General features: G+C 63.7%; 52 protein-coding genes. 29 read left to right on the top strand and 23 right to left on the bottom strand.

Translation table 11 applies throughout. The features are described 5' to 3' along the window. Window positions 1–3 precede the first annotated feature (3 nt). Window positions 4–810, top strand: a complete 807-nt coding sequence (locus CEJ45_RS04830) for a helix-turn-helix transcriptional regulator (RefSeq protein WP_088754085.1) — start codon at window positions 4–6, stop codon at window positions 808–810. 24 nt (window positions 811–834) lie between these two features. Here the strand turns inward: CEJ45_RS04830 and CEJ45_RS04825 are convergent, their stop codons facing one another. Continuing rightward, window positions 835–1734: a DMT family transporter gene (locus CEJ45_RS04825; RefSeq protein ID WP_088754084.1), complete on the bottom strand. Its 900-nt coding sequence runs from the start codon at window positions 1732–1734 to the stop codon at window positions 835–837. Window positions 1735–1781: 47 nt separating this feature from the next. Further along, window positions 1782–2630, bottom strand: coding sequence for a histone deacetylase family protein (locus CEJ45_RS04820; protein ID WP_241517287.1), 849 nt, complete (start codon window positions 2628–2630; stop codon window positions 1782–1784). Window positions 2631–3077: 447 nt separating this feature from the next. Here CEJ45_RS04820 and CEJ45_RS04815 point away from each other — a divergent pair, with 447 nt between their 5' ends. Next, window positions 3078–3641, top strand: a complete 564-nt coding sequence (locus CEJ45_RS04815; protein WP_088754082.1) for a phasin family protein — start codon at window positions 3078–3080, stop codon at window positions 3639–3641. 75 nt (window positions 3642–3716) lie between these two features. On the opposite strand, the gene CEJ45_RS04810 is transcribed toward CEJ45_RS04815, so the two are convergent. The 5 genes from CEJ45_RS04810 to CEJ45_RS04790 all read right to left on the bottom strand — a co-directional run bounded on the left by CEJ45_RS04810 (window position 3717) and on the right by CEJ45_RS04790 (window position 8392). Continuing rightward, window positions 3717–4523: a competence/damage-inducible protein A gene (locus CEJ45_RS04810; protein ID WP_088754081.1), complete on the bottom strand. Its 807-nt coding sequence runs from the start codon at window positions 4521–4523 to the stop codon at window positions 3717–3719. A gap of 113 nt (window positions 4524–4636) precedes the next feature. Further along, window positions 4637–5482, bottom strand: coding sequence for an EI24 domain-containing protein (locus tag CEJ45_RS04805; protein WP_088754080.1), 846 nt, complete (start codon window positions 5480–5482; stop codon window positions 4637–4639). Next, complete coding sequence (locus tag CEJ45_RS04800; RefSeq protein ID WP_088754079.1) at window positions 5482–6468, bottom strand: sterol desaturase family protein; 987 nt, start codon at window positions 6466–6468, stop codon at window positions 5482–5484. Before CEJ45_RS04800 ends, CEJ45_RS04805 begins: the two co-directional genes overlap by 1 nt. 81 nt (window positions 6469–6549) lie before the next feature. Then, a complete protein-coding gene (locus CEJ45_RS04795; protein ID WP_088754078.1) occupies window positions 6550–7371 on the bottom strand; it encodes a polysaccharide deacetylase family protein in 822 nt (273 codons plus the stop codon). Window positions 7372–7399: 28 nt separating this feature from the next. Beyond that, window positions 7400–8392 (bottom strand): YVTN family beta-propeller repeat protein, encoded by a 993-nt coding sequence (locus CEJ45_RS04790; protein WP_088754077.1) that lies wholly within the window; start codon window positions 8390–8392, stop codon window positions 7400–7402. 322 nt (window positions 8393–8714) lie between these two features. On the opposite strand from CEJ45_RS04790, the gene CEJ45_RS04785 reads away from it, so the two are divergent. Both CEJ45_RS04785 and CEJ45_RS04780 read left to right on the top strand, forming a co-directional pair. Further along, a complete protein-coding gene (locus tag CEJ45_RS04785) occupies window positions 8715–9071 on the top strand; it encodes an FKBP-type peptidyl-prolyl cis-trans isomerase (RefSeq protein ID WP_088754076.1) in 357 nt (118 codons plus the stop codon). Between the two features lie 18 nt (window positions 9072–9089). Then, entirely contained in the window at window positions 9090–9347 is a 258-nt protein-coding gene (locus CEJ45_RS04780; RefSeq protein ID WP_034340818.1) for an acyl-CoA-binding protein, read from the top strand. Between the two features lie 125 nt (window positions 9348–9472). Here CEJ45_RS04780 and CEJ45_RS04775 read toward each other — a convergent pair whose 3' ends face one another. The 5 genes from CEJ45_RS04775 to CEJ45_RS04755 form a co-directional block, all read right to left on the bottom strand. Then, window positions 9473–10453: a 2-hydroxyacid dehydrogenase gene (locus CEJ45_RS04775; protein ID WP_088754075.1), complete on the bottom strand. Its 981-nt coding sequence runs from the start codon at window positions 10451–10453 to the stop codon at window positions 9473–9475. Window positions 10454–10503: 50 nt separating this feature from the next. Further along, complete coding sequence (locus CEJ45_RS04770) at window positions 10504–11880, bottom strand: sodium:proton antiporter (RefSeq protein WP_187697629.1); 1377 nt, start codon at window positions 11878–11880, stop codon at window positions 10504–10506. Between the two features lie 178 nt (window positions 11881–12058). After that, window positions 12059–12871, bottom strand: coding sequence for a hypothetical protein (locus tag CEJ45_RS04765; RefSeq protein ID WP_241517276.1), 813 nt, complete (start codon window positions 12869–12871; stop codon window positions 12059–12061). 79 nt (window positions 12872–12950) lie between these two features. Then, window positions 12951–14126 carry a nicotinate phosphoribosyltransferase gene (pncB, locus tag CEJ45_RS04760; RefSeq protein ID WP_034340811.1) on the bottom strand — a complete coding sequence of 392 codons (1176 nt, stop codon included), beginning with the start codon at window positions 14124–14126 and terminating at the stop codon, window positions 12951–12953. A 194-nt stretch (window positions 14127–14320) separates the two neighbouring features. After that, a complete protein-coding gene (locus CEJ45_RS04755) occupies window positions 14321–15574 on the bottom strand; it encodes an ABC transporter substrate-binding protein (RefSeq protein WP_088754072.1) in 1254 nt (417 codons plus the stop codon). Window positions 15575–15959: 385 nt separating this feature from the next. Between CEJ45_RS04755 and fdxA the strand changes: the two genes are divergently transcribed. The 5 genes from fdxA to nth all read left to right on the top strand — a co-directional run bounded on the left by fdxA (window position 15960) and on the right by nth (window position 20722). Next, the gene (gene fdxA / locus CEJ45_RS04750; RefSeq protein WP_039787587.1) at window positions 15960–16283 is read left to right on the top strand and encodes a ferredoxin FdxA; all 324 of its coding nucleotides are present in this window, start codon (window positions 15960–15962) and stop codon (window positions 16281–16283) included. Window positions 16284–16595: 312 nt separating this feature from the next. Next, window positions 16596–17669 (top strand): NAD(P)/FAD-dependent oxidoreductase, encoded by a 1074-nt coding sequence (locus tag CEJ45_RS04745; RefSeq protein WP_039787591.1) that lies wholly within the window; start codon window positions 16596–16598, stop codon window positions 17667–17669. 317 nt (window positions 17670–17986) lie between these two features. Further along, window positions 17987–19222, top strand: a complete 1236-nt coding sequence (locus CEJ45_RS04740) for a polyhydroxyalkanoate depolymerase (protein ID WP_088754071.1) — start codon at window positions 17987–17989, stop codon at window positions 19220–19222. A 130-nt stretch (window positions 19223–19352) separates the two neighbouring features. Then, entirely contained in the window at window positions 19353–20075 is a 723-nt protein-coding gene (gene rsxB / locus CEJ45_RS04735) for an electron transport complex subunit RsxB (RefSeq protein ID WP_088754298.1), read from the top strand. Then, complete coding sequence (gene nth / locus CEJ45_RS04730) at window positions 20072–20722, top strand: endonuclease III (RefSeq protein ID WP_088754070.1); 651 nt, start codon at window positions 20072–20074, stop codon at window positions 20720–20722. Before rsxB ends, nth begins: the two co-directional genes overlap by 4 nt. Before the next feature lie 7 nt (window positions 20723–20729). Here the strand turns inward: nth and CEJ45_RS04725 are convergent, their stop codons facing one another. After that, window positions 20730–21911 (bottom strand): branched-chain amino acid ABC transporter substrate-binding protein, encoded by a 1182-nt coding sequence (locus CEJ45_RS04725; RefSeq protein WP_241517275.1) that lies wholly within the window; start codon window positions 21909–21911, stop codon window positions 20730–20732. Between the two features lie 273 nt (window positions 21912–22184). On the opposite strand from CEJ45_RS04725, the gene CEJ45_RS04720 reads away from it, so the two are divergent. Then, window positions 22185–22616: a DUF1841 family protein gene (locus tag CEJ45_RS04720; RefSeq protein ID WP_088754068.1), complete on the top strand. Its 432-nt coding sequence runs from the start codon at window positions 22185–22187 to the stop codon at window positions 22614–22616. A gap of 77 nt (window positions 22617–22693) precedes the next feature. On the opposite strand, the gene CEJ45_RS04715 is transcribed toward CEJ45_RS04720, so the two are convergent. From CEJ45_RS04715 to CEJ45_RS04705, 3 genes are all read right to left on the bottom strand, one after another. After that, a complete protein-coding gene (locus tag CEJ45_RS04715) occupies window positions 22694–23047 on the bottom strand; it encodes a c-type cytochrome (RefSeq protein WP_039787599.1) in 354 nt (117 codons plus the stop codon). A 13-nt stretch (window positions 23048–23060) separates the two neighbouring features. Next, complete coding sequence (locus CEJ45_RS04710) at window positions 23061–23381, bottom strand: c-type cytochrome (protein ID WP_088754067.1); 321 nt, start codon at window positions 23379–23381, stop codon at window positions 23061–23063. Window positions 23382–23745: 364 nt separating this feature from the next. Next, entirely contained in the window at window positions 23746–25995 is a 2250-nt protein-coding gene (locus tag CEJ45_RS04705; RefSeq protein WP_088754066.1) for a preprotein translocase subunit TatB, read from the bottom strand. Window positions 25996–26197: 202 nt separating this feature from the next. On the opposite strand from CEJ45_RS04705, the gene CEJ45_RS04700 reads away from it, so the two are divergent. From CEJ45_RS04700 to CEJ45_RS04690, 3 genes are read left to right on the top strand one after another with little or no spacing between them, the layout of a single operon-like run. Next, window positions 26198–27073, top strand: coding sequence for an AAA family ATPase (locus CEJ45_RS04700; protein WP_088754065.1), 876 nt, complete (start codon window positions 26198–26200; stop codon window positions 27071–27073). Window positions 27074–27100: 27 nt separating this feature from the next. Then, a complete protein-coding gene (locus tag CEJ45_RS04695; RefSeq protein WP_088754064.1) occupies window positions 27101–27688 on the top strand; it encodes a GNAT family N-acetyltransferase in 588 nt (195 codons plus the stop codon). Between the two features lie 21 nt (window positions 27689–27709). Beyond that, entirely contained in the window at window positions 27710–28879 is a 1170-nt protein-coding gene (locus CEJ45_RS04690; protein WP_088754063.1) for a vWA domain-containing protein, read from the top strand. A 4-nt stretch (window positions 28880–28883) separates the two neighbouring features. Here the strand turns inward: CEJ45_RS04690 and CEJ45_RS04685 are convergent, their stop codons facing one another. After that, window positions 28884–29084, bottom strand: a complete 201-nt coding sequence (locus CEJ45_RS04685) for a heavy-metal-associated domain-containing protein (RefSeq protein WP_088754062.1) — start codon at window positions 29082–29084, stop codon at window positions 28884–28886. A gap of 163 nt (window positions 29085–29247) precedes the next feature. Here CEJ45_RS04685 and CEJ45_RS04680 point away from each other — a divergent pair, with 163 nt between their 5' ends. The 4 genes from CEJ45_RS04680 to CEJ45_RS04665 all read left to right on the top strand — a co-directional run bounded on the left by CEJ45_RS04680 (window position 29248) and on the right by CEJ45_RS04665 (window position 33934). Next, complete coding sequence (locus CEJ45_RS04680; protein WP_088754061.1) at window positions 29248–31500, top strand: heavy metal translocating P-type ATPase; 2253 nt, start codon at window positions 29248–29250, stop codon at window positions 31498–31500. Window positions 31501–31502: 2 nt separating this feature from the next. Further along, entirely contained in the window at window positions 31503–31925 is a 423-nt protein-coding gene (cueR, locus tag CEJ45_RS04675; RefSeq protein ID WP_088754060.1) for a Cu(I)-responsive transcriptional regulator, read from the top strand. Next, window positions 31922–32893 (top strand): Gfo/Idh/MocA family protein, encoded by a 972-nt coding sequence (locus tag CEJ45_RS04670; protein ID WP_088754059.1) that lies wholly within the window; start codon window positions 31922–31924, stop codon window positions 32891–32893. The genes cueR and CEJ45_RS04670 overlap by 4 nt, the downstream gene beginning before the upstream one ends. Before the next feature lie 138 nt (window positions 32894–33031). Continuing rightward, a complete protein-coding gene (locus tag CEJ45_RS04665; protein ID WP_088754058.1) occupies window positions 33032–33934 on the top strand; it encodes an alpha/beta fold hydrolase in 903 nt (300 codons plus the stop codon). Between the two features lie 9 nt (window positions 33935–33943). On the opposite strand, the gene cadR is transcribed toward CEJ45_RS04665, so the two are convergent. Then, window positions 33944–34396, bottom strand: coding sequence for a Cd(II)/Pb(II)-responsive transcriptional regulator (cadR, locus tag CEJ45_RS04660; protein ID WP_088754057.1), 453 nt, complete (start codon window positions 34394–34396; stop codon window positions 33944–33946). Window positions 34397–34476: 80 nt separating this feature from the next. Between cadR and CEJ45_RS04655 the strand changes: the two genes are divergently transcribed. The 6 genes from CEJ45_RS04655 to CEJ45_RS04630 all read left to right on the top strand — a co-directional run bounded on the left by CEJ45_RS04655 (window position 34477) and on the right by CEJ45_RS04630 (window position 42337). Beyond that, window positions 34477–36813 (top strand): heavy metal translocating P-type ATPase, encoded by a 2337-nt coding sequence (locus CEJ45_RS04655; RefSeq protein ID WP_088754056.1) that lies wholly within the window; start codon window positions 34477–34479, stop codon window positions 36811–36813. A gap of 52 nt (window positions 36814–36865) precedes the next feature. Then, the gene (locus tag CEJ45_RS04650) at window positions 36866–37309 is read left to right on the top strand and encodes a hypothetical protein (protein WP_088754055.1); all 444 of its coding nucleotides are present in this window, start codon (window positions 36866–36868) and stop codon (window positions 37307–37309) included. A gap of 93 nt (window positions 37310–37402) precedes the next feature. Next, entirely contained in the window at window positions 37403–38788 is a 1386-nt protein-coding gene (locus tag CEJ45_RS04645; RefSeq protein WP_088754054.1) for a TolC family protein, read from the top strand. Then, window positions 38785–40167, top strand: coding sequence for a multicopper oxidase family protein (locus CEJ45_RS04640; RefSeq protein WP_088754053.1), 1383 nt, complete (start codon window positions 38785–38787; stop codon window positions 40165–40167). Before CEJ45_RS04645 ends, CEJ45_RS04640 begins: the two co-directional genes overlap by 4 nt. A 98-nt stretch (window positions 40168–40265) precedes the next feature. Beyond that, complete coding sequence (locus tag CEJ45_RS04635; protein WP_088754052.1) at window positions 40266–40556, top strand: copper-binding protein; 291 nt, start codon at window positions 40266–40268, stop codon at window positions 40554–40556. A 140-nt stretch (window positions 40557–40696) separates the two neighbouring features. After that, the gene (locus tag CEJ45_RS04630; protein WP_088754051.1) at window positions 40697–42337 is read left to right on the top strand and encodes a fatty acid--CoA ligase; all 1641 of its coding nucleotides are present in this window, start codon (window positions 40697–40699) and stop codon (window positions 42335–42337) included. A 1004-nt stretch (window positions 42338–43341) separates the two neighbouring features. Here the strand turns inward: CEJ45_RS04630 and purU are convergent. Next, window positions 43342–44211, bottom strand: a complete 870-nt coding sequence (gene purU / locus CEJ45_RS04625; RefSeq protein WP_088754050.1) for a formyltetrahydrofolate deformylase — start codon at window positions 44209–44211, stop codon at window positions 43342–43344. A gap of 351 nt (window positions 44212–44562) precedes the next feature. After that, window positions 44563–45084: a bactofilin family protein gene (locus CEJ45_RS04620; RefSeq protein ID WP_034338708.1), complete on the bottom strand. Its 522-nt coding sequence runs from the start codon at window positions 45082–45084 to the stop codon at window positions 44563–44565. Window positions 45085–45168: 84 nt separating this feature from the next. Here CEJ45_RS04620 and CEJ45_RS24455 point away from each other — a divergent pair, with 84 nt between their 5' ends. From CEJ45_RS24455 to CEJ45_RS04610, 3 genes are all read left to right on the top strand, one after another. Continuing rightward, window positions 45169–45453: a hypothetical protein gene (locus CEJ45_RS24455; protein ID WP_141106958.1), complete on the top strand. Its 285-nt coding sequence runs from the start codon at window positions 45169–45171 to the stop codon at window positions 45451–45453. Between the two features lie 494 nt (window positions 45454–45947). Beyond that, a complete protein-coding gene (locus tag CEJ45_RS04615; RefSeq protein ID WP_088754049.1) occupies window positions 45948–46664 on the top strand; it encodes a Pr6Pr family membrane protein in 717 nt (238 codons plus the stop codon). A gap of 463 nt (window positions 46665–47127) precedes the next feature. Beyond that, entirely contained in the window at window positions 47128–48840 is a 1713-nt protein-coding gene (locus tag CEJ45_RS04610) for an acid phosphatase (RefSeq protein ID WP_088754048.1), read from the top strand. Window positions 48841–48918: 78 nt separating this feature from the next. On the opposite strand, the gene CEJ45_RS04605 is transcribed toward CEJ45_RS04610, so the two are convergent. Further along, window positions 48919–49923, bottom strand: a complete 1005-nt coding sequence (locus CEJ45_RS04605) for a sulfonate ABC transporter substrate-binding protein (RefSeq protein WP_088754047.1) — start codon at window positions 49921–49923, stop codon at window positions 48919–48921. A 255-nt stretch (window positions 49924–50178) separates the two neighbouring features. Between CEJ45_RS04605 and CEJ45_RS04600 the strand changes: the two genes are divergently transcribed. Beyond that, entirely contained in the window at window positions 50179–51894 is a 1716-nt protein-coding gene (locus CEJ45_RS04600; protein WP_088754046.1) for a chloride channel protein, read from the top strand. 50 nt (window positions 51895–51944) lie between these two features. Here the strand turns inward: CEJ45_RS04600 and CEJ45_RS04595 are convergent, their stop codons facing one another. Then, window positions 51945–52319, bottom strand: coding sequence for a hypothetical protein (locus tag CEJ45_RS04595; protein ID WP_088754045.1), 375 nt, complete (start codon window positions 52317–52319; stop codon window positions 51945–51947). Window positions 52320–52904: 585 nt separating this feature from the next. Here CEJ45_RS04595 and epsC point away from each other — a divergent pair. Further along, window positions 52905–53849, top strand: a complete 945-nt coding sequence (gene epsC, locus CEJ45_RS04590; protein WP_088754044.1) for a serine O-acetyltransferase EpsC — start codon at window positions 52905–52907, stop codon at window positions 53847–53849. 14 nt (window positions 53850–53863) lie between these two features. Here epsC and CEJ45_RS04585 read toward each other — a convergent pair whose 3' ends face one another. Continuing rightward, window positions 53864–55018, bottom strand: coding sequence for an MFS transporter (locus CEJ45_RS04585; RefSeq protein ID WP_088754043.1), 1155 nt, complete (start codon window positions 55016–55018; stop codon window positions 53864–53866). Between the two features lie 76 nt (window positions 55019–55094). Here CEJ45_RS04585 and gcvA point away from each other — a divergent pair, with 76 nt between their 5' ends. Then, window positions 55095–55988 (top strand): transcriptional regulator GcvA, encoded by an 894-nt coding sequence (gcvA, locus tag CEJ45_RS04580; RefSeq protein ID WP_088754042.1) that lies wholly within the window; start codon window positions 55095–55097, stop codon window positions 55986–55988. Window positions 55989–56586 lie beyond the last annotated feature (598 nt).

Below are 56586 nucleotides of genomic sequence, written 5' to 3'. Positions count from 1 at the left end.
TCCATGGAACCCGACCTCGCCCGCCGCGCCCTTGGCGACTTCCTCAAATCCCAGCGCGAACAGACCGCACCGGCCCAGGCCGGCCTGCCGCATCTGGCCCATGGGCGGCGCCGCACACCGGGCCTGCGGCGTGAAGAGGTGGCGCAACTGTGCGGCATCAGCGTGACCTGGTACACCTGGATCGAGCAGGGGCGCACGGATTCGGTCTCGCCCCAGGCGCTGGCACGCATCGCCGATGCATTGCACCTGCCGCGCGCCAAGCGCGCCTATCTGTTTGAACTGGCAGGGAAGAAGGATCCGGTGTTGCCGGCGCAGCAGGCCGCGACCGTGGTGGCACCGGAAATCCTGGAGGTGGTCAGCCAGTTCCGTGCGCCGGCCTACCTGCTGGATCGCTACTGGAATGCCGTGGCTTGGAATGCGGCCGCAAGAAAGCTCTTTGCCGGATGGCTGGATGGCCGCGAAAAGCCGCCCAACCTGCTGCGCTTCATGTTCGGCAGCGCGGCCGCGCAATCGTTGACGGTGCAATGGGAACAGCGGGCGCGGCGGCTGGTGGCCGAATTCCGCGCCGATAGCGCCAGCCTGCTGGATGATCCCGAACTGCAGGCGCTGGTGGAAGAATTGTCGGCAGCCAGCCCGCTCTTCCAGCGGGCCTGGCATCTGCAGGATGTGGTGGAGCGCGAAGGCGGCGAACGCCGCTTCCTGCATCCCCAGTCGGGTGAATTGCTTTATCGCCAGGTCAATTTCCGCGTCGCCAACCGGCCGGACCTGAAGCTGGTGACGCTGATGCCGGGCGTGCCGAGGCCCGACTGAAGCAACCCGCGCGATCCGGCAGGACTACTTGCGCACCACGAAGGCCACGCCGATCACGCCCACCAGCATGCCCAGCGCGCCGATGAGGCTGAAGGCCTCGCCAAACATCAGCCAGGCCATCACGGCGGTGGTCGGCGGGGTGAGATAGAGCAGGCTGGTGACGCTGGTGGCGGCGCTGCGGCGGATCAGGGCGAACAGCAGGAAGATGGCGCCAATGGACAGCGCCAGCACCGACCAAAGCAGCGCGCCGATGAACTGCGGGGTCCAGTGCACGTTGCTGAAGTGCCAGTCCAGCCCTTCGAGTGCCACGGCAAAGGGCAGCACCACGACGATGGAAGCCATGAACTGGATGGCCGTACCTGTGCGCAGATCGAAGTGGGCGCAATAGCGCTTCTGGTACAGCGTACCGGCGGTGATGCACAGCAAGGCAAAGACGCACAGCGCGATGCTGGCGGTGGACAGGCCGATCAATGAAATCTTGTTGGCCACCACCAGCCCCACCCCGCACAGGCCGAGCGCCAGGCCAACCCACTGCCGGCCCTTCACCGACTCGCCCAGCAAAGGAGCGGCAAAGGCGGTCAGGATGGGTTGCAGTCCCACGATCAGGGCCGACAAGCCGGCCGGCATGCCGATCTTGATGGCACACCAGACCCCGGCCAGGTAGCCCGCCTGCAACAGCACACCGGCCACGGCCACATGGCGGATACGGCCGTGCGGCCAGGGAGCGCGAAACAGCACCACCAGCGGCAGCAGGAAGACCAGCACACCGGTGAAGCGCAGCAGCAGGAAAGTCAAGGGAGGGGCATACGGCAGGCCGAACTTGGCCACGATGAAGCCGGTACTCCAGATCAGGACGAACAACAAAGGCACCAGGCTCATCAGGAGCTGGCGAGGCCGGGCGATGCCGGCGGCGGATTGCATCATTTCTTTTCCATCAGCGGACGCCTGGCAGGCAGGGCGTCCGGGTCATCTCATCGTGCGCTCCAGCGGGCGGCGTGGAGGCTGGCGAGTCTTATCGTTTGTATATGAACGGCCACGGTTTGTTCGATATCTCTTCCGTAACCGCCCGCCATCGTAACCGCAACCGGGATTTTATGCTCGTGGGCATAGTTGAAGACGGTCTCGTCCCGGGCCGCCAGGCCAGCCAGGGTCAGCTTCATCTTGCCCAGGCGATCGCCCTCGTGTGGATCGGCACCGGCCAGGAAGATCAGCAACTGCGGGGCGAACCGTTGCTGCAGGGCCTGCAATGCCGCACGCAGGGCTTGCAGGTAGTCGGCATCGCCGATGCCGTCGGGCAGGGCCACATCGAGATCGCTGCGCTCTTTCTCGAAGGGATAATTGTTCTCCCCGTGCAAAGACAAGGTGAAGACCGAGTCATCACGCGCCAGGATGGAGGCCGTGCCATTGCCCTGGTGCACATCCAGGTCCACGATGGCCACCCGGGCGGCACGGCGCTCGGCCTGCATCAGGCGGGCCGCAATGGCGGTGTCATTGAAGACGCAGAAACCTGCACCATGGTCGGCATAGGCATGATGGGTGCCGCCGGCCAGGTTCACCGCCACACCCTCACTGAAGGCGGCGCGGCAGGCGGCGATGGTGGCACCGGAAGAACGGCGCGAGCGCTCCACCATCTGCGGCGTCCACGGAAAGCCGATCTCGCGCTGCTCGGCCGCCGTCAACTGGCCGGCACTGGCACGGGCGATGTAATCCGGATGATGCGCCAGGGCCAGTTCGCCGTCGCTGGCAGGCTGGGCCTCATGGAAATCCAGACCGGGCACGGCAGCCGCCGCCCCTTCCCGGATCATCCGGTATTTCACCATCGGGAAGCGGTGCCCCGGTGGCAGCGGCAAGACGAAGTGGTCACTATAGTAGGCCTTCACATTTTTTCCTGTCGTCATTTTTGGACTTGTCGCAGCGCAACAAAATTGCTTGCTGCAGGGCGCAAACGATTGCGCGCACCGGATCGATAACCGCTTTTGATGCTGCAATGCAAAAAGCTTGTTCGGATTGACATCATTGCTAGGAAAATCCCCAAAAGCTTGCTAAGTGCTTGATTAGACTTGGATCAATTTTGAAGCGCTTTTCTTGATTCCCGCACGATGAAACGTTTGACTTTATGCATGATTGAACTAGAATCCGCCTTGTGCATCGCATCATATTCAAAGAAGAAATTACATCGGAGATCCACCTTTCAACACTGATCGGTCCGTAAGCAATCACAGTCGCTGCCTTGTTCATCAACCCATCAACGAGAAGGATGTTTCAACATGACGACCTACACCGAGCAATTTTCCGCTGCTGCCAAAGCCAACGCTGAAGCGCAAATCGCGTTGTTCAGCCAGCTGGCGAGCAAGACCTTTGAAGGCATGGAAAAACTGGTGGACCTGAACCTGAAGGCGGCCAAGTCGTCGCTGGAAGAAAGCCAGGCCGCCGCACAAAAGCTGTTCTCGGCCAAGGATCCGCAAGAATTCTTCACCCTGTCCAGCTCGCACGCCCAGCCGACGCTGGAAAAGTCGGTCGCCTACGGCCGTCACCTGAGCGGCATCTTCTCCAGCACCCAGGCTGAACTGACCAAGGCTGCCGAAGCCCAGATCGCCGAAGTCAACCGCAAGGTCGTGGCCATGATCGACGAAGTGGCAAAGAACGCCCCGGCCGGTTCGGAGCAGGCCATCTCGATGTTCAAGTCGGCCATCGGCAACATGAGCGCCGGCTACGAGCAGTTCACCAAGAACGCCAAGCAAGCCGCTGAAGTGCTGGAAGCCAATGTGACCAATGCCGTGGACCAGATGTCCCAGGCTGGTGCCAAGGTGGCCCGCGCCGCCAAGAAGTAATCTCCGGGTTCTCCCGCAGAAATGAATGCCCCGGTCTGGCCGGGGCATTTTTTTTGACCAGCGCCAGCAGCAGCCTCAGTTGCTGATCTGATACTCGGCGTGCAGCGCACGCAGCCCTTCCTGCATCTTCTCGAAAGCCGGCTCCACCTGGGCCGGATCCCCCTTCACACCCAGGTCAATATGGCGACGGGTCTTGTCGTCGCCCACATGGGGCAGGCTGAATACCTTCACCTGCGGGAATTGCGCTTCGATGGCTTCCATCAGCGGGGTCAGCGTCGACTCCATCGCCTCGAACACCAGCATGGAGCGCTCAGCCCAGGCCTGGCGGTGGAACTGGTCGGCGTAGTGCGTCTCCAGTACCCACTCGAACATCGGCCAGGCCATCACCGGGAAGCCCGGCGCAAAGTAGTGCGCACCGGTGCCGCTGGTGTTCTTGAGCCAGAAACCGGGGATCTTGTTGTAGGGATTGGGGATGATGGAGGCGCCCTGCGGGAATTCGCCCATCTTGAGGCGGTGCAGGTTGTCCGCCGCGTTGAAGTCGGGCGTGGTGCCGGCTTCGCGGGCCATGTCGGCGATGCGCTCCTGGATCTTTTCCTTGGCCTCGGGATGCAGCACCACCGGCACGCCCAGTGCAGCGGCGGCGCACTGGCGGGTGTGGTCGTCAGGGGTGGCGCCGATGCCGCCGGTGCAGAAGACCACGTCGCCCGTGGCCAGGGTGCGCTTCAAGGTGGCGGTGATGCGCTCGGGATCGTCGCCCAGGTACTCCGCCCAGGACAGCTGCAGTCCGCGCTGGCTGAGCAGCTCCAGGACCTTGGGGAAATGCTTGTCGATGCGGCGGCCCGAGAGGATCTCGTCGCCGATGATGATGAGTCCGAATGCCATGAGTCTGTCTGCCCGAAAGGTTGATGAAACACTGCGGCGATTATGCCCGATTCAAGCCGGGGACGGATTGCCCTGCCCCGCCTTCGTCCCGGGCAGCGGCCATCAAACCGGCGTCAACGTGGCGTCACGTCGATGACATTCGCGACCGGCGGCCCATCGGGCGCCTGGCCGCTGCGATGGCGCAGCAACGCTTCCAGGCAGTAGAACTGGAACCACAAGCCGGTGAAGACGAACACCACCACGTAGAGCCAGATCGCCACGGCTGCCAGCGCAGGCAGCAGGATCACCGACAGCACCCCGCCCAGCCACAGCAAGGTGGGCGCCGCGCCGAGCGCACCGGCGATGGTCCCCACGGCCAGCAGCGGCCAGCGATGCAGGTGCAGCACGGCGCGCCGCTCTTCGGCACTCGCGTAGTCGGCCAGGGTGTCATAAGCCATGACGCGATAGGTCAGCCAGCCCCACAGCAGCGAATGAATGACGAAGGCCAGCGGCGGGATCAGGAATACCCAGATGGTCGCAAGCCACAGCACCGTGAAGACGGCGAAGCACCACAGCGAGGTCCAGAGGCTGCCGGCCACGCTGCCGCCGTGGCGCTTGTCCAGCATGGGATAGTGGCGCGTGCCGATATGACGGGCGATGGCGGGGATGGTGAACAGGCCCACGAATACCAGCGCGGTCAGGATCATCAGCGGCAACAGCGTCCACATGGCCAGCAAGGGCACCAGTACCGTCTTGAGCGCGCCCATGCCGAACCAGGCCAGCATGCCGCCGATTTCGCCGAACATGCTGTGGGAGACGAAGTATCCCTGCAGCCAGTCGATGATGGGTTGCAGCCCCAGCCACAGGCACACGGCCCACAAGCCAAGCGAGACGATGAAGGGCAATACCGTCAGCCACAGCATGCGGATATGCAATTGCGCCAGCAGGGCGCGCCCGAAGGAAGCGATGAACAGGCGCATCAGCGGGGCTTCCTGCGGGTGAATTCGACCAGGCGCTTCAGGCCCAGCCACTGCTGCGCCCAGAAACCGCGTCCGTAATCACGGCCCTTGCCGGCCGGCGGCGGCAATTGATCGCGCACGCCGGTCATGGCGAAGCCCTGGCTGAAGTGGGCGGTGCGGAAGAGAACATCCCAGATCGGGAACAGCACCGCGAAATTGTGTCCGCCCAGGGAATTGCGGCCCCGGCTTTCATGGCCCAGGCCGATGGCGTGATGGGTCCGGTGGAAACGCGGTGACACCAGCAGGTATTCGCCCAGGCGGCCGAAGTGGATGCGCACGTTGGCATGCTGCAGGCTTTGCAGCATGCGCGAGAGCGACACCAGCAGGATGTATTGCGAGGGCTCCACCCCGATCAGGACGGCAATCAGGCCGAAGATGATGTCGTGCACCAGGTTGTCCAGCATGTGGTTGCGGTCGTCGCTCCACAGGTTCATGTTCTGCTGGCTGTGGTGCAGGCTGTGCAGCGCCCACATCCAGCGCACGTTGTGCTGGGCCCAGTGGTAGATGTATTCGCACAGGTCCAGCACCACCATGTAGAGCAGGAAGCTCACCAGCGCGCGATCGGTCACGCCCGGCCAGACCTGGTCAAGGTTGAAGGTGCCCCAGCCTTCCAGGTGCAGCGCTTCGGAAAGGTAAGAAAGCGCCGGATCAAGCAGCAGGAAGGCGAGGATGGGGATGATGCCCAGGCGCTGCAGGACGGTGTAGATGAAGTCGTTCCAGCGGGCGCGCGGGTCGGTGATGGGATGCACCGGGATCACGGACTCCAGCGGGCGCAGGACCAGGTACAGGATCACCAGCTCGCAGATGCCCACCAGGACGAATTCCGTGCCGGTGAAGGCTTCCTCGACGAACTCCCCCATGCCGATGAAGAACACCAGCGGCTGCACCAGGGTTTCGAAAAGCCAGCCCTGGACGGTGGCAAAGAGGTCGGAAATGGTCTGGATCATGGATAGCGTTGATTCGGTGTGACGATGCCGGCAGCAGCTCCCCTCCCCTGGGCCGGTGCCGGCTTGGACTGAGGTGCCGGTTCAGTGTTCCTTCCCGGCAGCGAACAGGTGATGATAGGACGGATGCTCGCGCAGCGTGGCAAAGCAGAACCCCTTCTGCTCCAGCCCGCTGATGAGCGGTTCCAGCACGGCCGGCGCCCACGGATCCTGGCGCGACCAGATGCCCATATGGGCCAGGAAGATATCACCATCCTTGAGGCCGTCGAGGGATTTCTTCAACAGCATCTCGTTGGGGAATTTGTCGCTGGGCAGTTCATCGCCCGAGAAGCCGGCCGGTGCCCAGGCCACATGGGCATAGCCGCAGGCCTGGCCGGCCTTGAGCAGGTTGTGGGTCAGGCGGCCGCCTGGCGCTCGCCAGAGCGGATCGAGCTTGTGGCCGGTCAATTGCTGGAAGCGTTGGTCGACACGCTTCATTTCCTCGCAATACTGGGCCGGCGTCCATTGCAGCTTCTTGCCGGCTTGCGCACCAAACTGCGGACGCACCTCGATCTTGCCCTCGGGCAGGTCGCGCACCACGTAGACGTGGTCGAAGGTATGGGTACCGAAGGCATGCCCCTCGGCGACCAGCCGCTTCCACAGAGGTGCCCAGGCGGGATCGAGGGAATAGTCGCCGTGGATGGTCTTCTCGTTGGCGAGGAAGAAGGTGGCCTTGATGTGGTGACGCTGCAGGGTCTGTTCGATCAGCTCGGCCTGTGACTGGCTGCCGGTGTCGAAGGTCAGGTAAATCTTGCCCTTGCAGGCGGGCGTTTCCGGCGCCGCAGATTGCGCAACGGCCTGGCCGGCCGCCAGGATGGCGAACAGGCACAGGCCGCGCAGGGAAGGAGCGAGAGGACGCAGCGTCACCGGCTGGCCCTCCTGGACAGGGCGCGCATCACAGGTCCGGCGCGCGGTTGTTGAGGTAGATGCCGTGCGGCGAGCGGCCCACCGGGATCACCTTGGTCACCGAGCGGGTGTCGAGGTCGATCACGGCGACTTTCTTGCTCCAGCGCAGGGTCGCCCACATGGTCTTGCCATCGGCGGTCACTTCCATGCAATCCGGGCCGCCCGGGACCTTGATGGTGCCGACGTTTTCCAGGGTGGTCATGTCAACCACGCTGATGGTGTTGGCCACGCGGTTGGAGACATACACATAGCGCTTGTCACCCTGGCCGCGGAAGTTATGGGCGCCGATACCGGTCTTGATCTTCTTGACCATCTTCTGGGTACGCCAGTCGATCACTTCGACGTAGTCGCTGCCCATGATGCCCACCATCAGGTACTTGTTGTCAGGGGTCATGATGATGCCGGCCGGCAGCTTGCCCACCGGCATGGTCCACTTGACCTGCTGGGTGGCCAGGTCGATGGCGCTGATCTGGTCGCTGCCCTGCTGGGTGATGAAGGCGGTGGTGCTGGCGTTGTCAAAGGCGATGTGGCTGGGGGTCTTGGCCAGCGGGATGCGCTTGGACAGCTTCAGGTCGTGGCCGTCATAGCTGTAGACATCGACGCGGTCCAGGCGCAGGCCGGTCGCCACGAACCATTTCTGGTCGGGAGTGAAGCCGATCTGGTAGGGATCGATGATGTCGCGCAGCTTGCGCTGCACGGCGCCGGTCTTGGGATCGAGGAAAAGCAACTGGTTGCCGGTGGCGCTGGCCACGATCAGCGACTTGTTGTCCGGGGTGGCCATGAGGTGGTGCGGCTCCTTGCCCACCGAGAAGGTCGAGATCTCCTTCTCGCCGGTCGGATCCAGCAGCGACACCGAAGCATCACCGGAATTGAGTACCACGACCACGTTGGCATGGGCCGGGGCGGCCACACAGGCCAGCACGGCCGAGACGCATGCTGCGCGGAGGGAAAGGGATAAAAGTTGGCTGAATCGACGCAACATGACGAACTTTACTCAAAAATGCCTGATCTATCGTGCCAGGGCAGGCCCTGGAGCACGTCCTCGCCTCTTAACGCTCGCTGCAACGATCCCGCTGACAGCCCACTGACGCAATATGAAAAATTTCTAGATTTTTGGTTTACACTGCCAGCCGATCCGGTCGCATGACGCCACCGGGGCGGCCTGGAGCCCAGTCGCAGCGCGCCTGCTGCACCCGAAGCACCGTTGTCACGCGATATGTTTCCACAAGGCATTTCGCATGGTCAGCAGTGGTCAGGAATCTGGCCATATGGCCGCCACCCATCCCCTCACCGAAAGGAAACCGATGTCCATCATCACCACAGCTTCCGGGCTGCAATATGAAGAAATCAACGTTGGCGCTGGCGATGAAGCCAAGGCCGGCAGCCACGTTACCGTGCATTACACCGGCTGGCTGCAGAATGCAGACGGCACCGCCGGCAGCAAGTTCGATTCCAGCAAGGACCGCAATGACCCGTTCGCCTTCCCGCTGGGCGCCGGCCACGTCATCAAGGGTTGGGATGAAGGCGTGCAAGGCATGAAGGTCGGCGGCACCCGCAAGCTGATCATCCCGGCAGGCCTGGGCTATGGCGCCCGTGGCGCGGGCGGCGTGATCCCCCCGAATGCCACCCTGATCTTCGAAGTCGAACTGCTGGCCGTCTGAGCCCGAGGGAGGAGAGACATGAGCACCCTGCAAGAACAGTTCGAAGCCGCCGTCGCAGAATCCAAGAGCCTGCCCGAGCGTCCCGACAACATGACCCTGCTGAAGATGTATGGCCTCTACAAGCAAGGCAGCAACGGCGACGTGCAGGGCGAACGCCCTGGCATGACCGACTTCGTGGCCCGCGCCAAGTTCGACGCCTGGGCCGCCCTGAAGGGCAAGCCGCAAGCCGAAGCGCAGCAGGAATACATCGACATCTTCAATGAACTGAAGGGTTGATGCGGCCGTGACGGCGGCCTCCCGGACCCCGGGATGCCCGCCGCCTGCCGACGAAGAAACGGGCGCACCTGGTCTCAGGTGCGCCCGTTTTGTTTGAGGCTTGAGGCTTGCGCCGTAGCGGCAGCTCAGCGCGCCGCCACGTCCGGGTTGAGCAGGTTGGGCGGACGCTGGCCCGACAGCGCTGCGATCAGGTTGCCCGCCGCACAGTTGGCCATGGCCAGGCGCGTGGGCGTGGATGCGCTGGCGATATGCGGGGTCAGTACCACGTTGCTCAAGTCGAGGAATTCCGGCTTGAATGAAGGTTCATTCTCGAATACATCCACCCCGGCGGCGGCGATACGGCCTTCACGCAGGGCAGCAATGAGCGCCGCATCATCGACGATGCCGCCGCGCGCGATGTTGGTGAGGGTGGCGGTCGGCTTCATCAGCGCCAGTTCGGGGGCGGCGATGGTGTGGTGCGTGTCTTTCGAGTAAGGCAAGACCAGCACGACATGGTCGGCCTGTTGCAGCAGCTCTTGCTTGCTGACATAGCGGGCGTTGTTGGCGCGCGCTTCCTGCTCGGGGGCCAGGCGCGAACGGTTGTGGTACAGCACCTGCATGTCGAAGCCCAGCGAACGGCGGGCAATGGCCTGGCCGATGCGGCCCATGCCGATGATGCCCAGAGTGGCACCATGGATGTCGGGGCCGACGAAACTGTCATAGCTCCACTTCTTCCACTTGCCGGCGCGCAGGAAGTGCTCCGATTCGGTGATGCGGCGCGCAGCCGCCATCATCAGGGCCCAGCCGAAGTCAGCGGTGGTCTCATTGAGCACGTCTGGCGTGTTGGTGGCCATGACGCCAGCCTGGGTGGCGGCGGCCACATCGATGTTGTTGTAGCCCACAGCCATGTTGCAGACCGCCTTCAATTGCGGATTGGCGGCGAAGAGTGCGGCCGTGACCGGCTCGCTGGGCGTGGTGAAGAGGCCATGCTTGCCATGGGCCTTGGCCAGCAGCTCATCGGCGCTGTAGATGCGGTCGTCCTGGTTGGATTCGACCTCGAAATGCTGCTCCAGGCGTGCCAGGACTTCAGGGAAGACGGCGCGGGCGACGAAGATCTTGGGTTTCATGCGGGTCTCGTGGTCTCGGTTTCGTTATCGGAATAAAGCGGGGGTAGCACTCAGAAGAACAGGAAGCTCATGACGATGAACAGCGGCACCAGGATGCCCACCGACCACGCCATGTAGCCGAAAAAACTGGGCATGCGGATGCCGCGCTCTTCCGCGATGGCCTTGACCATCATGTTGGGCGCATTGCCGATATAGCTGTTGGCCCCCATGAAGACGGCACCGGCGGAGATGGCCGCCAGCGTCGAGGCCAGCGGCCCCATCAGTTCCCGCGCATCGCCCGAAGCGGTGTTGAAGAACACCAGGTAGGTCGGCGCATTGTCGAGGAACGAGGACAGCAAGCCCGTCATCCAGAAATACATCACATCGTCCGGTTTGCCGTCCGGGCCGGTCACGGCGCGCACCACGGTGGCAAACGCGCCCTGCTCGCCCGCCCGCAGCATGGCGATCACCGGGGCGATGGTCAGGAAGATGGCCGCAAAGAGCTTGCCCACTTCCAGCATCGGGCCCCATCCGAAGTCATTGCCGCTGCGTGCGGAAGTTGGCGTGAGCCACAGCGACAGCAGGATCACGCCCACCAATAGGCCATCACGCAGCAGGTTCTGCCACTCCAGCGGCGTACCCAGCACCTCGGTGGCCACGCCCGGTTTCCACAGGCCGCTCATCAGAACCAGACCGACCACTGCGCCCAGCAGGAGGAAGTTGAACTTGCCTTCCAGGCGCAGCGCCGAGTCCGGCGTGGGATCGAGCGGGCGGCGCTCTTCGCGGTTGAGGTAAAAATGGCGATCCAGCAGATAGAAGACCAGCAGCAGCGCACCGCACAGGAAAGCCATCGGCCCCAGCAGGTGGCGTGCGGTCCAGAAGAAATCCACACCCTTGAGGAAGCCCAGGAACAGCGGCGGATCGCCCAGGGGCGTAAGCGAGCCACCCGCATTGGCGACCAGGAAGATGAAGAACACCACCACGTGGACCGTGTGCTTGCGATCATCATTGGCGCGGATGAGCGGACGAATCAACAGCATGGCCGCACCGGTCGTACCCATGAGGCTGGCCAGCAAGGTACCCAGTGCCAGCAATCCGGTATTGAGCGCGGGCGTGCCGTGCAGGTTGCCGCGCACGCAGATGCCGCCGGCCACGGTGAAGAGCGCGGTCAGCAGGATGATGAAGGGAAGATATTCCGCCACCAGCGCATGCACGCTGATGGCCAGTGCCGCATGCGACCCGTGCAGGGCCGCGAACGGCAGCAGGAAGGCCAGCGCCCAGACCCCGGCGATCTTGCCGAAATGGTGATGCCACAAGGCCGGCGCCAGCAGCGGCAGCACGGCAATCGACAGCAGAACGCCCGCGAACGGCAAGGCCCAGGCCAGGGAAAGCCCGGCACCGTCCAGATCGGCGGCTTGGGAAACGGCCGGCAGCATCAATGCCAGCATTGCGGGGAGACGAATTGTGAGAGCTCTGATCTGCAAATGAAGGTCCTGATGGCAAATAGAGGGGTGGCCGTCACACGACAATCTGCGGCCAAGGGGAGCCACACTATACCAGCCACGCGAGCACGCCCGAAGCGAAAGCCGGGCAGGCGAAAAAATTTCAAGTATGCATGCCCCTGCGTCAACTGCGCAGCTGGCGCCACACCTCACCAAGCGTGACCGCATCGGGCCACGCCAAGGACAACAGCAGTCCGCTCACGCTCACCAGCAGCAGCACCGCGAGGAAGGGTCGCCAGGTGCGCTGCACGGCCGTCTCCAGCCAGTGGCGATCGGCACGGTAGCCGAAGCGCCGATACAGCCCGGCCGCCAGCAATGCGTCGAAGATCAGTTCGGAAAACAGCACGGGGGCCATGCCCAGCATGGTGACGACGGAATACAGCGCGGCAGCAATGAGCGAGATCACCGATACCGCAAAGACCAGCAAGCCCAGTGCTTCGCCCAGGTCGACACCGTCCGCCAGGCCCGCCGCATCGCGCCCGTCAGCAAGACTGAAATCCACATTGGCGCTGGCCCCGCCGCCGTCGAAGCTGCCACCACCGCCCTGCCACTGAGGCGCAGACTTGGGCAGGGAAATATTGAGGGGTAGATCGCCGAGGAAACCGGCGTCGATTCCGGAGCCGTCATTGCGGCGGTTGCGCCCGTCCTGCTCCGGCTGCACGCCTGACGCGAACTGCGCGCCCGCGCTGGCCGCCATCCCGGTCCCGGCCAGCGCCCTGCGCCGGTCGCCACGGCGCAGCAGCCATAGCCATATCGACAGCATCAACAGGAAACCCGGATACGCCACCAGGCAGGCCAGCCCATAGCGCAGCCCCATGTTGTGCCAGCCATGCCGCAGCATCCATGCCGAGGCGAGCAATCCGAGACTGGCGGCGAGCGTGATGAGCAGCAGCATGAACAGGCGCGGGAAGCCCCGATGGCTGATCTTGCGGCTCAACCGCAGCGTCCGTACCCGACGGAACAACATCGGCTTCTTCAAGCCCCGCCTCCCCGATGCCGCATCAGTCCGTCCCCGGTCAAGCCTTGATCTGGAATACCTGGCGCAAGTAATTCACATAGGCCGGGTCATCGCACATGTTCTTGGAAGGCGTATCGGACAGCTTGGCCACCGGCTGGCCATTGCAGCGGACCATCTTCATGACCACCTGCAAGGGCGTGTAGCCCAAGTCATTGGTGAGATTGGTGCCGACGCCAAAGGCCACCTTGGCGCGATCCTTGAAGCGCAGGTAGAGCGCGCGCACCTTGTCGAAGTCCAGGCTGTCGGAGAACACCAGCACCTTGCTGGAAGGGTCGACGCGGTTGTCACGGTAATGCTGGATCAGGCGCTCGCCCCATTCAAACGGATCGCCCGAATCATGGCGCGCACCGTCGAAGAGCTTGCAGAAATACATGTCGTAGTCGCGCAGGAAGGCATCCATGCCATAGACGTCCGAGAGCGTGATGCCGAGGTCGCCGCGATACTCGCGCGCCCACATTTCAAAGGCGAAGGTCTGCGAATCACGCAGGCGCGGGCCCAGTGCCTGGCATGCCTGCAGGTATTCATGCGCCATGGTGCCCAGCGGGGTCAGGTCATGCTGCATGGCGTACATCACGTTGGAGGTGCCGGCGAAGTGGTCCCCCATATGCTGCTTCATCTCGTCGATGACCTCGGCATGCCAGCTGCGCGAGAAGCGGCGGCGGGTGCCGTAGTCGGCAATCTTGCAGCCGGCCAGTTCGGCATCATCAGTGATGACCGACATCTTCTTGCGCAGGCGCGCCCTGCCCTCTTCCAGGTCCGGCGAACGCTGGGTGGCGCGGAAATACACTTCATTGACGATGGCCAGTACCGGCACTTCGAACATGATGGTGTGCAGCCACGGCCCCTTCACCTGGATCTCGATCTCGCCATTGCCGGCCGGATCGGGCTGGACCGTGATGTACTTTTCGTTCAGGTGGAACAGGTCGAGGAAGTCGACGAAGTCGCTCTTGATGAAGCGCAGGCCGCGCAGGTAATTCAGTTCATCTTCCTTGAAGCGCAGGCGGCACAATGCGGCAATCTCGGCGCGGATCTCGTCGACATAGGGGGTCAGGTCGATGTGCTCGTTGCGGCATTTGAACTTGTATTCGACCTGGGCGCCGGGGAAGTGATGCAGGACCACCTGCATCATCGTGAATTTGTACAGGTCGGTATCGAGTAGGGATGTGATGATCATGAAGTCCGGATGCGGACATGCCGCATGCTGCCATGTTGATGGTCCACGTGCATGAGGGCTGCCCCGGAGCGCGCCGCTGCATGCGTTGGCCACGCCCTGAAGCGTCGCGACCGCTATCTTAACCGAGATCGCCCAAAGCAAAGCCCCCTGCCATGAGGGGGCTTTGGCAACACCGCGGGCGGCGAGAGACTGGCTTACTTGCCCGCCGAAGCCGGGCGGCGTCCGCGCACGTAGGTCGGCGGCGGCAGGTAGGCCGTGCCATCGAGGTAGCGCCATTCGCGCATGGTGCTGCGGCCATCCTTCTGCGAGACCAGGCCGATGAAGGCCCCCATCGTGGATTGCTGGTCCAGCGCACGGAAGCTCAACTCACCCAGCGGCGACGACCAGTGCAGGCCGCGCAGGGATTCCAGCAGCACTTCGCCGTCCCCGCCTTCGCTCTTCTTCAGGCCGCCCGCAATGGCCATCATGGTGCTGTAACCCAGCACCGCCGAGAGTTGCGGACGTTCGCTGAATTTCTTCAGATAGGCTTCCAGGAAACGCTGGTGCTCGGGCGTATTGATCTGGTCCCACGGGTAACCCACGGCCACCCAGTCGCGAATCGCTTCACTCTGGCTGGGATCCAGGCTCTGCGCCCCGGCCGAGGTCATCGACACCACCCGCACACCGTTGAACAGCTGCTGGCGATTGCCGGCCTGCACGAACTTTTGCAGGTCTTCGCCGAAGGTGGCATTGAAGATGGCATCCGGACGCGACTGGCGGATCGCCCGCGCCACCTCGTCGGCCTTCATCTTGCCCATGGCCGGCCACTGGTCGCTGACGAATTCCACATCCGGACGGGCTTGTTTCAACAGCATCTTGAAGCTGGCCACGGCACTCTGTCCGTATTCATAGTTGGGCGCCACCATGGCCCAGCGCCGCCCCGGCATGCGTGCCGCCTGCTCGGCCAGCATCGCGGCCAGCATGTAGGTCGAGGGACGCACGCGGAAGGTGTAGCGATTGCCCTTGTCCAGGGTGATGGCGTCAGTGAGCGCATCGCCCACCACCAGCACCGTCTTGCTGCGGGCGGCTTCGCGCGCCACGGCCAGGGCCACGTCGGAGAGCATGGTGCCGGTCAGCACTTCCACGTGCTCCTTGCTGACCAGCTCCCGGGCATTGCGGGCGGCCTGGTCGGCATCACCCAAGTCGTCGCGGCTGATGAGCTGCAAGGGGCGGCCATGGATGCCGCCGGACTCGTTGATCTGTTCCAGCGCCAGCGACAGCCCGTTGCGATAGGCCTGGCTGGCGGTGGAGGCACGCCCCTGGCTGTTGATCTCGCCGATGCGGATGGGCTCGGCAGCCGCAGCGCCCACCGGCAGCGCAAGGGAAACGGATACTGCCAGCGCGGCGAGCAAGGCCGGCAGCAGCGAAAGACGGGATCGGGGGGAGGACTGGGGGCCTGCAGCGTTCACGCCGGGACTTCCTTCTGATGATGTGCGACAAGCCGCGCCACGCCGGCGGGCCCGGCTCCAGGCGCTGGAACCGCAGGCCACAAGACCCTGGCGGCGGCTGGGCTTATCGCGAGCTTGTTTATTTACTTATACGTAATCTGTATAAGCCTCATTTGTGGGAAAAATCGAATTACCTTAAAATACAAGGCTTTGCGGCGGGTTGCGCAGCGGCATCACCAGCGCCTTCCACAGGCCTCCACCAGGCGTCCACAAGATGCCAGGGAACTGGAAAATGCACCTCAACCGCAGGTTGACCAGCCGCAACATGATTTTAACCGTGCCATATTGCCATCAATTGCGGCGCAGTTAGCCATCGGTTTGAAGAAATTTTACAGATAGGACAGTTATGACCCACGTTGTCACCGATTCCTGCGTCCGTTGCCGCTACACGGATTGCGTGGATGTTTGCCCGGTGGATTGTTTCCGCGAAGGCCCCAATTTCCTCGCGATTGACCCGGATGAGTGCATCGACTGCGCCGTCTGCGTGGCCGAGTGCCCGGTCAATGCGATCTACGCGGAAGAAGACGTGCCGGCCGACCAGCAGCAGTACATCGCCCTGAACGCCGATCTGTCCCGCAGCTGGCCCTCCATCACCAAGACCAAGGCACCGCTGCCGGAAGCCGAGGAATGGAAGGACAAGACCGACAAGCTGCAATACCTGCAGCGCTGATTCCTGCGGAGAATCAAGTGGACCGGGCCTGTCCCGGTCGACAATGGCGGTTGCGCATCCAGCCCGGCAGTTTCATCGCCACGCCAGATGCGCAGCCGTTTGCATTTGGCCGCCAGCAATACCCCTGAGAGCCGCATGGCCGGGCTGAATTGCCCCTGCTTCGTCCTCCTGTTGCGCTCTCGGCTAGCATTTCGCATCTCTTTTACCTGGCCTCTCCCCCGCCAGCGGCCCTGCCGCCAGCCAGCGCCCAGCGCAAGAGGGAAAAGCCGCTCTACTGATCTGATCTACTGAAACAGGAATATCAAGAAAATCATGGAAAACAATGTCCAGACTGCGGCAGTCAACGGTGTCATCGATGCCGACGCCGTCATCATCGGCGCCGGCCCGGTCGGCCTGTTCCAGGTGTTCGAACTCGGCCTGCTGGAAATCAAGGCGCACGTGATCGATTCGCTGCCGGTAGTCGGCGGCCAGTGCGTGGAGCTGTATCCGGACAAGCCCATCTATGACATCCCCGCCGTGCCCGTCTGCACCGGCCAGGAACTGACCGACAACCTGTTGAAGCAGATCGAGCCCTTCTCGCCGACCTTCCACCTGGGCCAGGAAGTGACCCTGGTGAACAAGCGCGAAGATGGCCGTTTCGACGTCGAAACCTCCACCGGCACCAAGTTCATCACCAAGACCATCTTCATCGCCGCCGGTGTGGGCTCGTTCCAGCCGCGTACCCTGAAGGTCGAAGGCATCGAGCAGTTCGAAGGTTCGCAGGTGTTCTACCGCGTCAAGGACCCGGCCCTGTTCGAAGGCAAGAACATCGTCATCTGCGGCGGCGGCGACTCCGCCCTGGACTGGGCCCTGAACTTCGTGGGCAAGGCCGAATCGGTGATCCTGCTGCACCGTCGCGAAGAATTCCGCGCTGCCCCGGCTTCGGTGGCCAAGATGAAGGAGCTGTGCGAACAGTACGAGATGCAGCTGGTCATCGGCCAGGTCACCGGCACCGAGATCAAGGATGGCAAGCTGTCCGAAGTCAAGGTCACGGGCGCTGACGGCGTGACCCGCCGCCTGCCGCTGGACATGCTGCTGGTGTTCTTCGGCCTGTCGCCCAAGCTGGGCCCGATCGCCGAGTGGGGCCTGGAGATCGAGCGCAAGCAACTGAAGGTGATGGATACCGAGAAGTTCGAGACCAACGTCCCGGGCATCTTCGCCGTGGGCGACATCAACACCTATCCGGGCAAGAAGAAGCTGATCCTGTCGGGCTTCCACGAAGCCGCGCTGGCCGCCTTCGGCGCTGCGCCCTACATCTTCCCGGAAAAGAAGATCCACATGCAGTACACCACCACCTCGCCCAAGCTGCACAAGATCCTGGGCGTGGAAAGCCCGGTCTTCGACTAAATCGACGTCGCAAGACCCCAAGTGCCGCCGCAAGCGGCCTGCAGAGCCCCCGTCCGGTACGGGGGCTTTTTGTTTATGAAGGTTTTTGCAGAAACCTGTGGGGCCCGCGCCACTGGTCTGACCAGCAAGCAGGGCGTAAGGCAAAGCGTGCTATGCTACCGCGTCGCAACAAGGAAAAAGTTGACAGATTAAACACAATATGAACTCTGTCAGCCGATGATCGTCGCCAAACGTTTGTGGCACATGCTTGCTGCGCACCTGGTCCGGGTTATCCATCCGGACGGGAAAGCCAGCCGGTGCTTGTATAAAGGTCAGCTATGCTTTATCAACTGCATGAACTCAATCGCGCGTTCCTGAACCCCATGATGCAATGGGCCGAAACCTCGGCCAAACTGTTCTCGGACCCGGTTTCCCCGCTCGCCCACACCCCTTTCTCGCAGCGCATCGCCGCCGGCTATGAGTTGCTGTATCGCCTCTCCAAGGAATACGAAAAGCCCCTCTTCAACATCGGCGAAGTGCCCGTTGACGGCAAGCCGGTCGGCATCACGGAAGAAGTGGTCGAGACCAAGCCCTTCTGTCGCCTGATCCATTTCAAGAAGGACCTGTCGGCCCGCCAGAGCGCCGCCTTGAAGCAGCCCACCGTGCTGGTGGTGGCGCCCCTGTCCGGCCACCACTCCACCCTGCTGCGCGAGACGGTGCGCGCGCTGCTGCAGGAGCATGACGTCTTCATCACCGACTGGACCGATGCCCGCATGGTGCCGGTCGAGGCCGGTGAGTTCCACCTGCACGATTATGTCTACTACGTGCAGGACTTCATCCGCACCCTGGGCCCGGACGTGCACGTCATTTCCGTGTGCCAGCCCACCGTGCCGGTGCTGGCGGCCATTTCGCTCATGGCCAGTGCCAACGACCCCAAGCTGCCCAAGAGCATGACCATGATGGGCGGCCCCATCGATGCCCGCAAGTCGCCCACCGCCGTCAACGACCTGGCCACCGAAAAGCCCTTCTCCTGGTTCGAAAACACGGTGATCTACAGCGTGCCGGCCAATTACCCCGGCTTCGGCCGCAAGGTCTACCCCGGCTTCCTGCAGCATGCCGGCTTCGTGGCCATGAACCCGCGCCGCCATGCCCAGAGCCACTGGGATTTCTACATGCACCTGCGCGACGGCGACGATGCCTCCGCCGAAGAGCACCGCAAGTTCTACGACGAGTACAACGCCGTGCTGGACATGCCGGCCGAGTTCTACCTGGAGACCATCAAGGTGGTGTTCCAGGACTTCAACCTGGCCCGTGGCACCTGGGAAATCGAAGGCAAGCTGGTGCGTCCGCAGGACATCAAGTCGGTCGCGCTCTTCACCATCGAAGGCGAGCTCGATGACATCTCCGGTTCCGGCCAGACCCAGGCGGCGCAGGAGCTGTGCAGCAGCATCCCGAAGGCACGCAAGCAGCATTTCACCGTGCCCAAGGCGGGCCACTACGGCATCTTCTCGGGCCGCCGCTGGCGCGAGATCGTCTGTCCGAAGATCGGCGAATTCATCCGCGCCAACGCGTAAAGCTGCTCTTTGCGCCAAGAACGGCACCCCGTCTGTACGGTGGTGCCGTTTTGCTTTGTGGCGGCGGCATGACTTGGCGGCGGTTTGGCCGGATAATAGCGCCCTTGTCCCGTTGAACTGCCTGACCGCCGTGCCGCCATCCGCCACCACCGCCCCCGCCTCCCTGGCCGACCGCCTCGAAGACCTGCTGCCGCAAACCCAGTGCACCAAGTGTGGCTATCCGGCCTGCCGTCCCTATGCCGAGGCCATGGCCGAGGGCCGCGCCCCGTATAACCAGTGCCCGCCTGGCGGCCAGGAAGGCGTGGCGCGGCTGGCACAATTGCTGGGCAAACCGGTGATCCCGCTGAACCCGGCCAACGGCAGCGAACAGCCTCGCCGCCTGGCGCTGATCGATGAAGCCGTCTGCATCGGCTGCACGCTCTGCATCCAGGCCTGCCCGGTGGACGCCATTGCGGGCGCCGCCAAGCAGATGCATACGGTGATCGAATCGCTCTGCACCGGCTGCGACCTGTGCGTGGCCCCCTGCCCGGTCGATTGCATCAGCATGGTCGAGGCTACGCCCGGCCGTACTGGCTGGCAGGCCTGGAGCCAGGAACAAGCCGATGCTGCCCGCGCGCGCCATGACTGGCGCACCCTGCGCCTGCGGCGCGAGAAGGAAGAAAACGATGCCCGCCTGGCCGCCAAGGCCGCTGCCAAGCTCAAGGAAGTGGAGGCAGCGGCGGCCGGCACGCCCGAAGAACAAGCCGAACTGGCCCGCAAGAAAGCCATCATCCAGGCCGCCATGGAGCGCGCGCGCCTGAAGAAACTGCAAGCCGAACAAGCCAGCCCCCAGACCGACAGCCCACCGCCATGAACCCGACCAAACGCCGCGAGATCTTCGAGCGCCTGCGCCAGGCCAACCCGACGCCCACCACCGAACTGGAATACACCACGCCGTTCGAGCTGCTGATCGCCGTGCTGCTGTCAGCGCAGGCTACCGATGTGTCGGTGAACAAGGCCACCCGCAAGCTCTATCCGGTGGCCAATACGCCCGAGGCCATCTACCGCATGGGGGTGGACCAGCTCATGCCTTACATCCAGACCATCGGGCTGTATCGCACCAAGGCCAAGAACGTCATCGAGACCTGCCGCATCCTCATCGAAGAACACGGCGGCGAGGTACCGGAGTCGCGCGAGGCGCTGGAAGCCTTGCCGGGCGTGGGCCGCAAGACCGCCAACGTGGTCCTCAATACGGCCTTCGGCCATCCCACCATCGCGGTGGATACGCATATCTTCCGGGTCTCCAACCGTACCGGCCTTGCACCGGGCAAGGATGTGGACGAAGTCGAGCGCAAGCTCATCAAGTTCGTGGCGCCGGAATTTCGCCAGGATGCGCACCACTGGCTGATCCTGCATGGCCGCTACACCTGCATCGCGCGCAAGCCGCAATGCTGGAACTGCAGCATCGCCGACCTCTGCGAATTCAAGCAGAAAACGCCACTTCCGGCCAAGGGCGTCTGAGAACGCTCTAGCGCGGAAGCCCGTACAGGCGCGTGACCGGCACCCAGCGCTGGTCCTGGACTTCATACAGGGTAAAAGTCGGGTTGAGCAGGTCGCCTTCCTCGTTGAAGGCCACCGGTCCGCTCACGCCCTCGAAACGCAAACGGTGCATGGCCCTGGCAATCGCATCCGGATCGGTGCTGCCAGCCTGGCGCAGGCCCAGCAGGATGGACTGCGCCGCTTCATAAGCGAAGACCGCATAGAGGTCGATATCGGAGTCGAAAGCCTCACTGTAGCGCTGGCGGAAGTGCCGCCAGCCGGGCATCTTGTCCTGCGGCGGTCCGGGTTCGAGGACCAGCGCACCGTTGGCATCGGGACCGGCGCGCATCAGGAAGGGCAGCCCCAGTGTGCCGGGCGAGGTCATCAGGCGCGCCTCCAGCTTCAAGCGGCGGATGGACTTGGCCAGCACACCGGCTTGCCAGTCCAGCCCGCCGAAGAAGATCAGGTCCGGCTTGAGGCTGCGCGCCTGCATCAGCGGGGCGTTGAAGTCGGAGGTCTTGTCGCTGACGTTGTAGCGCGCCAGTACCTTGCCCCCCTGCGCCTCCACCTCGCGGGCGAACTGCTCGGCCAGCCCTTGGCCGAAGGGAGTGCGGTCATCCATGGTCACTACGGAGCGCAAGCCAAGCTTGTCGACGGCATAACGCGCAGACCAGCGGCCGATGCTCTCGTTGTTGGGAATGGTGCGGAAGATGCGCGGATACGACAGGGCCGTGAGCTTGCGACTCATCGCCGAAGGGGTCACCTGGATCACGCCTGCCGCATGGTAGACCGGAGCCGCTGCCAGGCTGGTGCCGCTGGTCCAGTGGCCGACCACACCGATGACGTGCTGACCGACCAGGTAACGTGCGACATACTCCGCCGTGGCGGGGTCCGCCCTGTCATCCTGGGACACCAGCTTGAGCCGGTAATGCTTGCCGGCGATGACCACACCGCGCCGGTTGGCCTCATCCAGCGCCAATTGCACTCCATTGCGCATGCTGCGGCCAACGCCCATGGAAGGGCCGCTCAGGGGGCCGGCAAAGCCGATGGCCAGGGTCGATTCGTCGCCCGCGTGCTCGTCGCCGGCCATGCTCGCCTTGGCCGCTGCCGAGGGAGCCGCCAGCGCGGCCTGCGCGCAGCAGCCCAGCAAGGCCAGCGCGATACAAAGCAACGGCCGCGTCCATGTCCGTGGACGGCGCACAGGCCCGATCAGGCTTCCGCCAAAAAGCATGCATGCTTCCTTCTCGCTGCCCGGCCTTGCGTTCCCCCCATCGCGCCAGGGCGATGCGGCCGGGTACTGCATTGGATGGATTATTCAGATGCTTGTCGTAGGGAAAGAATATTACTTCATCTTGGCCTGTCATGGCGCAGGCCTTGGCCGGCCTCCTGAAGCGCGTGGCAGACCAGCGTAGAATAGCGCTTTATCCCCGATTGATGCACCGCCATGTTCACGCCGTCCCAGCACGATGTCCGCCGCTTCTTCTGCGAAGCCTACCGCAAGCACCAGGGCAACCAGGTGCTGACGCCCCTGGAAGCCATCGCCCGCGACTGGATCCTGCAGCATCCGGAATACCACGATGCCCTGCGCGACGTGGATGAAGCGCTGGCGGCCGACTATTCGATCGAGCGCGGCCAGAGCAATCCCTTCCTGCATCTGTCGATGCACCTGTCGATCACGGAACAGATCTCCATCGACCAGCCCCCCGGCATTCGTGGCGCTTTCCAGCTGCTGGCCCAGCGCCGCGGCTCGGAGCACGATGCCCATCATGAAATCATGGAAGCCCTGGGCGAAATGATCTGGAACGCCCAGCGCAATGGCTTGCCGCCGGATGGCGCGGCTTATATCGAGAATATCAAGCGGCGGGCGCAGGGATAAACCTTCACGCGCACAACAAAAAGCCACGCCGCAACACCCAGCCGGCGTGGCTTTTTCTCGTAATGGACCAGCGCAGCTTACTTGCGCACCACCAGACTCCCCGGCAGGCTGTGCAGATAAGCGGCGATGTCGTTGATGTCGCGATCCGTGAGCGGCTTGGCCTGGCCGGACATGATGGCGTTGTTGCGGCCATTCATGGCGGTGTCGCCCCGGCGGTAGGCCGTCAGGGCATGCTTGAGGTAGTCCGCATGCTGGCCGGCCAGCTTCGGGTAGCCCGGATCGATGGGCGAGTTGTAGTCCTTGCCGTGGCAGGAGGCGCAGTTGTACTTCTCCACCAGCGCACGGCCGTTGGCCACATCGGCGGCGCTGGCCGCTTGCGACAGCAGGGCTGTGGCGCCCAGCAGCGACAGGGCAATCAGGTTCTTCTTCATCTCGTGGCTCCCCTTACTTCTGCTGCGAATAGTAGGCGGCCAGGTCGGCGATGTCCTGGTCCGACAGGCTGGCGGCCACGCCCATCATCGAAGGATGCTTGCGCTCCCCCTTCTGGTAGGCACGCAGCGCGTTCTCGATGTACTTGGCGGACTGGCCACCCAGCATCGGCACCTGGTAGACCTCGGGATAGCTGGCTTTGTAGCCGGGGATGCCATGGCAACCGATGCACATGGAGACTTTGTTTTCAGCGGCCTTGGCGTTGCCGACGATGTCGGCCGCAGTTGCACTGCCGAGCACGCCAGCCAGGGCAAGAAACACGAGGTGTTTTTTCATGTGAGCAGGGTAAGTGATTGGACTTGCCATCCGTCCCGCCTCAACCTCGGCGCGGCGGACACCCGACGAAACGCATCTTTTGCTGCCAGCGGCAAACTTTATCGTGCTTGTTCGATTGCCCTGGTACTGCAGGTTTGGCTGTTCTGCTATGGCTCAACCGGTGTTTCGGCTCAAGCTTGTCTCTCCACTCCCCCTGCCTTGCGCAAAAAACGATTTCGATTCTAACCAATAAAACCGGCAGCGTCATCCCTGCCCGCAAACCCTCCCCGACAGACGCAATCGCCCGCCAGGCAAGGCCGGGCGGGCGATCGATCCATTATATGCGCTGCAATATTAACGCTATGGCATCTGGCTGATGCCAACGCTAGGCGACATGCCGCGTAGCCTGGACATGCATATCCTGCCCCCGCTCAGCTGAAGCCAGGCGCGGTTGCGGGTCGTCCTCGCGCGCGCCGCCCTCGCCCTCATCGTTGTCGTCCTCGTCTTCGCCGGCGTCATCCTGCACTGCCGCATCCTTCTTTTGCGGAAGAATGAAGAACAAGGGCCGCACGACGAAACGGCGCAACACCGCCCGCATCGCAATATTGCGGGCGCGGCGCGGCAGGTCGCGTGAACGTAGTGCCAGGGCCAGGGCGCAGGCGAAGGCTACCGCCACCGACAGCAGGGCGGTCACGGCCACACCCCCGGCGGCCAGCCAGAAGGCAGGCGTCATCAGGGTTTCCCAGCCGAGGCTGAAGACTGCGGCAGTCAGCGCACCGGCGGCCAGCGTTACATGGCGGATATCCAGTGGCAGGCTGAAGAAGGCCGCCACCACCGGGGCCAATCCCAGCAGCAGGGCCAGCGACAGGCTACCGGCAATGGTGGCCACGTTGCGCTCCAGCCAGGCGGCGCAGCGCTGGGCGCGCATGGCACCAAGACCATGCACCAGGCGGCGATGGTTGGAGACGACCTCCCGCACCCGGCGCAGGGCGAACCAGTTGTCGGCGAAGCCGGCCGCAAGACTGGCCAGCCACAGCAGCACGCCGGTCAGCGCGGCATACAGGGGAGTGGGGCCGACCAGCGAGAGCGCAGCGATGGCCTGGCGCGCCTCGTTGGCCGGCATCGGCTGGCTGCCCAGTGCAAACCAGCCCAGCGCGCACAGCGCTGCCGTGACCGGGATCACCGCCAGCAGATTGCCAAAGATGCCCGCCGACTGCGATCGCAACAGCTGGCCGGATTCGGCGATGAGCTCGCGCATGCCATCGGCATCCAGGTCCCCCATGCGAGAAGCCAGCGCCGGTGCGGTCACGGCCGGCTGGCGCGTGGCCAGCACGCCGCCCAGCGCGGCAATGAGCAGGAAACTGGCCGCATAGTTCAGCGACGCCAGCGCCCCGTCGACGAAGTGCACGACGCCCAGCGTCGACAGGCTCTGCTTGACCAGGGCCGTGGCGGCGATGACCGCGCCCCCCACCAGACCGGCTCGCATCACCCGGCGATACCCGGCGCCGTCGCGGGCGATGGCTTGCTCGCGGTGGTCAGCGTTGCGCTCGACCATCTTGCGCGCCAGCAAGGCAAAACTGCGCCGCATCAGCCCGCGCACCGAGTCGCGGTGATGGTGGGCGGAAATCAGGTCGCACAGCAGCAACTGCATGCGCCCTGCCCCGGCCAGCGCCGCCGGCCGCGCCACCATGCCAGGCACGGCCGGGCTGATGACGGGACCAGGCACGCCGGAACGCACGTCAATAAGCCGCCCGATGCGCTGCAGGTGTGCGCGCATGCGTTCGACGCGATAGACCAGGCTCACCGAGACGCCGTATTCATCCAGGTGCGCATAGATGCGGTCGGTCTGCGCATGGCACACGGCCACCAGCATGCGCACGCTGCGCAAGGCACCGAGGTCGCCCGGCTGGGCGCGCAGCCAGGCTTCCATCTCCCGCCGCAGCGCCAGGAAGGGCGTGGCGCGCATGGGCATCTTGGGTTCCAGCCGCTGGCGGAAGGCCGGGCTGATGCCATCGGCCACCACGGTGGTGGTGAGGTAGGTGATGGCTTCCTCGATCTGCTGCCAGTACATGTGGGAGATGCCGTCATCGGCCATCAGCTTCCACAGCCGCTGCAGCAGCTCATTGTCCAGCTCCAGCAGCCAGGCGGCATCGTCCGGATCGGGGAACATGGCCGTGAAGAGCGAGGAGAGATCAGTCGGCGAGAGGTGGCGCGGCAGGATCAGCCGGGCGAGGCGTTCGGTCAGCTCGCCGAAGAAGCCGGGTTCGTGCGGCAGGCCGGTGGTGGAAAAGAGTTCGGGGCCGGTGGCTTCGCGCAGGGTCTTCTGCAGCGCGTTCTGGACCGCGCGCCGCACGTCACGGTGCTGGTCCAGCCAGTCCAGCATGATGGCCAGACGCTGGCGCCGTACCTGGTGCCAAGCCTGGCGATCCAGCAGCGAGACTGCGGGACGGTGGCGCAGCCACTCGGCCACGTCGATCATCCAGTTGGCCCGCTCATGCCAGCTGGCTGCCGGGTCGATGCGACGCATCAGGACTTCCAGCTGCCGGCCGACGTCATGACGGTCCATGTAACGCGCCTGCATGCCGTGACGCATCCGTCTCCACACCACCAGCATCTTGAAGAAAAGAAATTTCATGGGCAGTGAGCGCCTGGGGCGCTTTCAGTTTGTTGCATGCGTAGCCCTTGATATAAGAACGATTGAGCAGAATTCAAGCCCTCGCCGCTGCGCCGGTGTTGGCCGGCTTTTCCCTTATACTCGAAGAAATGTCCGGCGCGGCTGCTGCAATGCCGCATCTTCCCGGCAATCCAACCACAGCAACCTGACAAGGACAGCATCCATGCCAGATCATTCCACCGCATCATCCAACGCAGGCAAATTCACCGGCAGCGACAACTACGTTGCCACCGATGACCTCAAGCTGGCCGTCAATGCCGCCCTCACCTTGCAGCGTCCGCTGCTCATCAAGGGCGAGCCCGGTACCGGCAAGACCATGCTGGCCGAGGAAGTGGCCGCCGCCCTGGGCCGTCCCCTGCTGCAGTGGCACATCAAGTCCACCACCAAGGCCCAGCAGGGCCTGTACGAATACGATGCGGTCTCGCGCCTGCGTGATTCACAATTGGGCGATGAACGCGTCAAGGACATCCACAACTACATCGTCAAGGGTGTGCTGTGGCAGGCCTTCACGGCCGAGGAGCCGGTGGTGCTGCTGATCGACGAGATCGACAAGGCCGACATCGAATTCCCCAACGACCTGCTGCGCGAAATCGACCGCATGGAGTTCTACGTCTACGAGACGCGCGAACTGGTGCGTGCCAAACACCGGCCGCTGGTGGTCATCACCTCCAACAACGAGAAGGAATTGCCGGACGCCTTCCTGCGCCGCTGCTTCTTCCACTACATCAAGTTCCCCGACAAGGAGACCATGCAGCAGATCGTCGACGTGCACTTCCCGCACATCAAGCGCGACCTGCTGGCGCGCGCGCTGGACGCTTTTTACCAGGTGCGCGAGGTGCCGGGCATCAAGAAGAAGCCCTCGACCTCGGAGCTGATCGACTGGCTCAAGCTGCTCATGGCCGAGGACATCCCGCCCGAAGCCCTGCACAGCCAGGACAACAAGGCCGTGGTCCCGCCCCTGCATGGCGCGCTGCTCAAGAACGAGCAGGATGTGCACCTGTTCGAGCGCCTGGTCTTCATGTCGCGCAACAACCGCTGAACCTGTCGCCATCCACCGGGAGCCGCCATGCAATTCCTCTCGCCGATCACCTTGAAGGGCCAGTTCGCCACCGTCGAGCCGCTGCATCCCGAGCACCACGATGCGCTCATTGCCGCTGTCTCGGATGGCAAGCTGTGGAAGCTCTGGTACACCGCCATCCCCAAGCCGGAAAACATGCGCGCCGAGATCGAACGCCGCCTGCACCTGCAGCAGCAGGGCAGCATGCTGCCCTTCGTGATCCGCCGCAATGACACCGGCGCACTGTGCGGCATGACCACCTACATGAATGCCGATGTGGCCAACCGGCGCGTGGAGATCGGCTCCACCTGGTATGCCGCCAGTGCCCAGCGCACCGGCATCAATACCGAGTGCAAGCTGATGCTGCTCACGCACGCCTTCGAGGACATGCACTGCATCGCCGTGGAGTTCCGTACCCACTGGATGAACCAGCAGTCGCGCGCGGCCATTGCACGGCTGGGTGCCAAGCAGGACGGCGTCCTGCGCAATCACCAGCGCATGCCCGACGGCTCCTATCGCGACACGGTGGTGTTTTCCATCATCGAATCGGAATGGCCGACGGTGCGCCGCCATCTCCAGTTCAAGCTGGGCCGCTGAGGCGGCTGCGGGATTGCATTCATGCTCATCGATTTCTTCTACACCGTGAAACAGGCTGGCGTGCCGGCCTCGATCAAGGAATTCCTGACCCTGCTGGAGGCAATGGACAAGCAGGTCATTTCACCTTCCCTGGATGAGTTCTACTTTCTGTCGCGCCTGACGCTGGTCAAGGACGAAGCGCACTTCGACAAGTTCGACCGCGCCTTCGGAGCCTACTTCAAGGGCATCGAAACGATCTTCGAGAAGCGGCCGGAGATTCCGCTGGAATGGCTGGTCAAGCAATTGCAGCGCGATCTCACGCCCGAGCAGAAGGCCGCCATCGAGAAGTTCGGTTATGACAAGCTGATGGACCGCTTGAAGCAGTTGCTGGAAGAACAGAAGGAGCGCCACGAAGGCGGCAGCAAATGGATCGGCACCGGCGGGGTATCGCCCTTCGGCCATGGCGGCTTCAACCCCGAGGGCATCCGCATCGGCGGCAAGGGTGGCCAGCGCAGCGCGGTGAAGGTATGGGAAGAACGCGAATACAAGGACTACGACGGCGAACGCGAACTGGGCACGCGCAACATCAAGGTGGCGCTGCGCCGCCTGCGCCGCTTTGCCCGTGAAGGGCTGGAGGAGGAACTGGCGCTGGACGACACCATCCGCGCCACCGCCAGCAATGCCGGCTACCTGGACATCCGCATGCAGCCCGAGCGCAAGAACAAGATCAAGGTGTTGATGCTCTTCGATGTCGGCGGTTCGATGGACGACCACATCGCCCGCACCGAAGAACTGTTCTCGGCGGCCCGCACCGAGTTCAAGAACATGGAGTTCTTTTATTTCCACAACTGCGTCTATGACTACCTGTGGAAGAACAACCGCCGCCGCCACGCCGAGCGCTTCCCGACCTGGGATGTGCTGCGCAAGTACACGCCGGACACCAAGCTCATCTTCGTGGGCGATGCCACCATGAGCCCTTACGAAATCGTGCAGCCAGGCGGCTCGGTGGAATACAACAATGCAGAAGCGGGGGCAGAGTGGCTGCAGCGCTTCACCAGTACTTTCCCGCACTTCGTCTGGCTCAATCCCGAGCCGGAAGGCCTGTGGCAATACCGGCAATCGATCGCGCTGATCCGCCAGCTCATGAACAACCGCATGTTCCCGCTGACCATGGATGGGCTGGAGGGAGCGATGCGATTGCTCAGCAAGTAGGTCCTCAGGCCGCGACCGGGGTATAGCCTGCTTCCTCGATGGCCTCGGCAAACTGCTGCGCCGGCAGGCTGCTGTCGATGACCACGCGCTTGTCGGCCACTGCAATGTCGACCCTGGCATTGGCGTCCACATCCTTGACAGCCTTGGTGATGACGCCTGCACAGTGGTTGCAGGTCATGTCGTTGACGGTGAAGGTGGTGCTCATGGCGTTTCCTTTCATGAAATGAAGTCAATGATGGAAGCTTAAACCTTCCTACCAAGGGAAGGTCAAGCGCAGCTTCAAGCATCCATGCGACAATCCGACTTGACCTTACCATCATGGGAAGGATGATGATGCAGGCATCGATCATCCTTCCGGAGTTGTTGCCATGTCCTCTTCCTCCCCTGCTACCGCCGAGATCAGCCTTGATATCGAAGGCATGAGCTGTGCCTCCTGCGTGATGCGCGTAGAGAAGGTGCTCAAGAAAATCCCCGGTGTGACCGAGGTCAGCGTCAACCTCGCCACAGAACGCGCCAGCATCGCCACGGCCGAACCCGTGGCCCCGGCGACCCTGATTGCCGCCATCGAAAAAGCCGGCTATCAGGCGCACCAGCACATCCCTGAAGAGACTGCCGCGCCGGCCAGCACCACACGCCGCCTGCCAAGCTGGTGGCCGGTGGCCGTCGCGGCCGCGCTGTCGCTGCCGCTCTTGCTGCCCATGCTGCTGGCCCCGCTGGGCATCCGCTGGAGCCTGCCCCCGCTGTGGCAATGGCTGCTGGCCACACCGGTGCAGTTCTGGCTGGGCTGGCGTTTCTATCACGCCGGATGGGGCGCGCTGCGCGCGCGTTCGGGCAACATGGATCTGCTGGTAGCGCTGGGCACCAGCGCGGCTTACGGGCTGTCGGTGTGGCAATGGCTGAGCATGCCGGCCATGGGTGATCACGCCATGGCCATGCCGCACCTCTACTTTGAAAGCTCGGCCGTGGTGATCACCCTGGTGCTGCTGGGCAAATGGCTGGAAGGCCGCGCCAAGCGCCAGACGGCCGACGCCATCGCCGCCCTCAACGCGCTGCGCCCCGATCACGCCCGCGTGCGCCGCAATGGACAAGACATCGACGTGCCGCTGGCCCAGGTGCGCGTGGGGGACCTGGTGGTGCTGCGTCCGGGCGAGCGGGTCCCGGTCGACGGCATCGTCAAGGAGGGCCGCAGCCATCTGGATGAAGCCCTGCTGACCGGCGAGAGCCGCCCGCAAGCCAAGCAAGCCGGTGACAAGCTGGCCGCCGGCGCCATCAATGCGGAAGGCGTGCTGGTCTTCGAAGCCACCGCCATCGGTGCCGAAACCATGCTCGCGCGCATCGTGCGCATGGTGGAACAGGCGCAGGCGGCCAAGGCACCGATCCAGCGCCTGGTGGACAAGGTCAGCGCCGTCTTCGTGCCGGCTGTTCTCATCCTGTCAGCCCTGACCTTCCTCGGCTGGGGCCTGGTGGCGGGCGACTGGCAACAGGCCCTGCTCAATGCGGTCGCGGTGATGGTGATCGCCTGCCCTTGCGCACTGGGCCTGGCCACGCCCACGGCCATCATGGCCGGCACCGGCGTGGCAGCACGCCACGGCATCCTCATCAAGGACGCGCAGGCGCTGGAGATCGCGCATCGGGTCGATGTGATCGCGTTCGACAAGACCGGCACGCTCACCGAGGGCCGCCCGCGCCTGACTGAAATGGAAGCCGCTGATGCTGCCGGACGCGATCAGGACCATGCATTGCTGGCGTTGGCAGCCGCCCTGCAAGCCCGCAGTGAACACCCGCTGGCACGTGCCGTGATGGAGGCGGCGGCTGCGCAGCCGGGCCTGGCTATCCCGCAAGCTGAGCAAGTGCGCAGCGTGGCCGGATTGGGCATCGAAGGCCATGTCGATGGCCGGGCACTTTACCTGGGCAGCAGCCGCTGGATGCAGCAGTTGCAGGCCAGCGCCCCGGCCCTGCAAGCGCGCGCCGAGCAGTTGCAAGCCCTGGGACGTACCCTGTCCTGGCTGGCCGAACGTGAAGCGGGCCATGTCCGCATCCTCGGCCTGCTGGCCTTCGGCGACGAGATCAAGCCCGGTGCGCAGCAAGCCATCGCCACCCTGCACGCCCTGGGCATCCGCACCGCCATGCTCAGTGGCGACAACCGGGGAGCCGCACAACAAGTGGCCGCCGCACTGGGCATCCAGGATGTGCGCGCCGAAGTGCTGCCCGGCGACAAGGCCGAGGCCGTTGCCGCCCTGCGTGAGAACGGCGCGCATGTGGTGGCCATGGTCGGCGACGGCGTCAACGATGCCCCCGCGCTGGCCGCTGCCGATGTCGGCATCGCCATGTCCACCGGCACCGACGTGGCCATGCAGGCTGCCGGGATCACGCTGATGCATGGCGATCCCGGCCTGGCAGCCCACGCCATCGACATCTCGCGCCGCACCTACGGCAAGATTCGCCAGAACCTGTTCTGGGCATTCATCTACAACCTGGTCGGAATTCCCCTGGCCGCCTTCGGCCTGCTCAACCCCATGCTGGCCGGCGCGGCGATGGCGTTTTCCAGCGTGAGCGTGGTCAGCAATGCCCTGCTGCTGCGCCGCTGGCACCCGCAGGGGCCTGCAAACACGGAGAAGTGAACATGAATATCGGAGAAGCCGCCAGTGCCTCGGGTGTCTCGGCCAAGATGATTCGCCATTATGAAGAAACGGGCCTGATCCCCAAGGTCGGCCGCACCGATGCCGGCTACCGCGTCTATGGCGAGCGCGACGTGCATTTGCTGCGCTTCATCCGCCAGGCCCGGCAACTGGGGTTTTCCATGACCCAGGTGAGCGACCTGATCGGGCTGTGGCTGGACCAGTCGCGCTCCAGCCGCAAGGTCAAGCAGCTGGCCCAGACCCACATCGGCGAACTGGAACAGCGCATTCGTGAACTGCAGACCATGAAGGGCACGCTGGAACGCCTGGTGCAGGACTGCCATGGCGACAATCGCCCGGACTGCCCCATCCTCGATGCCCTCGGCGCAGAGCCGGGCTGCTGCGCCCATACGGAGTCACAGCCATGACCGTGCTGCGCTGGGGCATCATCGGCTGCGGTGCCGTCACCGAAACGAAAAGCGGCCCGGCCTATCGCAGCACACCCGGTTTCGAACTGGCCGCCGTCATGCGCCGCGACGCCGCCCTGGCCGCCGACTACGCGCAGCGCCACGGCGTACCGCGCTGGTTCGATGATGCCGATGCGCTCATCGGCGATCCCGCTATCGATGCCGTCTACATCGCCACCCCGCCCGATACGCACCTGCACTATGCCTTGAAGGTCGCGGCCCCCGGCAAACCCTGCTGCGTCGAAAAGCCGATGGCTCCCAGCCATGCCGAATGCCTGCAGATGCTCGCTGCCTTCGAGGCGGCGCGACAACCGCTGTTCGTGGCCTATTACCGGCGCTCGCTGCCGCGTTTCGAGCAGGTGCGCCGATGGCTGCAGGAAGGCCGCATCGGCACGCCGCGCCACGTACATTGGCAGCTGGCGCGCACCCCGCACCCGGATGACCTGCAAGGCCGCTATCGCTGGCGCACCGATGCCCGCATCGCACCGGGCGGCTACTTCGATGATCTTGCCAGCCATGGTTTGAACCTGTTCTCGCACTTCTTCGGCGACGTGGCACAGGTGGCCGGTGCCAGCGCCAACCAGCAAGGAATCTACAGCGCCAAAGATGCGGTGGCTGCCAGCTGGCGCTATCACAGTGGCGTCACCGGCAGCGGCAGCTGGCATTTCGGCAGCTTTGAACGGGCTGATCGGGCAGAGATCACGGGCAGCGCAGGCAAGCTGGAATTTTCCATCTTCGAGGAACAGCCACTGGTCCTGACCACGCCGGCGGAGCGCGTGGAGCTGGTCATCCCCAATCCGCAACACATCCAGCAATACCACGTAGCCAACCTGCAAAAGCACCTCAGCGGAGGGGCGCCTCATCCCTCCTGTGGCGACAGCGCTGCGCACACGGCATGGATGATGGAAGCGATTCTGGCAAACCGGTGAAATCCTTCACCTGCTTGAAAAATGCATGGCTTGCAGCACGCTTGCCGACTTGCGATGATAATTACCCTTCATAAATCACTAAAAGTTACCGTATCCAGCCAGTACCAATAACATCCATATCACGGGGGGCCGTCCGACATGCCACAGAGCAATCACCTGACGTTCATCGAGACCGACACACTGCGCATCGGCTTTGAAACCAGCGGCCCGCCAGAAGCCCCTGCCGTGATCCTGCTGCATGGCTGGCCGGACGACGTACGCACCTGGGACGCCTTCCTGCGCCCCCTGCGGGCGGCCGGCTACCGCGTGATCCGGCCCTACCTGCGCGGCTACGGCCCGACGCGGTTCCTCTCTGCATCAACACCCCGCAGCGGCCAGCTGGCCGCGCTGGGCAGCGACCTGATAGCCTTTGCCGATGCCCTGGGCCTGGAGCGCTACTCCGTCATCGGCCACGACTGGGGTGCTCGGGCCGCCTACATCGCCGCCTCGCAGACGCCCGAACGCATCACCCATTGCATCGCCCTCTCGGTCGGCTGGGGCACCAACACGCCGGGGCAGCGGCTGTCGCTGCAGCAATCGCGCAATTACTGGTACCACTGGTTCTTCGCGACCCCGCGCGGTGAAACGGAATTGCGCGAGGATCGCCGTGGCTTCGCACGCTTCATGTGGAATACCTGGTCACCTTCCTGGAAATTTGCGGACAGCGAATTCGCCAACACCGCGGCCTCCTTCGACAATCCCGACTGGGCCGAAATCTGCGTGCATTCCTACCGGCATCGCTGGGGCTTCGCCGAAGGGGACCCCGCCTATGCCGCGCTGGAAGCCAGGTTGCAGGAGACGCCGCGCATCATGGTGCCCACGCTGGTGCTGCATGGCACCGAGGATGGCGCCAATCATCCCTCGACCTCGGAAGACCGGGAGCGCTACTTCGGGGCCGCCTATCGCCGCGTGCTCATCCCGGGCGCCGGGCATTTCCCCCAGCGCGAAAAACCGGAAGAAGCCGTCGAGGAAGTGCTGGCCTGGCTGGCGCACCCGGCCTGAACCTCAGCGTCAGTGGCAGCCTCCCCCGTGGCTGCCCAGGTTGGACGGCTTCATGTCGTCGGGCAGGCTGGCCAATCCTTGCAGGATGCCGCAGTCGCGCGCCGGCTGCTCCACCTCGCACTGGGCGCGCAGCTGGTGCAACTGTTCCTGCAAGGCCTGCAACTGCACGATGCGCTGGGCCACGTGGCCGATGTGCTTGTCCAGCAGCGCGTTGACTTCGCCGCAATTCTGCTCGGGTGCGTCGCGCAGGCGCAGCAGTTCGCGCACTTCATCAAGCGTCATATCCAGCGAACGGCAGTGGCGGATGAACTGCAGCCGCTCCACGTGCCGCGCGCCATAAAGCCGGTAATTCGACGCTGAGCGCGTGGGCTCCGGCAGCAACGCTTCCTTCTCGTAATAGCGGATGGTTTCCACCGGGCAGTCAGCCCGGGCGGCCAGCTCGCCGATCTTCAACGTATCCATGGGATCCTCGCTTGACCTTGTAGTTACTTCAGGGTTTTAAATATACCCCTGAAACCTGTTGGCTGCACAAGGAGGCCTCGATGGCTGGACATTCCCACAAGCACGATCACGACCATTCGCATGACCACGCGCATGAGCATGAGCACGGCCATGCGCATGCCCATCCTCACGCCCGGCAGGCTGAGGGCTGCTGCTCGGGCCATGCCTGTGCCAGCAATGAAGCGGCCCCTGCCCCGATTCCTGCAGCGCACCTGGAGGGCAAGACCGAGGAAGCCGTTTTCTTCATCCAGAAGATGGATTGCCCGACCGAAGAAAAGCTGATCCGCGAGCGGCTCTCGCAGATGGCGGGCGTGGGTACGCTCGAATTCAACCTGATCCAGCGCGAGCTGACGGTGCAGCACCAGCTGCCTTCCATCGCCCCGCTGGTGGACACCTTGAAGGCGCTGGACATGCTGCCGGCCGTGAAGTCCGATTCACTGGACGCCGAAGCCGGCCGCGATGCCCCCGACCAGGCTGCCGCCTACCGCATCCCGGCCCGCCGCTGGGCGCTGCTGGGCCTGGCGGGCGTGGCCGCGCTGGCGGCCGAGGTCGTGGCCTGGAGCAGCGGCGATGAGCGCTCCCTGCCGGTCATCGCGCTGGCGGTCACCGCCATCCTGCTGGGCGGCTTGGGCACGCTCAAGAAGGGCTGGATCGCGCTGCGCAACTTCTCGCTGAACATGAATTTCCTGATGTCGCTGGCCGTCATCGGCGCGGCGGTCATCGGCCAGTGGCCGGAGGCGGCGGTGGTGATCGTGCTGTTCACCCTGGCCGAGATGATCGAAGCCCTGTCGCTGGACCGCGCCCGCAACGCCATTGCCGGCCTGATGGCGATGACGCCGGACATGGCGACCCGGCGCGGCGCGGACGGTGTCTGGTCAACTGTACCGGCCCGTACCGTGACAGTGGATGAAACTGTACGGGTAGCCCCAGGGGAACGTGTACCGCTGGATGGCCTGGTACTGTCAGGCAGCACCAGCATCAACCAGGCGCCCATCACCGGGGAAAGCATCCCGGTACAGAAGCAGCCCGGTGACCCGGTCTTTGCCGGCACCATCAATGAACAGGGCGCTTTCGAGATGCGCGTGACGGCCGTGCAAGGCGATTCGACCCTGGCGCGCATCGTCAAGAGCGTGCAGCAGGCGCAAGGCCAGCGCGCGCCCACCCAGCGCTTCGTGGACAACTTCGCGCGCTATTACATTCCCGCCGTGGTGCTCATGGCCGTACTGGTGGCGGCGTTACCGCCGCTGCTCATGGGTGCGCCCTTCCAGCCCTGGCTGTACAAGGCCCTGGTCCTGCTGGTGATCGCCTGCCCTTGCGCGCTGGTGATCTCCACGCCGGTGACCATCGTCAGCGGCCTGGCCTCGGCGGCGCGGCATGGCATCCTGGTCAAGGGCGGCGTCTACCTGGAGCAAGGCCGCCAATTGCGCGCGCTGGCACTGGACAAGACCGGCACGATCACCTTCGGCAAGCCCGCCGTGACCGATGTGGTCTCGCTGCGGCCCGGGGCCGATCAACAGGCGCTGCTGCAACTGGCGGTCTCGCTGGCGGCGCGCTCGGACCACCCGGTGTCGCGCGCCATTGCGCAACAGGAAGAGTTCGTCACCCTGGAGGTGAGCGACTTTGCCGCCCTGGCCGGACGCGGCGTGCAGGGGCGCATCGCCGGACAACTGCTGCACCTGGGCAATCACCGCCTGGTGCACGAGCTGGGCCAGTGCAGCCCGGAGTTGGAGGCGCGGCTGCAAGCTTTCGAGAAGCAGGGCAAGACCACCACCGTGTTGTGCCGCGAGGGCCAGCCGCAGTTGCTGGTGGCGGTGGCCGACACGGTGCGCCCCAGCAGCAAGGAAGCGGTGGCCGAGCTGCGGGCGCTGGGCGTGGAGGTCATCATGCTGACCGGCGACAACAGCCATACCGCGCAAGCCATTGCCAGCCAGACCGGGATTGCCGATGCCCGTGGCGACCAGCTGCCGGAAGACAAGCTCAAGGCCATCGAAGCGCTCAGCGCGCGCCATGGCGTACGCGGCGTGGGCATGGTCGGCGACGGCATCAACGATGCCCCGGCGCTGGCCCGGGCCGACATCGGCTTCGCCATGGGCGCGGCCGGCACCGATACCGCGCTGGAGACCGCCGACGTGGCCCTGATGGATGACGACCTGCGCAAGATCCCCGATTTCATTCGGCTGAGCCGCAAGGCCCACACGGTGCTGGTGCAGAACATCAGCATTGCGCTGGGCATCAAGGCAGTGTTCCTGGCGCTGGCGCTGGCGGGCATGAGTTCGCTGTGGATGGCGGTGTTTGCCGACATGGGGGCCAGCCTGATCGTGGTCTTCAACGGCCTGCGCCTGGTGCGCGGCTTGCGCCAACGCAAGGCCGCCGCCTGAGACCGCCCGTACAGGTTGATCGCAGGGTCGGCCGCGGTCTATACTGCCGCCCATGATGCTGCGCGCAAAACTCCTCCTGCTCTGGCAGCTGGCGCTGGCGATTCCCGTCCAGGGATTCGCCGCGGTGCTGCAGGCCTGCGCGCCTGCGCAGCAGCAAGCGGTGCAGCATCATGCGCCAGCAGTGCAAGCGCACCCGATGCAGCATGAGCAGCATCAGCACCATGAACAGCAGGCCCATCAAGGCCATCACGCCGATGATCATGGCGCGGCAACACAGATCGCCTCTGCCGGCGCCACCGACAAACCCCATCAGCAACATCACAATCATTCCTCCTGCAGCTTCTGTGCCGCCTGCACCGTCGGTGGCCTGTTGCCGCTGGCCTTGAGCGCGCCACCTGCGCCTGATCTTCCCTCGCGCGAATTCATTGCGCTGCCGGCTTCCGGCTTCGTCGGCTATCTGCCGGAAAACCCCGACCGCCCCCCTGCCCTCGCCTGATCCTGCCCTGCGCACCGTCGCGTGCGCCTGAGCCTCGTGCGCGCTGACCTCAGTGCGCGCGCGGCATGACGATCATCATCAGACGAGGATTCCATGATTTCCCATGTTTCACGTCCCTGGCGGGCCGCTGCCATGGCCGCCTGTGCCTTGCTGGCCGGCTGCGCCCAGCTGTCGCCGGATGGCGGTTTCGGCCAGGTTGAAGAGACCAGCCGCCAGCGCCTGGGCCAGGCCCCGGCCTGGAACCGCAGCCCGCAACAAGCACAGGCCAGCAGCGAGCGCGTGCGCGCCTTGCTGCACGACCCCGCAAGTGGCGCAGCGCGACTGGCCAATGCCGACGATGCGGTGCAGATCGCACTGATCAACAATCCTGATCTGCAGGCCGAGTTCGCCGGTCTGGGCGTGGCCGAGGCCGACCTGGTGCAAGCCGGCCGCCTGCCCAATCCCGGGTTCTCATTCAAGCGCACCCACGCAGGCGACGATCTCAAGATCGAGCGCAGCCTGTCACTGGGCCTGCTGCGCCTCATCACGATGCCGGCGACTACGGGCATCGAACAGCGGCGCTTCGAGCAGGTCCGCCTGTCGCTGGCCGCGCGCGTCCTGGCGCTGGCCGCGCAGACGCGCCAGGCTTATTACCAGGCGGTGGCCGCGCAGCAAGGCTTGCAGTACCAGGAGCAGGTGGCCGACGCGGCCGAGGCTGCGCATGAACTGGCGGCGCAGATGGCGCGGCTGGGCAACATCAGCCAGCTCGATGGCGCGCGCGAGCAGTTCTTCTATGGCCAAGCCCAGGCCAGCCTCCAACAGGCACGCCGACAAGCGGTGCAGCAGAAGGAAACGCTGGCCCGCCTGCTGGGCCTGCCGCCGGACTTCTCGCTGCCGCCGCAATTGCCGGCGCTGCCCAGGCAGCTGGAGGCGGTCGATGACATCGAGCAGCAAGCCCTGCAGCAGCGCCTCGATGTGCAAGCTGCCCGCACCGAACTGGAGGGCCTGCAAGCTTCATTGGGCCTGACCCGCGCCACCCGCTTCGTCAACGTGCTGGACCTGGGCGCGGTGCGCACCACCGAGAGCGGCAAGCCCAATGAAAACGGCTACGAGATCTCCTTGGAGATTCCGCTCTTCGACTGGGGCGAGGCGCGCACGGCCAAGGCCGAGGCCATCTACCTGCAGGGCGCGCACAAGCTCGCCGCCACCCTGCTCGATGCACGGGCCCAGGCGCGCCTGGCCTGGCGTGAGCGGCAGGATGCCTACGCGCTGGCACGACGCTACCAGGATGAACTGGTGCCGCTGCGCCAGCGCATCGCCGAAGAAAACCTGCTGCGCTACAACGGCATGCTCATCAGCGTCTTCGCCTTGCTGGCCGATGCGCGCGAACAGGCCGCCACGGTCAATGCCGCCATCGAGGCCCAGCGTGATTTCTGGATCGCCGACGCCAGCCTGCAACAGGCGCTGGGCGGCCGTCCCCAACCAGGAAAGCAACCATGAACCCGAACGACAAAGCGCGCCGCCACTTCCTGCAAGGCGCGGCCCTGGCCGTGACTGCGGGTGCCGTCAGCCGCGCCGGTGCTGCAGGTCTGCCTGAAGCCCCACTGCAAACCAGCGCGGCCACGCAGCCACCGCTGCAACCCGCCACCGGCCGTCCTTACCAGCCCGTGGTCACGCTCAATGGCTGGACCTTGCCCTGGCGCATGAAGAATGGCGTCAAGGAATTCCACCTGATTGCCGAAGCCGTGGAGCGCGAGATCGCACCCGGCATGAAGGCCAGGCTGTGGGGCTACAACGGCCAGAGCCCCGGCCCGACCATCGAGGTGGTGGAGGGAGACCGGGTGCGCATCTTCGTGACCAACAAGCTGCCTGAAGCAACCTCGGTGCACTGGCACGGACAGCGCCTGCCCAATGGCATGGATGGCGTATCGGGCCTGACGCAGGCGGCCATCCCGCCGGGCAAGACCTATGTGTATGAATTCACCGCCAGGCGCGCCGGCACCTTCATGTATCACCCGCATGCCGACGAGATGGTGCAGATGGCCATGGGCATGATGGGCTTCTGGGTGACGCATCCCAAGGACCCGGGCTTGATGCGGGTGGACCGGGATTTCGTGTTCCTGATGAATGCCTACGACATTGCGCCGGGGGCCTCGGTACCCAAGGTCAGCACCATGCTGGACTTCAACCTGTGGACCTGGAACAGCCGCGCCTTCCCCGGCATCGACCCGCTGGTGGTGCGGCAGAACGACCGTGTGCGCATCCGCGTAGGCAATCTCACCATGACCAATCACCCGCTGCACCTGCACGGCCACGAGTTCAGCGTGACCGGCACCGACGGCGGCTGGGTGCCACCGGCCGCACGCTGGCCCGAGGTCACCACGGACATCGCGGTAGGCCAGATGCGCGCCATCGAGTTCGACGCCACCGAGGAAGGCGACTGGGCCCTGCACTGCCACAAGGCGCATCACACCATGAACGCCATGGGCCATGACCTGCCGACCATGATCGGGGTGGATCAATCCAAGGTACTCAACAAGATCACGCGCCTGGTGCCGGATTACATGGCCATGGGCGACAAGGGTGGATCGATGGGGGAGATGGAGATGCCCTTGCCGGACAACACCCTGCCCATGATGACCGGGCGCGGCCCGTATGGCCCCATCGAGATGGGTGGCATGTTCAGCACCGTGAAGGTCCGGCGCAACCTGGCGCGGGATGATTACCGGGACCCGGGCTGGTATCGCGCGCCGGCCGGCACGGTCGCGCGGGAATGGCAGGGCGAGACCCCCGAGGCACGGCGGGCGGCGCCTTCCGGCCCGGCTGCACCGGCCACGCTGGAGGTCATCAAGCCGGGCGGGCATCAAGGGCATCATTGAAAACACGACTTGTTGAGCACCTCTGTCATCAGGTTTTTACATCATTGTTTTTGGATCAGCGACATTGCGTCGCTGATCACTTCACGAAAGGAAAGACCATGTTACGACCCCTCCTCCTCACCACGGCCCTTTGTATGACAGCGCTGGCGGCACACGCGCAGGGTGATGCGCCCAAAGTGGATGGCGAAATCCGCAAGGTCGACACCAGCACGGGCAAGCTCACCATTCGCCATGCGGAGATTCCCAATTTGCAGATGGGCGGCATGACGATGGTGTTCAAGGCTGCTCCCGAGATACTGGCGCGGGCACGCGAGGGTGAAAAGATCAGCTTCACTGCCGACCGCGTCGATGGTGCGTTGACGGTGACCTCGCTGGAAGAAAAGCGCTGACCACCACCGCAGCGCCGGGACGGTCCACAATTTCGTCGTCCCGGCGACCATCCTGCGGGAGACTTGGCGGTATCATCGGGGTTCGTTTCATCCATCCATAAGAGGCGGCCCTGCCGCCGCACAACAGAGGAGACTCCGGCATGCCCCAAGCGATCGAGCAAACCCCGTCGGCCTATGGCTATCCGCTGCTGATCAAGCAGTTGCTGCACAGTGCCCTGGCCACCGTTCCCGAGCAGGAAATCATTTACGGTTCGCGCCGCCTGACTTATGCCGGTTTTTACGAGCGTGTGCAGCGGCTGGCCAATGTGCTCAAGGAAATGGGTGTGCAGGCCGGCAATACGGTGGCGGTGATGGACTGGGACAGCAATCGCTATCTGGAGTGTTTCTTTGCGGTGCCGATGATGGGCTGCGTGTTGCAGACGGTGAATGTACGGCTCTCGCCGGAACAGATTACCTACACGCTCAATCATGCGCAGGCCGATGTCTTGCTGGTGAATTCGGATTTCATGCCGGTGTTGAAGCAGATCCGTGGCGAGTTGAACACCCTCACGCGTTGCGTGCTGCTGACCGATGATGGTACGCCCTGCCCGCAGGGGCCGGGCTTTGCGGGGGAATACGAAGCCTTGCTGGCGCAGGCCCCGGCGCAGTACGACTTCCCCGACTTCGACGAGAACGCGCGCGCGACGACCTTCTACACGACCGGCACCACGGGCTTGCCCAAGGGCGTGTATTTCAGCCATCGGCAGCTGGTCCTGCATACGCTGGCCACCACGGCCGGGCTGGCGCTGGCGCCGCAGCAGGGGCGTTTGCATCGGGATGATGTCTACATGCCGTTGACGCCGATGTTCCATGTGCATGCCTGGGGGCTGCCTTATGTGGCCACGATGGCGGGGGTCAAGCAGGTGTATCCGGGGCGCTATGTGCCGGATACGATCTGCAAGCTGATCCGTGAAGAGAAGGTGACGTTCTCGCATTGCGTGCCGACCATCCTGCAGATGGTGCTGAGCTCCGAGCAGGCGCGGGAGGTGGATCTGTCGGGGTGGAAGATGATCATCGGTGGTTCGGCGATGACGGGCAGTCTGGCGCGCATGGCGCGGGATCGGGGGATTGATGTCTTTACCGGTTACGGGATGTCGGAGACTTGTCCGGTATTGACGCTGGCCCAGGTGCCGACTGCGGACCTGGGCAGCGAGCGCGAAGCGGCGCTGCGGGTGAAGACGGGGCGGCCGCTGCCGCTGGTGGCCTTGCGCACGGTGGATAGCGATATGAATGATTGTCCGCGCGATGGCAAGAGCACCGGCGAAGTGGTGGTGCGTGCGCCCTGGCTGACGCAGGGCTATCTGCATCAGGCTGAAGCCTCTGAAGAATTGTGGCGTGGGGGGTGGTTGCATACCCAGGATATCGGGCATCTGGATGCGGAAGGCTATCTGCAGGTCACGGATCGGATCAAGGATGTCATCAAGACCGGGGGCGAGTGGGTCTCTTCACTTCAGATCGAGGACATCATTGCGCGGCATCCTGCCGTGGCTGAGACGGCCGTCATCGGGGTGCAGGACGGCAAATGGGGAGAGCGGCCGGTGGCGCTTGTCGTCCTGAAGAAGGATGTGGCTGCAGTTTCCGAAGAGGATATCCGGCAGCACGTGATGGCTGCGGCTGAGGCTGGGACCATCTCTCGTTATGGCGTGCCGGATCGGGTGCGGTTTGTTCCTGAATTGGCTCGTACCAGCGTCGGGAAGCTCAACAAGCGGGTGATGCGGGAGCAGTATCCGGCTGGGGGATGATCCTTCCTGGTTTTGGGTTTGTTTTGTCTTGGCTGAGTGCTTTTCTGGTTGTTAGGTTTGGGGCAGTCTGCACGGAATTTCTTCCTGCGCTCTAGCTTAATTCTTATCTTTCTCCGGTCGGAAGGACGCGCCGGGGGCGGCCCGGCAGCCGCTCACTTTTCTTGTCTCGCCAAGAAAAGTAAGCAAAAGAAGGCGACCGCAACTGCACCGCCCTCCTTCGGAGGGTCCCCGCTTCAGAGGCCAATAAAACGGGAAAAATAAAGTCGCTTCGCTCCGGTTATTTTTCTGATCCGTTTTATTGGCCTCTGAAGCGGCGGCGCAGATGCGGACGGCCGAGACGGCTCGCCTTCGGCATCGCGACACCTCCGACTCGCCTTCGGCTTTGCCTTGGCGTTCTTTAGCCTTCGATACGTCGCTGCGCGACTACTCAGGACGAACGGACGGAAATTATTTAAACAAAAAGCAAAAAGCAAAAAGCAAAAAGCAAAAAACGATAAACGAGAAAAAACCAAACCCAAAACGGGAGTGGGAACGATCAACAGGTCGATGCCGCAGGCGAGCCAACCCAAAGCCGAAGGCGAGTCGGAGACCTCGCGAGGCCGAAGGCGAGCCCGTGGGGGTTGCCGTCCCCATAGAGCCAGCCGTCGCAGCGGAGCGAAAAGTGGATCAGAAGGATAGTCGGAGCGAAGCGACTCTATCCTTCCCACTTTTCGCTTCGCTGCGACGGGGACCCTCCGAAGGAGGGCTGGCTCTTTGGGGTCGCCTTCTTTTGCTTACTTTTCTTGGCGAGACAAGAAAAGTGAGCGGCTGCCGGGCCGCCCCCGGCGCGTCCTCCCGACCGGAGAATGATAAGAATTAAGCTAGAGCGCAGGAAAGCAATCCGTGCAGACTGCCCCAAACAGCAAAACCAGAAAAGCACGCAGCCAAGACAACAAAAACAAAAACAAAAACGCCGCCCAACCCAAGGCCGGACGGCGTTCAAGAAAAAGACAAAGACAAGCAGATCAGTTGAAGATCACAGTCTTATGTCCATTGAGCAAGATACGATGCTCGGTAAACCATTTGACAGCGCGCGCCAGGACGACGCATTCGATATCGCGCCCGATGGCCGTGAGGGTATCGGGCCCCATGGAATGATCCACGCGTTCGACGCCTTGCTCGATGATCGGACCTTCATCCAGATCGCCGGTAACGAAGTGCGCAGTAGCCCCGATCAACTTGACGCCGCGATCATGTGCTTGATAGTAGGGCTTGGCGCCCTTGAAGCTGGGCAGGAAGGAGTGGTGAATATTGATTGCCCGCCCGCGCAAGGCCTCGCACATCTCAGGCGACAGGATCTGCATGTAGCGCGCCAACACCACCAGATCGATCTGGTTGGCATCGACGATTTCCATGATCCGCTGTTCCTGGGCGCGCTTGGTCTCGATGGACGAGCCAGTGGCCAACGGCAGATGATGGAAAGGAATGTTGTAGCTCGCAGCCAGCTGATAGAAATCAGTATGGTTGGAGACGATCGCCGGAATCTCCACCGGCAGCAGACCGCTCTTGTAGCGGAACAGCAGATCGTTGAGACAGTGACCGATCTTGGACACCATCAGCATCACGCGCGGCTTCTTGCCCGCATCATGCAACTGCCAGTTCATCTGCAGCGAATCACCCAGCACGCCGAAATCCGCACGCAAGGCCGCGTCCGACACGCCCGCATCCTCCGCGGAAAAATGCACGCGCATGAAGAACAGCTTGGACTGCGCATCGCCAAACTGCGCCGAGTCGATGATGTTGCAGCCGTGATCGGCCAGGAAGCCCGAGACGCGATGCACGATGCCGCGCTGGTCCAGGCAGGACAAGGTAAGAATGTATTCCGGGTGAGCCATGAGTGAACTGAGGAATGAAACCGAGATGCGCCAGCGTCCCATCGGCAGCGCCACGCAAGGACGATACCGGCCCGGCTGACCGGGCAAAAGGACGAAAGGCGCTATTGTCGCACGGCCGGGCCATGCGGACAAATCCGGCACACGCAAACGCACGCCGGACGCGTCAAAGCGAGGTCATTCCGACAGAAATCACGACAGATCGGCACGATTTGACAACAAATCGCGCCCTGCCCCGTAAATTATTTCCACAAAGAAACGAAGCCGGAAAAACACACTACCGGCCCGGCCTCAAGAGGCCTCCTCACCGGACGGCGCGCGGGACTGCGTGCCCGCCACCATCCGCAGGGGAGCTCATGCCGTCTTCTGCAACAGATCCTTCTGCTCGTGACCACCGCCTACCTGCAGGTCACCGGCCAGTTGACCACCCTCTTCGATCACCAGCTTGCCGTAACGGATCTTGCCGGTCACCTTGCCGCTGGAATAGATCACCAGCTTCTGGCGCACGGTGAGGTCACCATCGAACTCGCCACGGATCTCGGCCAGGTCGATCTCCGCCGAACCCTTGAAGGCACCGCGCTCGGCAATCTGCACCACACGGCAGTTGATGGTGGCTTGCACCTTGCCTTCGACGACCAAGGTGTCGCAGTCCTCGATCTCGCCCTTGACCTTGATGTTGGGGCCCACGGTCAGCTTGCTGCCGCTCTCCTCGGTCGCGGCAGGCGCAGTGTTGGAAACGGAAGAAGGATACTGGGTAGGTTTGTTCACGCTGGTCACATTGCCGCCTGGTGTAGAAGAAACGTTGCCCGCACTGCTGAACGGGGAATTGGTCGAACTGGTTTCGCGTTTGCCGAAGAGGGATTCCGAGCGAAGCATGTGATCTCCTGAAATGGGTGTGCCTGACGCGTAAAAATCTACGCGCGAAAAATAAGCCTGCGCCAAGATGCGCACGACAAGGTCATGACGCTCACCGCAAGCGCGGTGGCTGAAATCGCCCCGCACGGTCATCGGGAAGACCGGCAACATGGGGCGGCGTGTCGCAGTGCCGACAAGGGCGACACGACGACAAAGAGGTTCCCTCCCGAACATCCACCTTCGGAATGGAGCAAAACGGAGCGCCCGAACACGATGCATCCGGACATTGTCCGCGAGGAAACCTGTGCGATTCGGCAGGATGCCTTTTGCAAAGTTCACCGCAAATTTGTAACAGTGGAGACTGTTTTCCAGCGGTACATTTCGCAGTAATTACAGGGCAAATTATTTATATTTTGAAGCGCCTTGTAACTAAAAAAAATGTAACAGTTGTTAGAGCACGGGCGTCGCCTCACGGCGACACCCTCATCACCAAGATCCGCTCTGGATATGGCTTTCATCGAATATTAAGACTTCGATGATGATCTGCATTCGCTTTTCGATCAGGTCAAAATACTTAGAATTCGCGAACCACCTGTCCCGGAAATAATTTGGCCGGACAGCAAACCTCAGGCAGGCACGGATGAGCACAATTCACTCTACGGATGAGCCAGTTTCATGCTCCTGGGTGCCATGTTGGCCTCGACGAGCAACCATGGCGCCGGCCGCCCAAGCGGCTGCGAACGATGTGTCGTGATGTAAGCGTTGAAAAGGAATGTCATCGGGCAAGCACAAGCGCGGCTGACGATTTATGATGTGACCCATTGCCCGGCGCAGGCGGCTTTGAGCCCACGTGCCGGGCCCTCCCCCTCTTCCCTGACGACACCATGAGCAACGATAGGATCCCCTCGCCGGAATCGCTGGATTCCTTTGGCGCCCACCTCTTTCCGGCACGCCGCCATTCCACCGCGGCACGCACCCTGGCCGCCCTGATCGCCCTCATCAGCTGGTTCGCCTTCGTGGCGCAGACCGATATCACCATCAACCGCCTGCTGGCGCGCGGCGGCGGGGTGCTCGATGGCCTGGACCGGCTGACCATGTACCTGACCAACCTCACCATCCTCATGAGCGCCCTGTGCTTTACGTCGCTGGCGCTGTCGTTGAAGTCGCCGATGAGCAGGTTCTTCCGGCAACCTGCGGTCATCTCGGCCGTGGTGACCTACCTCGCCTTCGTGGGCATCGCCTACAACCTGCTGCTGCGCCACCTCTGGACCCCGACCGGGTTCCGGGCGCTGGTCAACGAGAGCCTGCACACCGTGGTGCCGCTGCTGGCGATCGTGTACTGGATTTTTTTCGTGCCGGTCTTCCAGGCATCGCTACGGAAGTCGCTGCTGTGGCTGGTCTACCCGCTGGGCTACCTGCTGCTGACCTTGTGGCGCGGGGCGCTCTCGGGCTTCTACCCGTACCCCTTCATCGACGTCAACGCGCTCGGCTACCCGCGCGTGATCCTCAACGCCAGCCTGCTGCTGGCGGCCTTCGTGGCATTGATGGGCTTGTTCATCGCGGTCAACCGCTCAGGCAAGCCGGTCCTGCAGCGCCGCTAGGTCACTGCAGCGACGGTAGCGGGCAACACTGGATCTTGCCCGCTGATCTCACCGGAGTGGCTCGGAAATGGCCAACACCAGCATGAAAAGCATGCAGGCACAGTAGCTCGCACCGATGAGTAAATTTTGGACAACTTTAAGCATGATGAATCCCTCGACAAACAAAGCCGCAACGGCATCGGCACGGCCTGCCATCCCCTGGCAAGGCCGACCCGCCTGACCCGTCCCCGGGCCTCGAATACCCGGCGCAACCGGGGCGGTCGCCGCATTCTAGGCCGAGCGCGGCGCATGGACTGCATCCTAGCCTTTGTTTTACCTAATCTTTCACTGTCTCTTGGTGCAGGTTTCGTCATTTTCTTGATTGCAAGCCTGAGCGAAAAGACACATCCTTGTCACAAGGTCGCGCTAAGCTGCCCCCGCAACGCGCCAAACCTCACAACAATATCCGACAGGAAACCCATCCATGAGCAAGCACGACGACGACATCGCCGGCAGCCAGCCTGCGTCCAGCGATACTCCCCAGATCCCGCAACAGCCCGGCCGCCGCCGCTTCCTGGGCAGCATGGCGGCCCTCAGTGCCGGCACCACCCTGGCCGCCTGCGCCACCGAAGGCCAGGGACCGGTCCCCTACCCCAGCGGCAACCCGGCCGAGTCCGCCGCGCTGGACCGCGCCCTGCGCGAGAACGTCAAGACCATCGTGGTGATCTACGCCGAGAACCGCAGCTTCAACAATCTCTTCGCCGATTTCCCCGGCCTGGAAAAGCCGCTCTCCTCGCTCAAGCCATCGGATTACCAGCAGCGCGACCGGGACGGCAGCCTGCTCAAGGAATTGCCGCCGGCCTGGAACGGCGTGCTGATCCAGGACCAGAGCGTGGAAGGCGTCAACTATGCCGGCGGCAAGCAATACCAGACCAATTTGCCCAACGCCCCCTACGCCCTCAAGGGCCCGCAAGGCGAAGCCCTGCCCCTGAGCCTGGTCACGCGTGACCTGTGGCACGTGTTCTACCAGAACCAGATGCAGATCAACGGTGGCAAGAACGATGGTTTCGTGGCCTGGGCTGATTCCGGTGGCCTGACCATGGGCCACTATGCGGATACCCGTTACAACCTGCGCCTGTGGGATGTGGCGCGCGAGTTCGTGCTGTGCGACAACTTCTTCCAGGGCGCCTTTGGCGGTTCCTTCCTGAACCACCAGTACCTGATCTGCGCCACTGCCCCCTACTATCCGAACGTGATGAGCTCGGTCTCGCGCACGCAAGTGGCCAAGACCAAAAACAATGATCCGCTCTCGCCGGAACTGGTACCTGCCGAAGGCAGCCCGGCCAGCGCCCTGCAAGGCCCGCCCAAGTTCGGCCCCAGCGCACTGACGCCGGACGGCTACGCCGTCAACACCATGGCCCCGCCGTACTGGCCGACCTGGAGCCGCGACCGCAACAACCCGGCTTACGCCGAACCGAACCAGCCCAGTGTGCTGGTGCCGCAGACGCACGAGCACATCGGCGACAAGCTCAGCAAGAAAGGCATCGACTGGGCCTGGTATGCCGGTGCCTGGCAGGCCACGCTGGATGAGTTCAAGGATTCCAAGGGCATCCCCAAGATCCCCAATTTCCAGTACCACCACCAGCCGTTCAACTACTTCAAGAACCTGGGTCCGGAAAACCCCGCCGAGCGCAACAAGCGCCTGCGGGATGGCGGCCTGGGCGACGAGTCGCGTACCAACCGCTTCCTGGCCGATGTCGAAGCGGGCCGCCTGCCGCCGGTGACCTTCTACAAGCCGCAAGGCAACCTCAACCTGCACGCCGGCTACGCCGACATCGCCTCGGGGGACCGCCACATCGCCCACATCGTCAAGAGCCTGCAGGCCAGCCCGCAGTGGAAGAACATGGTGGTGGTCATCACCTTCGATGAGAACGGCGGCTGGTGGGATCACGTGGCCCCGCCCAAGGGCGACCGCTGGGGTCCGGGCACGCGCGTGCCGGCGCTGGTGATCTCGCCCTTCGCCCGCAAGGGGACGGTCGATCACACGATCTACGACACCGCCTCCATCCTGCGCCTCATCACCCGTACCTTCGGCCTGGAAAAGCTCGATGGCCTCAAGCAACGCGACGACGCCATGATCGCGCGCGGCCAGCAACCCATGGGGGACCTGACCAACGCGCTGCAGTTCAAGGCCTGATCCCTTTCAGGTCCGCCATGACGACAAGGCCGCCGCAGGGTGCTCCTGCGGCGGCCTTGTTCTTGGAGCGTGAGTGGATTAAGCCAGCCAGGGCGGTGCCGTCTCGCGCAGGTTGATCTTCTTCGGGATCAGCTTGAGATCGAGGAAGGTATCGGCGATCTGCTGCTGCTCGTCGAGAATGGCCTGGGTGATCGGCAGCGTGCCGTAGGTGTAGCGGCGTACCACCACGTCCAGCACGCTCTTGGGCAGCCCGAGGATGCCCGCCAGTTCGCTGGCGTAATCATCTGGCCGCGTCTTGGCAAACTCATCGACCTTGGCCAGCTCTTCCAGCGCGATGCGGATCAGGTCGCCATTGTCGCGGGCGTAATCGCGGGTCGAAAAATAATAGGCGCGGTTCTTCACCACCCCATCCGCATCCGCCAGGATGCGCGCCTTCAAGGTCTGCTGGGCCGCCGCCAGGTAAGGCTCCCAGATGGCCCAGGCGTCTACCGACCCGCGCTCGAAGGCCGCACGCGCATCTGCCGGCGCCAGCCAGACCGGGGTCACGTCGCCATAGTGCAGGCCATGCTGTTCCAGCAGCTTGACCAGGAAGTAATGCACGTTGGAACCCTTGTTCAGGGCGATGCGCTTGCCTTTCAACTGCGCCGGCTTCTGCAGGCTGTCGTCCTTGACCAGCACCGCTTCCACATAGGGACGCGGCACCGTCGCGCCCACGTAGACCAGGGGCGTGCCGGCTGCTTGCGAAAAGATGGGCGGCGCTTCGCCCACGTCGCCGAAATCGATCGAGCCGGCACCCAGCGCTTCCAGCTGCACCGGGCCGGCGCTGAATTCCACCCACTTCACGGTGGCCCCCAGCGAGGCCAGCCGCTGCTCCAGCGTGCCATGCGCGCGAATGATGCTCAGCGCCCCTTTCTGATACCCCACACGCAACTGCCGCGTGGCCGCATGCGCCCGGCGTGGACTGAAGGCCGCAGCGGCACCGGCAGCCCCCAGAGCCAACCCGGCACCGATGAGGCGGCGGCGCTTGCTGTTCAATTCCACGGTGGCGAGGGCGCGCTGGTGTTTGTCTTCGTACTGCGGCATGGGGACTCCGTCGTTCATGGTTGAGGTCGATACGTCAAGGCTCACAGCTTAGCCAGCCCCCTGCAGGCTGCGAACGAATCATTCCTCCTGTGCATAGAAGGAAAGCGGATAAGTCGCGCCATGCATACCAGCCACAGCCGATCCAGTGCCAGGCTATTTATATCATGTTGTGATATATTTGCCTCCCAGCCCCTTCCAAGCCTGGCGACGTCACCACAACCACGCGCCTCCAACGATCCTGAACCCGGCACTTTCATGAAACACAAACGCGACTACACCGCCGACCGGCGGCTCCCCCTGCTGTGCGCCCTCGCGGCGGCCATCGGCCTGCTGTCGGCGGGCGCGGCATGGATGCTCCTGAAGCTCATTGCGCTGTTCACCAACCTGTTCTACTTCCAGCGCCTGTCGGTGCAGGCCAGCTCGCCCGCCGCGCACACGCTGGGCTGGATCGCGGCGCTGCTGCCGGTAATCGGTGGCCTCATCGTCGGACTCATGGCGCGCTACGGCAGCGACAAGATCCGTGGCCACGGCATTCCGGAAGCGATCGAGGCGATCCTCTTCGGCAAGAGCCGCATGTCGCCCAAGGTTGCGTTGTTGAAGCCGCTATCGTCGGGCATCGTCATCGGCAGTGGAGGCCCCTTTGGCGCCGAAGGTCCGATCATCATGACCGGCGGCTCCCTCGGTTCACTGCTGGCGCAGTGGATGCACCTCACCGCCGCCGAGCGCAAAACCCTGCTGGTCGCCGGTGCCTGCGCCGGCATGACGGCCATCTTCGGCACACCCCTGGCTGCGTTGCTGCTGGCGGTGGAGCTGTTGCTGTTCGAACTGCGCCCGCGCAGCCTGCTGCCGGTTGCAGTGGCTTGCACCATCGCAGGCTTCGTGCGGCCATGGCTGATCGAAGGCGGGGTGCTGTTTCCAATGGATGTCGCGCCGGTCGCCCCGGTGGCGCTGCTGTCCTGCCTTGCCGCCGGACTGGCCAGCGGGGTACTGGCGGCCGTGCTGACGCTGGCGCTTTATCGCATCGAGGATGGGTTCCATCGCCTGCCGCTGCACTGGACGTGGTGGCCGGCGCTGGGCGGCATTGCGGTCGGTCTCGGCGGGTTGTGGCAGCCGCGTGCACTGGGCGTGGGCTACGACGTCATCGCCGACCTGCTGAACCAGCACATGCTGGTGTCGGCGGCGCTGGCCCTGCTGCTGGTGAAGGCGGTGATCTGGCTGCTGGCGCTGGGCTCGGGTACCTCGGGCGGGGTGCTGGCACCACTGCTGATGATGGGCGCCGGCCTGGGCCTGGTGCTCTCGCCGTGGCTGCCGGGCGGCTCGCCGGGACTGTGGCCGCTGGCCTGCATGGCCGCAGTGCTGGGCAGCGTGCTGGGTGCGCCGCTGACGGCCATCGTCTTTGCCTTCGGGCTGACGCATGCGGGCAATGCCTTGCTGCCGCTCATTGCCACCACATCCGTGGCCTATGGCCTGAACGTGCTGTGGATGAAGCGCTCCATCATGACCGAGAAGATCGCGCGACGCGGGCTGCATGTGCATCGCGAATACGGGGTCGACCCGCTGGAGCGGGTCCATGTGGACGACCTGATGTCAACGCCCCAGGCGCTGGAGGCGGTGCTGCCGGCCGGTGCAGCGCTGGCGCTGTGCCGCAGGGCCGAGCGCGTGCACCGCTACTATCCGGTGACCGCCCACGGACGCCTGGTCGGCATGGTCGCCCTGAGCCGCCTGCAGTCCGCTAATCCGGCCGAGGGCTGCGGCACCTTGCTGGAGCCGGAAAGCGGCTATCTGCTGCCGCACCTGAGCGCACGCGCCGCGGCCGGTGCGATGGCGCGCCAGGGAGTGGCGCGCATGCCGGTGGTGGCGGGCCCGGAGCGGCGGCGGCTGGTGGGCATGCTGTCACTGTCCGACCTGGTGCGGGCCAGCGCCACACATGCAGAGGAAGAATCGGTAAGGGAAAAACTGCTCGGCAACTAGGCGCTCTTCACACCTGATCTGCGAGCGATCAAGTGTGAACAGGCCGTACATCAAATGCCACCGCTGAGCTTGCACATCAGGTTGTCATGCGAAACCAGAATCACGTTGATGCCGGCATTGCCGTTGTCCATGCGGAATTCGCTGTTGCCGTTGGAGAGCGAAATGATGCGCACTGCCCGCGTGGCGGTCTCGGTCATGACGGTTTCTGCAGCCATGTTCAGGCAGGTCAGCACACAGCCGCTGCCGGCAGCACAGCTGCGTGTGATGTCGCTGGCCACCGGAGTGGGCGCAGCCGCCGCCGGCACCGGGACGGCCGCCGGCACCGCCACGGGAACCTGGGCGCGCGCCGCTGCGGCGGGAATCAGCAAGACGGACAGCAGCAACAGCAGCGCCCGTGGAGACGGGACAATACACAGCTCAGGCATGAAAGCTCCTCCCTGGTTAACAATTCTGATGGAGCCCGTATTGCATCACAAACAAAAAAAAGGCGCACTTCCTTGCGGAAGTACGCCCAAAAGTAAGCCCCCCTCAGGGCTTCCCGGTAATCCTGTCGCGATGTCCCGGCACGGCATGCACGGGACGTCGGCACAACAATTCGGCCAGAGTCACGTTCCGGGCCGCTGGCCGGGAAGGTGCAGCACCACTGCTGCATCTGGTATGGGTGAACTTTACGTGTTTGCCTGGCCGGCCCATATCGGGAGCTTCCTGACGCGCGGGCCAAACCGATCAGGAAATTCCTGAGGGGCGACGATGCACATCGGCCCGGGAGGCCGGGAGGGGAGGATTTGCGGCAGATCAAATTGGCATATGGATATGCGCAATGATCCTTTGCAGGAACCTTCATTCAAGGTTAAAGTCCATACCCAGAGCAGATTCAACAGCGGCGCCACTTTTCAGATAGAACTGGGCGCCGCGAATCGCTCTCCCGCTGTTTCCCTTCCTGCATTCCCCCTTTGATAGCATCCCGGCCCTGCCCGGCACCACGCGCGCATTTTTGATAGCATGCGGGCATGGAACCTACTCACATCCCCGAACTGAACGCGCTGGCTGACTCGGTCGAGTCTGCGGGCCTGGGCTTGTCTGCCGTGGTCGCCGGCCTGCGTACCTCGCGCGAAGTCACCAACAAGATCCGCTACCGCGGCGAGATCCGCGAGCTGCCCTCGCGGGAAGCGATGCAGAAGCTGCTGCAGCATCTGCAGGCGGCACTGTTCCCCACGCATTACGGCCATACCGATTTATCCGATGAGACCATCGATTATTTCGTTGGGAGCCAGTTGAATGCCGCGTTGTCCATCCTGCGCGAGCAGGTGCGGCGTAGCCTCTATTTCAGCAGCGACGTAGAAGAGGATGGCCTGCTGCGTGAACGTGCCACGGCCATCACGCGGGACTTTGCGCACCAGTTGCCGTCGGTGCGGGACATTCTGGTCAGCGATATCCAGGCCGCGTATCACGGCGATCCGGCGGCCTCCAGCATTTCGGAGATCCTGCTGTGCTATCCGGGCACGACGGCGATCATCTATCACCGCCTGGCGCATGCCCTGCATCAGCTGGGAGCACCGCTGCTGGCGCGGCTCATCGCCGACATCGCGCATTCGGCCACCGGCATCGACATCCACCCGGCCGCGCAGATCGGGCCCAGCTTCTTCATCGACCATGGCACGGGGGTGGTGATTGGTGAGACCACCATCATCGGTCGCAACGTGCGCCTGTACCAGGCCGTGACGCTGGGCGCCAAGCGTTTCCCGCAGGAGCCGGACGGTTCATTGGTCAAGGGGATTGCGCGTCACCCGATCGTCGAGGATGACGTGGTGGTGTATGCCGGCGCGACGCTGCTGGGCCGCATCACCATCGGGCGCGGCTCGGTCATTGGCGGCAACGTCTGGCTCACGCACAGCGTACCGCCCGGCAGCAACATCTCCCAGGCGGAGATGTTGAGCGATTGCCGCCAGCCCTGAGGGCGTTTCGGCTTTCAGCCGCCCTGCTGCCCCTGCGTGGCCGCCGCCTGCGGCACCGGGGCGCGGCCGCAGGCAATCGCGGCCAATGCCAGGGCCGTTGCCGAGAGGCTGTAGAGCCAGAGCGAGGACATCACCGGCAGCAGCAGCCCGGCCAGCATCGGCCCCATGCCGGCGCCGATATCCCGCCAGATCGCTCTTCCTGCCAGCGCATGGACGCGCTGCGCGGGCGGTGTGCGGGCGGCGACGATGGGGGCCAGCAACGGCAGTTGCAGGGCCCGCAGGATCACGATCAGACCGGCGAAGAGCCACAGCAAACCACCGCCGAACCCGACCAGCGCAAGGCAGGTCGCCAGTGACAGCGTCACCAGTACCTTGACTGCGCCGAAGCGTTCGGCGAGCCAGCCGCCCAAGGGGCTCAAGACGATTTCCCCGGCGTAGCGCAGCGCCATCAATATCCCCGCCACCAGTTCGCCGTCGGCCCCGAAGGATTGCTTGCTCATGTAGGCCAGGCCGACGATGAAGAGGCCATCCAGCGTCAGCCCTTCGAGGAAGGACCACCAATCGAGGGCATTGGGCAGCTTCCAGCGGCGGGGCTGGGGCGGTGCGTAGGCGTGCTGAGGCAGGCGCCGTGCGGCCAGCAGGCCCAGCAGCGCGGTGGTCGCCACCAGCGCGAACACCATGCGCGGTCCGATGTGGGGGGCCAGCAGTGCGGCGGTGGGCAGCCAGAGCATGGGGCCGATGGCGATCACGCCGCGCGAGCGTCCGGAGCGGCGGGCTGCGCCTTGGGGGTTGGCGGTGGACATGGCCTGGGTGGAGAGGTTCAGTCCGGCGAAGGCCATGCCCCAGAGCAGGCGCAGTGGCAGGAGTGCCCAGAAGCCGCTGGCCACCGTATAGCCGAGGGCGCAGAGGATGGCGGCACAGACGGCCAGGGTGCAGGTGGGTCGGTCGCCGCGTTGTGCGTAGAAGCTGGCGACCCAGCGATAGCCGGCGATGCGCACCAGCCGGTTGGCCGCGAGCAGCACGCCGGCCTCGGCGAGGCTGACGTGGAACTGGGCGGCGTACATGGGGAGCAGCAGGTAGAGGACGATATCGCAAGGCAAGGCGGCCGACAGCGACATGGCGGCGTGGCGCGAATCGATATCGGCCTGGCGGTGGTCTGGCGTGGTCATGGGGGCCGATGATGCGCTGCGCGGGATGGGCTGACAAACGATATTAATTCCGGGCATGCGTGATAATATTTGACGCATGGCCGATCTCACTCTTCCGCTCAATGCCATCCGCGCCTTTCTGGCAGCGGCCCGTCACCAGAGTTTCACGCTTGCGGCGCAGGAACTCAATGTCACACATGGCGCGATCAGTCGCCAGATCAAGAATCTTGAAGATTATCTGGGCATGCCCTTGTTCGAGCGGCGTACGCGGCAGGTCTTGCTGACCGAGCGTGGGCGGCAGTTCTTCGAGGAGGCCAGTCCGGCGCTCGATATCCTGGCCAATGCGGCGCGGCGGGTGATGCGGGATGCGCCTACGCGCACTGTGGTCATCAATGTGCGGCCTTCGTTTGCGGTGCGGTGGCTGATTCCGCATTTGTCCGATTTCGTGGAGCGGTATCCGGGGATCGCGCCCCAGGTGGTGACCAGTACTGCGACCGTGGGCAAGGCGGGTTCTTCGTTTGATATCGCGATCCGGCGGGGGGAGACCAACTGGCCTGAGACCCTGAAGGTGCAGCGGTTCATGGAGGATGAGCTGGTGCTGGTGGCTTCTCCTGCGCTGCTGCAATCCATGCCGCTGGAGGATGTGTCGCAGTTGGCGCGGCACACCGTGCTGGTGTCGCGTAGTCGGCGCAATGACTGGGAGGACTGGCGCAAGCTGGCCGGTTTGAAGCGATCACGTTCGCAGGCGATGCTGCATTTCGATCACGTGCATTTTGTGCTGCAGGCGGTCATGGATGGGTTGGGGGTGGCTCTGTCGCCCGTGTCCCTCGCCGATAACGATCTGCGCTCGGGGCGGCTGGTTTGTCCGTTTCCTGAATTGCGCTTGAACCTCGCGCCCTACTACCTTGGGATCAGCTTGCAGGCGGGGGCTGAGGCGCAATTGTTTGCCAAATGGATTGGGGAATATCGCGGGGCTTTGATCGGTGGTTGATTTGGTTTTGTCTTGTCTTGGCTGGGTGCTTTTCTGGTTGTTCGGTTTGGCGTAGTCTGCACAGAATTTCTTCCTGCGCTCTAGCTTAATTCTTATCTTTCTCCGGTCGGAAGGACGCGCCGGGGGCGGCCCGGCAGCCGCTCACTTTTCTTGTCTCGCCAAGAAAAGTAAGCAAAAGAAGGCGACCGCAACTGCACCGCCCTCCTTCGGAGGGTCCCCGCTTCAGAGGCCAATAAAACGGGAAAAATAAAGTCGCTTCGCTCCGGTTATTTTTCTGATCCGTTTTATTGGCCTCTGAAGCGGCGGCGCAGATGCGGACGACCGAGACGGCTCGCCTTCGGCATCGCAATACCTCCGACTCGCCTTCGGCTTTGCCTTGGCGTCCTTTAGCCTTCGATACGTCGCTGCGCGACTACTCAGGTCGAACGGACGGAAATTATTTAAACAATAAAAAAGAAAAAGAAAAAGTACAAACTCAAACCCAGAGCGGGAGTGGGAACGAATAAAAGGTCGATGCCGCAGGCGAGCCAACCCAAAGCCGAAGGCGAGTCGGAGACCCCGCAAGGCCGAAGGCGAGCCCGTGGGGGTTGCCGTCCCT

Source organism: Herbaspirillum aquaticum, from assembly GCF_002213425.1.
Classification (GTDB): Bacteria; Pseudomonadota; Gammaproteobacteria; order Burkholderiales; family Burkholderiaceae_D; genus Herbaspirillum; species Herbaspirillum aquaticum.
Note: the sequence above shows the minus strand (reverse complement) of the source record. Positions and strands in the feature narration are given on the sequence as shown.

Excerpts from the sequence above, each read along its gene's own strand:
- CEJ45_RS04830 (WP_088754085.1), top strand. The coding sequence starts at position 4 with ATGGAACCCGACCTCGCCCGCCGCGCCCTTGGCGACTTCCTCAAATCC.
- CEJ45_RS04825 (WP_088754084.1), bottom strand. The coding sequence starts at position 1,734 with ATGATGCAATCCGCCGCCGGCATCGCCCGGCCTCGCCAGCTCCTGATG.
- CEJ45_RS04820 (WP_241517287.1), bottom strand. The coding sequence starts at position 2,630 with ATGGTGAAATACCGGATGATCCGGGAAGGGGCGGCGGCTGCCGTGCCC.
- CEJ45_RS04815 (WP_088754082.1), top strand. The coding sequence starts at position 3,078 with ATGACGACCTACACCGAGCAATTTTCCGCTGCTGCCAAAGCCAACGCT.
- CEJ45_RS04810 (WP_088754081.1), bottom strand. The coding sequence starts at position 4,523 with ATGGCATTCGGACTCATCATCATCGGCGACGAGATCCTCTCGGGCCGC.
- CEJ45_RS04805 (WP_088754080.1), bottom strand. The coding sequence starts at position 5,482 with ATGCGCCTGTTCATCGCTTCCTTCGGGCGCGCCCTGCTGGCGCAATTG.
- CEJ45_RS04800 (WP_088754079.1), bottom strand. The coding sequence starts at position 6,468 with ATGATCCAGACCATTTCCGACCTCTTTGCCACCGTCCAGGGCTGGCTT.
- CEJ45_RS04790 (WP_088754077.1), bottom strand. The coding sequence starts at position 8,392 with ATGTTGCGTCGATTCAGCCAACTTTTATCCCTTTCCCTCCGCGCAGCA.
- CEJ45_RS04785 (WP_088754076.1), top strand. The coding sequence starts at position 8,715 with ATGTCCATCATCACCACAGCTTCCGGGCTGCAATATGAAGAAATCAAC.
- CEJ45_RS04780 (WP_034340818.1), top strand. The coding sequence starts at position 9,090 with ATGAGCACCCTGCAAGAACAGTTCGAAGCCGCCGTCGCAGAATCCAAG.
- CEJ45_RS04775 (WP_088754075.1), bottom strand. The coding sequence starts at position 10,453 with ATGAAACCCAAGATCTTCGTCGCCCGCGCCGTCTTCCCTGAAGTCCTG.
- CEJ45_RS04770 (WP_187697629.1), bottom strand. The coding sequence starts at position 11,880 with ATGCTGGCATTGATGCTGCCGGCCGTTTCCCAAGCCGCCGATCTGGAC.
- pncB (WP_034340811.1), bottom strand. The coding sequence starts at position 14,126 with ATGATCATCACATCCCTACTCGATACCGACCTGTACAAATTCACGATG.
- fdxA (WP_039787587.1), top strand. The coding sequence starts at position 15,960 with ATGACCCACGTTGTCACCGATTCCTGCGTCCGTTGCCGCTACACGGAT.
- CEJ45_RS04745 (WP_039787591.1), top strand. The coding sequence starts at position 16,596 with ATGGAAAACAATGTCCAGACTGCGGCAGTCAACGGTGTCATCGATGCC.
- CEJ45_RS04740 (WP_088754071.1), top strand. The coding sequence starts at position 17,987 with ATGCTTTATCAACTGCATGAACTCAATCGCGCGTTCCTGAACCCCATG.
- nth (WP_088754070.1), top strand. The coding sequence starts at position 20,072 with ATGAACCCGACCAAACGCCGCGAGATCTTCGAGCGCCTGCGCCAGGCC.
- CEJ45_RS04720 (WP_088754068.1), top strand. The coding sequence starts at position 22,185 with ATGTTCACGCCGTCCCAGCACGATGTCCGCCGCTTCTTCTGCGAAGCC.
- CEJ45_RS04715 (WP_039787599.1), bottom strand. The coding sequence starts at position 23,047 with ATGAAGAAGAACCTGATTGCCCTGTCGCTGCTGGGCGCCACAGCCCTG.
- CEJ45_RS04710 (WP_088754067.1), bottom strand. The coding sequence starts at position 23,381 with ATGAAAAAACACCTCGTGTTTCTTGCCCTGGCTGGCGTGCTCGGCAGT.
- CEJ45_RS04705 (WP_088754066.1), bottom strand. The coding sequence starts at position 25,995 with ATGAAATTTCTTTTCTTCAAGATGCTGGTGGTGTGGAGACGGATGCGT.
- CEJ45_RS04700 (WP_088754065.1), top strand. The coding sequence starts at position 26,198 with ATGCCAGATCATTCCACCGCATCATCCAACGCAGGCAAATTCACCGGC.
- CEJ45_RS04695 (WP_088754064.1), top strand. The coding sequence starts at position 27,101 with ATGCAATTCCTCTCGCCGATCACCTTGAAGGGCCAGTTCGCCACCGTC.
- CEJ45_RS04690 (WP_088754063.1), top strand. The coding sequence starts at position 27,710 with ATGCTCATCGATTTCTTCTACACCGTGAAACAGGCTGGCGTGCCGGCC.
- CEJ45_RS04685 (WP_088754062.1), bottom strand. The coding sequence starts at position 29,084 with ATGAGCACCACCTTCACCGTCAACGACATGACCTGCAACCACTGTGCA.
- CEJ45_RS04680 (WP_088754061.1), top strand. The coding sequence starts at position 29,248 with ATGTCCTCTTCCTCCCCTGCTACCGCCGAGATCAGCCTTGATATCGAA.
- cueR (WP_088754060.1), top strand. The coding sequence starts at position 31,503 with ATGAATATCGGAGAAGCCGCCAGTGCCTCGGGTGTCTCGGCCAAGATG.
- CEJ45_RS04670 (WP_088754059.1), top strand. The coding sequence starts at position 31,922 with ATGACCGTGCTGCGCTGGGGCATCATCGGCTGCGGTGCCGTCACCGAA.
- CEJ45_RS04665 (WP_088754058.1), top strand. The coding sequence starts at position 33,032 with ATGCCACAGAGCAATCACCTGACGTTCATCGAGACCGACACACTGCGC.
- cadR (WP_088754057.1), bottom strand. The coding sequence starts at position 34,396 with ATGGATACGTTGAAGATCGGCGAGCTGGCCGCCCGGGCTGACTGCCCG.
- CEJ45_RS04655 (WP_088754056.1), top strand. The coding sequence starts at position 34,477 with ATGGCTGGACATTCCCACAAGCACGATCACGACCATTCGCATGACCAC.
- CEJ45_RS04650 (WP_088754055.1), top strand. The coding sequence starts at position 36,866 with ATGATGCTGCGCGCAAAACTCCTCCTGCTCTGGCAGCTGGCGCTGGCG.
- CEJ45_RS04645 (WP_088754054.1), top strand. The coding sequence starts at position 37,403 with ATGATTTCCCATGTTTCACGTCCCTGGCGGGCCGCTGCCATGGCCGCC.
- CEJ45_RS04640 (WP_088754053.1), top strand. The coding sequence starts at position 38,785 with ATGAACCCGAACGACAAAGCGCGCCGCCACTTCCTGCAAGGCGCGGCC.
- CEJ45_RS04635 (WP_088754052.1), top strand. The coding sequence starts at position 40,266 with ATGTTACGACCCCTCCTCCTCACCACGGCCCTTTGTATGACAGCGCTG.
- CEJ45_RS04630 (WP_088754051.1), top strand. The coding sequence starts at position 40,697 with ATGCCCCAAGCGATCGAGCAAACCCCGTCGGCCTATGGCTATCCGCTG.
- purU (WP_088754050.1), bottom strand. The coding sequence starts at position 44,211 with ATGGCTCACCCGGAATACATTCTTACCTTGTCCTGCCTGGACCAGCGC.
- CEJ45_RS04620 (WP_034338708.1), bottom strand. The coding sequence starts at position 45,084 with ATGCTTCGCTCGGAATCCCTCTTCGGCAAACGCGAAACCAGTTCGACC.
- CEJ45_RS24455 (WP_141106958.1), top strand. The coding sequence starts at position 45,169 with ATGACGCTCACCGCAAGCGCGGTGGCTGAAATCGCCCCGCACGGTCAT.
- CEJ45_RS04615 (WP_088754049.1), top strand. The coding sequence starts at position 45,948 with ATGAGCAACGATAGGATCCCCTCGCCGGAATCGCTGGATTCCTTTGGC.
- CEJ45_RS04610 (WP_088754048.1), top strand. The coding sequence starts at position 47,128 with ATGAGCAAGCACGACGACGACATCGCCGGCAGCCAGCCTGCGTCCAGC.
- CEJ45_RS04605 (WP_088754047.1), bottom strand. The coding sequence starts at position 49,923 with ATGCCGCAGTACGAAGACAAACACCAGCGCGCCCTCGCCACCGTGGAA.
- CEJ45_RS04600 (WP_088754046.1), top strand. The coding sequence starts at position 50,179 with ATGAAACACAAACGCGACTACACCGCCGACCGGCGGCTCCCCCTGCTG.
- CEJ45_RS04595 (WP_088754045.1), bottom strand. The coding sequence starts at position 52,319 with ATGCCTGAGCTGTGTATTGTCCCGTCTCCACGGGCGCTGCTGTTGCTG.
- epsC (WP_088754044.1), top strand. The coding sequence starts at position 52,905 with ATGGAACCTACTCACATCCCCGAACTGAACGCGCTGGCTGACTCGGTC.
- CEJ45_RS04585 (WP_088754043.1), bottom strand. The coding sequence starts at position 55,018 with ATGACCACGCCAGACCACCGCCAGGCCGATATCGATTCGCGCCACGCC.
- gcvA (WP_088754042.1), top strand. The coding sequence starts at position 55,095 with ATGGCCGATCTCACTCTTCCGCTCAATGCCATCCGCGCCTTTCTGGCA.